The 57,671-nt window shown below is 37.4% G+C and carries 52 protein-coding genes and 1 tRNA gene (1 of these 53 running past the window's edge); 18 read left to right on the plus strand and 35 right to left on the minus strand.

The annotated features are described in order from the left end of the window. Positions 1-11 precede the first annotated feature (11 nt). The 3 genes from JEM65_RS07700 to ku form a co-directional block, all read right to left on the minus strand. The gene (locus tag JEM65_RS07700; RefSeq protein WP_199598367.1) at positions 12-575 is read right to left on the minus strand and encodes a hypothetical protein; all 564 of its coding nucleotides are present in this window, start codon (positions 573-575) and stop codon (positions 12-14) included. 486 nt (positions 576-1,061) lie between these two features. Beyond that, a complete protein-coding gene (gene ligD, locus JEM65_RS07705; RefSeq protein ID WP_199598368.1) occupies positions 1,062-3,488 on the minus strand; it encodes a DNA ligase D in 2,427 nt (808 codons plus the stop codon). Between the two features lies 1 nt (position 3,489). Further along, a complete protein-coding gene (gene ku, locus JEM65_RS07710; RefSeq protein WP_199598369.1) occupies positions 3,490-4,263 on the minus strand; it encodes a non-homologous end joining protein Ku in 774 nt (257 codons plus the stop codon). A 393-nt stretch (positions 4,264-4,656) separates the two neighbouring features. Between ku and JEM65_RS07715 the strand changes: the two genes are divergently transcribed. The 6 genes from JEM65_RS07715 (at position 4,657) to JEM65_RS07740 (ending at position 9,775) form a co-directional block, all read left to right on the plus strand. Further along, positions 4,657-4,741 (plus strand) — tRNA-Leu (locus JEM65_RS07715). 140 nt (positions 4,742-4,881) lie between these two features. After that, positions 4,882-5,781 (plus strand): MerR family transcriptional regulator, encoded by a 900-nt coding sequence (locus JEM65_RS07720; RefSeq protein WP_199598370.1) that lies wholly within the window; start codon positions 4,882-4,884, stop codon positions 5,779-5,781. Between the two features lie 48 nt (positions 5,782-5,829). Beyond that, positions 5,830-7,317, plus strand: a complete 1,488-nt coding sequence (locus JEM65_RS07725; protein WP_199598371.1) for a phytoene desaturase family protein — start codon at positions 5,830-5,832, stop codon at positions 7,315-7,317. Then, complete coding sequence (locus JEM65_RS07730; RefSeq protein ID WP_199598372.1) at positions 7,301-8,140, plus strand: phytoene/squalene synthase family protein; 840 nt, start codon at positions 7,301-7,303, stop codon at positions 8,138-8,140. Before JEM65_RS07725 ends, JEM65_RS07730 begins: the two co-directional genes overlap by 17 nt. 8 nt (positions 8,141-8,148) lie before the next feature. Beyond that, positions 8,149-8,598, plus strand: coding sequence for a sterol desaturase family protein (locus JEM65_RS07735; protein WP_199598373.1), 450 nt, complete (start codon positions 8,149-8,151; stop codon positions 8,596-8,598). 22 nt (positions 8,599-8,620) lie between these two features. Beyond that, positions 8,621-9,775 (plus strand): lycopene cyclase family protein, encoded by a 1,155-nt coding sequence (locus JEM65_RS07740; RefSeq protein ID WP_199598374.1) that lies wholly within the window; start codon positions 8,621-8,623, stop codon positions 9,773-9,775. Here the strand turns inward: JEM65_RS07740 and JEM65_RS07745 are convergent. The 7 genes from JEM65_RS07745 to JEM65_RS07775 all read right to left on the minus strand — a co-directional run bounded on the left by JEM65_RS07745 (position 9,761) and on the right by JEM65_RS07775 (position 20,233). After that, positions 9,761-10,327, minus strand: a complete 567-nt coding sequence (locus JEM65_RS07745; protein ID WP_199598375.1) for a TlpA family protein disulfide reductase — start codon at positions 10,325-10,327, stop codon at positions 9,761-9,763. The genes JEM65_RS07740 and JEM65_RS07745 overlap by 15 nt on opposite strands. Positions 10,328-10,421: 94 nt before the next feature. Then, complete coding sequence (locus JEM65_RS07750; RefSeq protein WP_199598376.1) at positions 10,422-11,795, minus strand: carboxypeptidase-like regulatory domain-containing protein; 1,374 nt, start codon at positions 11,793-11,795, stop codon at positions 10,422-10,424. Positions 11,796-12,472: 677 nt separating this feature from the next. Next, positions 12,473-14,737, minus strand: coding sequence for an aconitate hydratase (locus JEM65_RS07755; protein WP_199598377.1), 2,265 nt, complete (start codon positions 14,735-14,737; stop codon positions 12,473-12,475). 313 nt (positions 14,738-15,050) lie between these two features. After that, the gene (locus JEM65_RS07760; RefSeq protein ID WP_199598378.1) at positions 15,051-16,004 is read right to left on the minus strand and encodes an AAA family ATPase; all 954 of its coding nucleotides are present in this window, start codon (positions 16,002-16,004) and stop codon (positions 15,051-15,053) included. 1 nt (position 16,005) lies between these two features. Beyond that, positions 16,006-17,460 (minus strand): peptidylprolyl isomerase, encoded by a 1,455-nt coding sequence (locus JEM65_RS07765; RefSeq protein WP_199598423.1) that lies wholly within the window; start codon positions 17,458-17,460, stop codon positions 16,006-16,008. Beyond that, entirely contained in the window at positions 17,423-18,277 is an 855-nt protein-coding gene (locus JEM65_RS07770) for a peptidyl-prolyl cis-trans isomerase (protein ID WP_233530571.1), read from the minus strand. The genes JEM65_RS07765 and JEM65_RS07770 overlap by 38 nt, the downstream gene beginning before the upstream one ends. A gap of 9 nt (positions 18,278-18,286) precedes the next feature. Then, the gene (locus tag JEM65_RS07775) at positions 18,287-20,233 is read right to left on the minus strand and encodes a peptidylprolyl isomerase (protein ID WP_199598379.1); all 1,947 of its coding nucleotides are present in this window, start codon (positions 20,231-20,233) and stop codon (positions 18,287-18,289) included. A 346-nt stretch (positions 20,234-20,579) separates the two neighbouring features. Here JEM65_RS07775 and JEM65_RS07780 point away from each other — a divergent pair, with 346 nt between their 5' ends. Further along, positions 20,580-21,035 (plus strand): SRPBCC family protein, encoded by a 456-nt coding sequence (locus tag JEM65_RS07780; protein WP_199598380.1) that lies wholly within the window; start codon positions 20,580-20,582, stop codon positions 21,033-21,035. Beyond that, positions 21,028-21,267 (plus strand): hypothetical protein, encoded by a 240-nt coding sequence (locus JEM65_RS07785; protein ID WP_199598381.1) that lies wholly within the window; start codon positions 21,028-21,030, stop codon positions 21,265-21,267. The genes JEM65_RS07780 and JEM65_RS07785 overlap by 8 nt, the downstream gene beginning before the upstream one ends. 148 nt (positions 21,268-21,415) lie before the next feature. Here the strand turns inward: JEM65_RS07785 and JEM65_RS07790 are convergent, their stop codons facing one another. After that, on the minus strand, positions 21,416-22,348 hold the full coding sequence (locus JEM65_RS07790; protein WP_199598382.1) for a peptidylprolyl isomerase: 933 nt from the start codon (positions 22,346-22,348) through the stop codon (positions 21,416-21,418). A gap of 233 nt (positions 22,349-22,581) precedes the next feature. Here JEM65_RS07790 and azu point away from each other — a divergent pair, with 233 nt between their 5' ends. Beyond that, positions 22,582-23,094, plus strand: coding sequence for an azurin (azu, locus tag JEM65_RS07795; RefSeq protein ID WP_199598383.1), 513 nt, complete (start codon positions 22,582-22,584; stop codon positions 23,092-23,094). Positions 23,095-23,199: 105 nt separating this feature from the next. Here azu and JEM65_RS07800 read toward each other — a convergent pair whose 3' ends face one another. Next, the gene (locus JEM65_RS07800) at positions 23,200-24,201 is read right to left on the minus strand and encodes a lipoate--protein ligase (RefSeq protein WP_199598384.1); all 1,002 of its coding nucleotides are present in this window, start codon (positions 24,199-24,201) and stop codon (positions 23,200-23,202) included. A gap of 206 nt (positions 24,202-24,407) precedes the next feature. Here JEM65_RS07800 and JEM65_RS07805 point away from each other — a divergent pair, with 206 nt between their 5' ends. Next, positions 24,408-24,926: a hypothetical protein gene (locus JEM65_RS07805; protein ID WP_199598385.1), complete on the plus strand. Its 519-nt coding sequence runs from the start codon at positions 24,408-24,410 to the stop codon at positions 24,924-24,926. Positions 24,927-25,153: 227 nt separating this feature from the next. On the opposite strand, the gene JEM65_RS07810 is transcribed toward JEM65_RS07805, so the two are convergent. Next, positions 25,154-27,355, minus strand: a complete 2,202-nt coding sequence (locus JEM65_RS07810; protein WP_199598386.1) for a RecQ family ATP-dependent DNA helicase — start codon at positions 27,353-27,355, stop codon at positions 25,154-25,156. Positions 27,356-27,443: 88 nt separating this feature from the next. Here JEM65_RS07810 and JEM65_RS07815 point away from each other — a divergent pair, with 88 nt between their 5' ends. Genes JEM65_RS07815 through lptB form a run of 4 tightly spaced genes read left to right on the plus strand, consistent with a single transcriptional unit; the run spans position 27,444 to position 30,378 of the window. Next, positions 27,444-28,409 (plus strand): KpsF/GutQ family sugar-phosphate isomerase, encoded by a 966-nt coding sequence (locus JEM65_RS07815; RefSeq protein ID WP_199598387.1) that lies wholly within the window; start codon positions 27,444-27,446, stop codon positions 28,407-28,409. Then, on the plus strand, positions 28,409-29,245 hold the full coding sequence (gene tatC / locus JEM65_RS07820; protein WP_199598388.1) for a twin-arginine translocase subunit TatC: 837 nt from the start codon (positions 28,409-28,411) through the stop codon (positions 29,243-29,245). The genes JEM65_RS07815 and tatC overlap by 1 nt, the downstream gene beginning before the upstream one ends. Further along, complete coding sequence (locus tag JEM65_RS07825; RefSeq protein WP_199598389.1) at positions 29,238-29,588, plus strand: carboxymuconolactone decarboxylase family protein; 351 nt, start codon at positions 29,238-29,240, stop codon at positions 29,586-29,588. The genes tatC and JEM65_RS07825 overlap by 8 nt, the downstream gene beginning before the upstream one ends. Positions 29,589-29,637: 49 nt before the next feature. Continuing rightward, positions 29,638-30,378 carry an LPS export ABC transporter ATP-binding protein gene (gene lptB / locus JEM65_RS07830; RefSeq protein ID WP_199598390.1) on the plus strand — a complete coding sequence of 247 codons (741 nt, stop codon included), beginning with the start codon at positions 29,638-29,640 and terminating at the stop codon, positions 30,376-30,378. A 415-nt stretch (positions 30,379-30,793) separates the two neighbouring features. Here the strand turns inward: lptB and JEM65_RS07835 are convergent, their stop codons facing one another. Beyond that, positions 30,794-30,973, minus strand: coding sequence for a hypothetical protein (locus tag JEM65_RS07835; protein ID WP_199598391.1), 180 nt, complete (start codon positions 30,971-30,973; stop codon positions 30,794-30,796). Positions 30,974-31,193: 220 nt separating this feature from the next. Next, on the minus strand, positions 31,194-31,703 hold the full coding sequence (locus JEM65_RS07840; protein WP_199598392.1) for a hypothetical protein: 510 nt from the start codon (positions 31,701-31,703) through the stop codon (positions 31,194-31,196). 244 nt (positions 31,704-31,947) lie between these two features. On the opposite strand from JEM65_RS07840, the gene JEM65_RS22850 reads away from it, so the two are divergent. Both JEM65_RS22850 and JEM65_RS07845 read left to right on the plus strand, forming a co-directional pair. After that, positions 31,948-32,082 carry a hypothetical protein gene (locus JEM65_RS22850; RefSeq protein ID WP_262895237.1) on the plus strand — a complete coding sequence of 45 codons (135 nt, stop codon included), beginning with the start codon at positions 31,948-31,950 and terminating at the stop codon, positions 32,080-32,082. A gap of 94 nt (positions 32,083-32,176) precedes the next feature. Continuing rightward, entirely contained in the window at positions 32,177-32,401 is a 225-nt protein-coding gene (locus tag JEM65_RS07845) for a hypothetical protein (RefSeq protein ID WP_199598393.1), read from the plus strand. A gap of 15 nt (positions 32,402-32,416) precedes the next feature. Here the strand turns inward: JEM65_RS07845 and JEM65_RS07850 are convergent, their stop codons facing one another. Together JEM65_RS07850 and JEM65_RS07855 are read right to left on the minus strand one after the other, a co-directional pair. Continuing rightward, the gene (locus tag JEM65_RS07850) at positions 32,417-33,292 is read right to left on the minus strand and encodes a DUF808 domain-containing protein (RefSeq protein WP_199598394.1); all 876 of its coding nucleotides are present in this window, start codon (positions 33,290-33,292) and stop codon (positions 32,417-32,419) included. Between the two features lie 38 nt (positions 33,293-33,330). Then, entirely contained in the window at positions 33,331-34,086 is a 756-nt protein-coding gene (locus JEM65_RS07855) for a CDP-alcohol phosphatidyltransferase family protein (protein WP_199598395.1), read from the minus strand. Positions 34,087-34,437: 351 nt separating this feature from the next. Here JEM65_RS07855 and JEM65_RS07860 point away from each other — a divergent pair, with 351 nt between their 5' ends. Together JEM65_RS07860 and lnt are read left to right on the plus strand one after the other, a co-directional pair. Further along, entirely contained in the window at positions 34,438-35,424 is a 987-nt protein-coding gene (locus tag JEM65_RS07860; protein WP_199598425.1) for a PorV/PorQ family protein, read from the plus strand. Positions 35,425-35,605: 181 nt separating this feature from the next. Then, entirely contained in the window at positions 35,606-37,195 is a 1,590-nt protein-coding gene (gene lnt / locus JEM65_RS07865) for an apolipoprotein N-acyltransferase (protein ID WP_199598396.1), read from the plus strand. 449 nt (positions 37,196-37,644) lie between these two features. On the opposite strand, the gene JEM65_RS07870 is transcribed toward lnt, so the two are convergent. From JEM65_RS07870 to JEM65_RS07955, 18 genes are all read right to left on the minus strand, one after another. After that, entirely contained in the window at positions 37,645-39,036 is a 1,392-nt protein-coding gene (locus tag JEM65_RS07870; RefSeq protein WP_199598397.1) for an exopolysaccharide biosynthesis polyprenyl glycosylphosphotransferase, read from the minus strand. A 993-nt stretch (positions 39,037-40,029) separates the two neighbouring features. After that, complete coding sequence (locus JEM65_RS07875) at positions 40,030-41,046, minus strand: glycosyltransferase family 4 protein (protein WP_199598398.1); 1,017 nt, start codon at positions 41,044-41,046, stop codon at positions 40,030-40,032. Beyond that, on the minus strand, positions 40,997-42,388 hold the full coding sequence (locus JEM65_RS07880; RefSeq protein WP_199598399.1) for an O-antigen ligase family protein: 1,392 nt from the start codon (positions 42,386-42,388) through the stop codon (positions 40,997-40,999). Before JEM65_RS07880 ends, JEM65_RS07875 begins: the two co-directional genes overlap by 50 nt. A gap of 39 nt (positions 42,389-42,427) precedes the next feature. Beyond that, positions 42,428-43,501, minus strand: a complete 1,074-nt coding sequence (locus tag JEM65_RS07885; protein ID WP_199598400.1) for a glycosyltransferase — start codon at positions 43,499-43,501, stop codon at positions 42,428-42,430. Between the two features lie 279 nt (positions 43,502-43,780). Then, a complete protein-coding gene (locus tag JEM65_RS07890; protein ID WP_199598401.1) occupies positions 43,781-44,911 on the minus strand; it encodes a glycosyltransferase family 4 protein in 1,131 nt (376 codons plus the stop codon). Then, the gene (locus JEM65_RS07895; RefSeq protein WP_233530572.1) at positions 44,908-45,873 is read right to left on the minus strand and encodes a glycosyltransferase family 2 protein; all 966 of its coding nucleotides are present in this window, start codon (positions 45,871-45,873) and stop codon (positions 44,908-44,910) included. Before JEM65_RS07895 ends, JEM65_RS07890 begins: the two co-directional genes overlap by 4 nt. Positions 45,874-45,904: 31 nt before the next feature. Continuing rightward, the gene (locus JEM65_RS07900; protein WP_199598403.1) at positions 45,905-47,443 is read right to left on the minus strand and encodes a glycosyltransferase family 2 protein; all 1,539 of its coding nucleotides are present in this window, start codon (positions 47,441-47,443) and stop codon (positions 45,905-45,907) included. Between the two features lie 18 nt (positions 47,444-47,461). Then, the gene (locus JEM65_RS07905; RefSeq protein ID WP_199598404.1) at positions 47,462-48,133 is read right to left on the minus strand and encodes an FkbM family methyltransferase; all 672 of its coding nucleotides are present in this window, start codon (positions 48,131-48,133) and stop codon (positions 47,462-47,464) included. Further along, complete coding sequence (locus tag JEM65_RS07910) at positions 48,130-49,269, minus strand: glycosyltransferase family 4 protein (protein WP_199598405.1); 1,140 nt, start codon at positions 49,267-49,269, stop codon at positions 48,130-48,132. Before JEM65_RS07910 ends, JEM65_RS07905 begins: the two co-directional genes overlap by 4 nt. A gap of 3 nt (positions 49,270-49,272) precedes the next feature. Next, positions 49,273-50,259, minus strand: a complete 987-nt coding sequence (locus tag JEM65_RS07915) for a class I SAM-dependent methyltransferase (protein ID WP_199598406.1) — start codon at positions 50,257-50,259, stop codon at positions 49,273-49,275. Beyond that, a complete protein-coding gene (locus JEM65_RS07920; protein ID WP_199598407.1) occupies positions 50,260-51,339 on the minus strand; it encodes a glycosyltransferase family 4 protein in 1,080 nt (359 codons plus the stop codon). Then, positions 51,330-52,739, minus strand: coding sequence for a hypothetical protein (locus JEM65_RS07925; RefSeq protein WP_233530573.1), 1,410 nt, complete (start codon positions 52,737-52,739; stop codon positions 51,330-51,332). The genes JEM65_RS07920 and JEM65_RS07925 overlap by 10 nt, the downstream gene beginning before the upstream one ends. Before the next feature lie 22 nt (positions 52,740-52,761). After that, entirely contained in the window at positions 52,762-53,457 is a 696-nt protein-coding gene (locus JEM65_RS07930) for an acylneuraminate cytidylyltransferase family protein (RefSeq protein WP_199598408.1), read from the minus strand. Next, on the minus strand, positions 53,457-54,614 hold the full coding sequence (neuC, locus tag JEM65_RS07935; RefSeq protein WP_199598409.1) for a UDP-N-acetylglucosamine 2-epimerase: 1,158 nt from the start codon (positions 54,612-54,614) through the stop codon (positions 53,457-53,459). The genes JEM65_RS07930 and neuC overlap by 1 nt, the downstream gene beginning before the upstream one ends. Further along, positions 54,611-55,609, minus strand: coding sequence for an N-acetylneuraminate synthase family protein (locus JEM65_RS07940; protein ID WP_199598410.1), 999 nt, complete (start codon positions 55,607-55,609; stop codon positions 54,611-54,613). Before JEM65_RS07940 ends, neuC begins: the two co-directional genes overlap by 4 nt. A gap of 474 nt (positions 55,610-56,083) precedes the next feature. Continuing rightward, entirely contained in the window at positions 56,084-56,869 is a 786-nt protein-coding gene (locus JEM65_RS07945) for a hypothetical protein (RefSeq protein WP_199598411.1), read from the minus strand. Then, a complete protein-coding gene (locus JEM65_RS07950) occupies positions 56,862-57,638 on the minus strand; it encodes a class I SAM-dependent methyltransferase (protein WP_199598412.1) in 777 nt (258 codons plus the stop codon). Before JEM65_RS07950 ends, JEM65_RS07945 begins: the two co-directional genes overlap by 8 nt. Beyond that, positions 57,635-57,671: the 3' portion of a glycosyltransferase family 2 protein gene (locus tag JEM65_RS07955; RefSeq protein ID WP_199598413.1), read on the minus strand. The gene runs 878 nt beyond the window's last position; only the last 37 of its 915 coding nucleotides appear in the window; its start codon lies off the right edge, out of view — the gene reads right to left on this strand; its stop codon occupies positions 57,635-57,637. The genes JEM65_RS07950 and JEM65_RS07955 overlap by 4 nt, the downstream gene beginning before the upstream one ends.

Consider the following 57,671-nt stretch of genomic DNA (forward strand, 5'->3'; position numbering starts at 1 on the left):
AAAAGGAACTTCTACTTGATACCTCGTACCCTTGGGTCGAGGTTGTTCATTTCATGAGTGGCCGGAAAAAAAACAAAAAGGCTACAGACCGCATTAAGGTAATATTTGGTACGAGTTAAATCATTGGCTTTGGCCCATTGTCTATATTGCTTGTATTGTGAATCATTTAGAATATCTTTTAAAATCCTATTTTCTTCTTTTATCTTTTCATTGGCAGACAACAGCTTATAGGCATCATTTTTTTGGGATTCCTTCCATGTTTGTAAGGCTTTTTCGTAGCGCTGAATCTGCTCTTGAGTCATTTGAAATCGAGAATATAAATTTTCTCTACGCTTCGGGTTGTCCAAGTTCCAGTTCTCATTTAAACTATCAGCTATTTGGTTGTTTCCAATAGAAGCTTCATCGACGGCATCAAGATTTCCAGTTTTTTTGTAATTGGTTGTGTTGGTTATTTCCTCGTTTTCCGGAACGGTTCTGCCCTCAGTACTATGATCTGGGGAACTGTTCTTGCCAAAATCGCATGACATGATCATGGTCATTAAGACTGCAAAGATTATTTGAGCTTGTTTTTTCATGGGTATTTTATTTAGAGTGTATTTGTTTAAAAGTTTAGCTGTTTAGCTGTTTAGCTGTTTAGCTGTTTAGCTGTTTAGCTGTTTATTATAAAAATAGTCTTAAAAGGTTACATCCATTTTCTCATATGCTTAAAAGATTGCTCTGAAAGCTAAAAGACACGGTAACCCCTATTCCACAGTGAAGCTTTCCATATGACCAACGGGAATAGTTCCCAACAAAAAACCCCCATCAATATGTTGATAGGAGTTTTTAGAAGTTAGAAGAAATTATCGATTTATTTTTTCTTCGGAGATGTTGCTGTTTTTCCACCAGCTGGCGCTTTTTTAGGATCGTTTTTTTGATCTGATTTTTTAGGCGCGTCTTTCTTTTGATTTTTGTCTTGAGTGCTCATCTTAAATGATTTTTAAAGTTTAAATAAAATTAAAGAATAACCACACAGCCAAAGTATCCAAAAAAACAAAATTAGAACTCAAAAAAAATCATTGTCAAGAATCCACCAACTGGTCTATGGCCTTCTCCATATCAATTGGCTTTTCTAAAACACCTTTAAATAAATCCGTGGTACTCCGCACCCGCTCTGGAACCGTTTGTATGGTGAAGTCATTGACATGCAACCCTGATTTTATTTCAGACCAGCTCAAAGGTGTAGATACCGGAGCTAATGGTTTTGGCCTCACACTATACACTGAAACAATGGTCTGCCCCTTTCGATTTTGAAGATAATCTAAATAGATCTTTGCCCCCCTTTTTTTAAGTGAGCGTTCCAAAGTGGTTAAGCTGGGCAAGGCTTCATTGACATAAACACATAGGAGTTTTGTAAAATCCCGGGCCTCTTCATAAGTATACAACCCGCCCATCGGAATATAGATATGAAGCCCAGAGGCGCCAGACGTTTTACAGAACCCTTTTATTTTTGCACGATCTAAAACAGACTTTACAACCAAGGTGGTCTCGATGACCTCTTCAAATGTATTTTCTGGCGAAGGGTCTAAATCGATAATGGCGTAATCAGGATGGTTTAATTGATAAATGGTAGAATGCCATGGGTGCAACTCAATACATCCTAAATTATTCATATAAAGTAAGGTTGCCTGATTTTGACAGAGTAAGTAATTGATGTCCTTTTCAGAAGATTTTGAAGAGACCTCAACCGTTTCAATCCACTTTGGAAGATGGTCATGATCTTTCTGATAAAAAGATTCCCCCAATATGCCGTTAGGATGCCGATGTAAACTTTCTGGACGGTCTTTGAGATACGGCAGAATATAATCTGACATTTTAATGTAATAATCGAGCAGATCATATTTGGTAAGTTTTGGATTGGGCCAATACAATTTATCAGGATTGGTGATCTGTACCGCGATACCATCAATCTCCAATGAAAATACTGAATCTGAAGTATGCTGCTTTTTAGGAGCTTGAAAAGGTGATGTTGACGTTTCAAACTCTAAGGTCTTATCTTCCCTCATTCTTAAAAAAACAGGATGACGCATGACATTGGAAGGCGTCCATTCTGAAAACTTTACTTCGCATACCAATTTCGGGAGGAGCCAAACCGCTTCCCGTCCTTTAAGGTGTTGCCGAATCTCAAAGACCGGCGTGTCTGTTTCCAACACTTCAAATTTATGGTAAAGCTCCGTGAGTTGCTGTTCTGAAAATCCCGAACCACAAGTTCCCACATAGATTAATTCATCCTCTTCTACCATTCCTAAGATCAAAGATCCAAATTTTCGGGATGCTATCTTTGAAAGGGTGTAGCCGCAGATAATCGTTTCCGTATTTTCAATCCTTTTAAATTTTAACCAGTCGGAAGAACGCACATTTGGATCATATAGTGAATCCGCTTTTTTCGCAATCACTCCCTCCATCCCCATCCTAATGGCCTGGTCGTATACAGTTACCCCCATAGCTTCCACATGATCACAATATTGCAAATGCGGGGTAGCTGGCAGAAGTGTTTTTAACAATTCCTTTCTATCTGACAAGGGCAGTTCAAGCGTATCGTGCCCGTTAAGATGCAGCACATCAAAAATATAATAGATAAGGGTACCTTGAGTGGTGTCCGGATTGTAGTTCTGCAACGCACTAAATTGGGGCAAGCCCTTAGAATCTAACACCACAATTTCTCCGTCTAAGATGACGGAATGCTCTATTTGGCTCAATTCTTCATGGATGAGTTTGAATTTCTCATTCAATGAAATGCCATTTCTGGAATATAGTTCCACAGTACCTGATGCTATATTGGATAACGCACGATACCCGTCGTATTTCAATTCATAAATCCAATTCTTGTCGTTAAAAATCTTCGTTCCAGGTGATGCCAACATGGGTTTTACCAAGGACTTCAAATTGAGTTGTGGTGTTGTAAGATGGTCCTCCTTAGAAAAGGCTTCCAAATTGAAGTCTTCCGCATCATAATTGAGGTGGGTCGCAAATTGATCACTGTGTTTAATGAGCAACCATTGGTCTTTTTTGTCCATGGAAGACGACCGAACCAAGGTAAAGATGCCTTTCATCTTTTTTCCGTGAAAATTTATTTTCAACTTCCCGTCGGCATAATCTGAAGAGAGGCTTTGATCTTGATATAAGTTTTCATAATAACCAGAATCCCAAATAGTCATTTTACCTGCCCCATAATTACCTTTAGGGATAACGCCTTCAAAAGTTAAATACGCCACAGGGTGGTCTTCCGTATGCACCGCCAATCGTTTGTCTTTCGGATTCATGGACGGTCCTTTTGGTACAGCCCAACTTTTAAGCACGCCTTCCATCTCCAAGCGTACGTCATAATGTAAATGGCTAGCGCGATGGCGTTGGATGACAAAACGAAATTTATCAGCGTCATCAAGGATGTCCGTAGGTTCTGGCGTATCCTTAAAATTACGTTTCTTCCGGTAGGCTTCCAAACTCATATTAGGAGGCTTTCTTTTTGCGCTGTTCTAAACTGGCTTTTAATTTGGCCATCAAATCCTTGGCTGCGGTGGGTTCACTTTTTGTTTTTTCAACCTTTACCGTTTTACCCGCGGCTTTCGATTCAATAATTTTGAGAAGTTGCTTATTATACACGTCCTTGTATTTTTTGAAATCGAATTTTTCAGTGTAGTTCTCAATCAAATCTTCTGCCATGGCAATCTCTTTATCTGATGTTTTCGTTGCAGGGATTTTGACCTCCTTAGGATCGCGAATTTCTTCAGCAAACCGAATAACGTGCAGCACAATCACATTTTTATAGACCCCAATAAGCGCTAGATTTTCTTTTTGCCGCATGACAAAGGTAGCAACCCCTAATTTGCCTGTTTTTTTTAAGGCATCCCGTAAGAGGTTATAGGCTTTGCCACCTTCTTTTTGAGGCTCGAGATAATACGGATTCTTAAAAAGCATGTCGGCCACGTCAGTTTCCTCAACAAATTCCTCAATATCAATAGTTTTACTTTTTTTGACATTGGCATTCTCAAAGTCCTCTTTTTCGAGAATAACGTAGGCATCATCTTTTTTAAACCCTTTTACGATATCCTTCCATTCCACTTCATCTCCCGTATCTTCATTGACACGCTTATACCGAATGCGGGCGTGATCATGTTTATCGAGCATATCGAGGTCTAAGTTGCGACTTTCTGACGCTGAATACATTTTTATGGGGATTGATACAAGGCCAAAACTAACGGTTCCATTCCAAACTGATTTCATATTACAGATTTAAATTATGTTCTCTTGAGCCGCTGCTCATTTAAACAAGATAAAATGTACTACATCTGCCACACACACATGGCTTCAATACGTTTTAATTGTAGCGTTATTCCGTATTCTTATGTTTAGGAATGCAATTACCCTAGTCCTATCAGCTTCATTCACGACTAAAACGCTGTGACTAAAGGTCTAAAGTAGTTGTTCTGAGGATGTACAGCTTCAAAGTCCGAAATAACTTATCCTTTCCCCAAAAGTAAATTGAAAATAGATGAATTAAAATAATGGATTTTTTATATTTGCAGCGCTAAAGTCTGTTAGGATTTATTTTGGATACCAACCAAAATGAAAAATTGAGAAATTGCTAAATTTTAAATCCTTTGACACTTATTTAATGCGCACGTGGCGGAATTGGTAGACGCGCCAGCTTGAGGGGCTGGTGATCGCTTAGATCGTGGAAGTTCGAGTCTTCTCGTGCGCACTTTATCACATATCATTTCTAGCACGCTGCTCTCTTTTCTCATTTAGATTTACATTTTCTCCTTATTTGGTATTAAAATCATATTCTATAAGAACATGTGATAAAATAGCTTAATTTTGTTTCATATTTTTAATAAAAGAATGAACAATATCAAGACCATATTCAGCATAAAAGATTTAGAAAATCTCACTGGTATAAAGGCACATACCATCAGAATTTGGGAAAAAAGATATGAGCTGCTCACTCCCGAGCGTACAGACACGAATATTAGATTCTACAATTTAAGTCATCTCAAAAAGTTATTGAACATCAGTTTCCTCAACAATAACGGTCATAAAATTTCAAAGATTGCATCATTATCTACTCAAGAAATTCATCAACAGGTGAGAGCGCTTGCTAGTGAAGGACAGCTTAAAAATCATGCCATCAACACTTTTAAATTGGCCATGTTGGATTTTGATCAGGAGCTCTTTTATGAAACTTATAACGGACTTATCAAAACAAACTCGTTTTCTGAGGTTTTCTATGATTTTTTTTTACCGCTCCTTTCTGAAATTGGCATGCTTTGGCAAACAGATACTATAACGCCGGCGCACGAACATTTCATTTCGTCCCTGATCAGGCAAAAAGTGTTGGTTAACACTGAAATTTTGCAAGCTCAAAATAAAATAGAACATCGCAACGCCTTTGTGTTATTTCTCCCGGATAATGAAGTCCATGAAATTGGTTTGATGTTTATCAATTATGAACTGATTGCCAGAGGACACCGTTCAATTCTTTTAGGATCAAGCGTCCCCATTATCAGCTTGACAGATGTGCTGCCCTACTACCAAAAAATCACTTTCATTTCCTATTTTACCATTAAACCCGAAAAAGAAGAACTCTCAAGATATCTAGCCGAGTTTAAGGCAAAACTACTGACAGATAACACCAACCAATTGTGGGCGCTAGGACACATGACCCAACACATCGACCACCAGTCTCTCCCTCCATCTATCAAAATTTTTAGGACAATAAACAGTTTAATAGCTACGATTTAATGCTTTAAAATTGTTTTTTGTTTAACTTTTTAGTATTTTTGTTAAACAATGAATACACGTATTGCTATTATCGGTTCCGGTTTCTCTGCTTTATCTGCAGCCTGCTATCTTGCAAGAGATGGCTACAAAGTGACCATTTTTGAAAAGAATAACACCATTGGAGGTCGCGCCAGACAACTCAAAAAAGACGGTTTCACCTTTGATATTGGACCAACCTGGTATTGGATGCCAGATGTGTTTGAACGCTTTTTTGCGGATTTTGGTAAACATCCTTCTGACTATTATCAGTTGGAAAAACTCAGTCCCGCTTACAGCGTTTATTTTGCAAAAGACGATTTCATTACGATTGAAGACACTTTGGGAAAAATTTGCGAAACATTTGAAAAAGAAGAACCAGGAAGCTCCCAAAAGCTCAAAAAATTTATTGCCAATGCGCAACATAATTATGACGTTGCCATTAAAGATCTAGTGTATCGGCCAGGGGTCTCACCTTTTGAATTGATGACTCCTGTGACCATTAAAAAATTAGATCAGTTTTTCAGCACCATTAAGAAAGATGTCCGTAAAGAGTTTAAGAATGAACGCTTGGCAAAAATTCTTGAATTCCCCGTTTTATTTTTAGGAGCTAAACCAGATAACACACCTTCTTTCTATAGCTTTATGAACTATGCCGATTTTGGAATTGGTACGTTTCATCCCAAAAAAGGGATGTACGAAGTGGTGTTGGCTATGGAACAATTGGCGTTAAGCTTAGGTGTCCATATTAAAACGGGACAGTCTGTTGACAAGATCAATGTAGAAGATAACACCGTTACCAGCATTAGGGCCAATGGAGAAACTATTGCTTTTGACGGGGTGCTGAGTGGCGCTGATTACCATCATACAGAAACATTGTTAGACCAGTCCTACCGTCAATATTCTGAAAACTACTGGAAGAAGAAAGTATTTGCACCGTCTTCACTCCTGTTTTATGTGGCCTTTGATAAAAAGTTAATCAATGTCAATCACCACACTTTGTTCTTTGATGTCGACTTTGAATTGCACGCCAAAGAGATTTACGATACTCCAAAATGGCCTACAGACCCCTTATTCTATGCAAGTTTCCCTTCTTTAACCGACAACAGTGTGGCGCCAGAAGGACAGGAAGCGGGTATTTTCTTAATTCCGCTGGCACCAGGATTAGAAGACACACCAGAATTAAGAGCCCTTTATTTTGACAAGATTATTGCGCGCTTCGAAAATTTAACTTCCCAAACCGTCAAAAATAATATTATATTTAAGGAGTCCTTCTGTGTAAAAGACTTTATTCAAGATTATAACTCTTACAAAGGTAATGCTTACGGCATGGCAAATACGCTTCTGCAAACTGCCTTTTTAAGACCTAAATTGAAGAGCAAAAAAGTAAATAATCTTTATTTTACCGGACAACTGACAGTTCCGGGACCTGGAGTACCGCCATCATTGATTTCTGGAAAATTGGTTTCAGAACTTATTAAAAAACATCATACCCTGATAAATTATGAAAGCGCTATTTGACACCGTTTCACATAAATGTAGTAAGGCCGTAACAAACTCTTACAGCACGTCATTTTCTCTTGCTACCAAAATGTTGGCCAATAGCATCCGCCAGGATATCTATAATATCTATGGCTTTGTCCGGTTTGCAGATGAAATTGTCGATTCTTTTCACGACTATGATAAACAAATGCTTTTTGACCGGTTTGAAGAAGATGTAGAACTTGCACTTCAACAGAAAATCAGTTTGAACCCTATTCTCAACGCGTTTCAGGAAACCTATCACAAATTTAATATTGACAGGCATCTTGTGGATTCTTTTCTGAAAAGTATGCGTTTGGATTTGCACAAAAATGACTATTTAACAGAAGCGGATTATAAAATGTACATCTACGGTTCTGCCGATGTTGTAGGATTAATGTGCCTAAAAGTATTTGTAAAGGGTGATAAAAATAGGTACGAAGCTTTAAAAGATAGTGCGATGAGTCTGGGCTCTGCCTTTCAGAAAGTCAATTTTCTTAGAGATTTAAAAGCCGATTTTGAAGATTTGAGCAGGACCTATTTTCCCAATACCAATTTGAACCATTTAGATGAAATCTCTAAAAAAGCCATCATTGAGGATATTGAAAATGATTTTGCTTTGGGACTGAAAGGTATTAAAGAGTTGCCAATCGAGGCAAAATTTGGTGTTTTTATGGCTTACAGATATTATAACCAACTTCTCAAGAAATTAAAAAACACACCCGCACTGGATATTAAATCCGCCAGAATCAGGGTGCCAAACTATAAAAAGTTTGAACTTTTAACTCGAAGTTACGTCAAATATCAACTCAATTTAATGTAATTTTAGACATGCAAATTTTTCTTTGGATACTGATATTTTTTGGCACTTTTGCCATCATGGAGTTTAATGCGTGGTTTACGCATAAGTATATCATGCACGGCTTTTTATGGAGCCTTCATAAAGACCACCACCATAAAGACCATAAAAGTTGGTTTGAGCGCAATGATGCCTTCTTTATATTTTATGCTGTGATCAGTATGACCTGTTTTTACTTATGGAGCTATGAGGATATTTGGTATTGCCTGCCTTTAGGCTTGGGCATTTTAGCCTATGGGATTGCCTATTTTACGGTTCATGATATCTTTATTCACCAACGCTTTAAAATCTTTAGAAATGCCAATAATTGGTACGCCAAAGGTGTACGACGTGCACATAAAATGCACCATAAACATTTAGGCAAAGAAGATGGTGAATGCTTTGGGATGCTGGTAGTCCCTTTTAAATACTTCAAAAAATAAACAGTTTAGGCCGGTTATCGTTATGCAAGACAGGACGTCTTTTGATTACATTATCATCGGAAATGGTCTTGCCGGGTTGCAGTTGGCTCTAGAACTATCTAAAGACCCGTTTTTTAAATCGTACACCATAGGGTTAATCGATCCTTCTTTAAAGGACACCAACGACAAAACCTGGAGTTTTTGGGAACAAGGCGCAGGAAAATGGGACAGTATAGTGGAAAAAATATGGCATAGCGCCACTTTTGAATCGCCCAATGTATCCTTAAAAATTCCGCTTCAAAACTATCGCTACAAGACCATCAGATCTATTGAGTTTTATAACTATGCGAAAGCACAGCTTTTAGACTGCCCCAATATTAGCTTTATAGTAGATACGGTTGAAACCATAGAAACAGGCTCCACCACCCAAGTCATTGGACAAAAACAGAATTATTCTGCGACGCATATTTTTGACAGTAGGGTTCCTGACAAATTTTATGCTCCCAATTTTCAGCATACGCTGATCCATCAACATTTTAAAGGCTGGATTATTGAGACTGATTCTCCAAGTTTTAATCCGGAAGCCTTCACCATGATGGACTATAGATTTCAGTATAAAGACTCGACCAGTTTTATTTATGTACTGCCTTTTTCTGAAACAAAAGCGCTGGTGGAGTATACCTTTTTTACGCCGTTTACGGTGGAGACAGCAGTATATGAAGACGCTATTAAACGCTATCTCTTAGAAGAACATAACATGGCTCATTTTAGGATTATAGAAACTGAAGTCGGCACTATTCCGATGACCGATTTCCCGTTTTGGAAGTTTCACACTAAAAATATTACTAAAATTGGCACTGGGGGTGGCTGGGTCAAAGGCTCTTCAGGCTATTCATTTAAACATACCGAAAAAAACGTTGCCAAGCTACTCGCAAATATTAAAGCTGGAAAGCGCCCGTCGTACAATTTATTCAAGAAGAAATTCAAATTTTACGATAAGATTTTCCTGAAAGTTCTGCATGATGAAAACGAAAAAGGCGTATGGATTTTTGAACGTTTCTATTCCAAAAACACCATCCGCACCATGTTCCGATTTTTAGATGAAGAAACTTCATTCTCAGAAGATCTAGCCATCATGAAATCCTTGTTTTCAATGGCGTTTATTAAGGCCTTCTTTAAAGTGTTATTCAAGTTTTAAAAGCTGATCCAACAACCCTCTTACCTTATCACTATCCCAATCTGCAGCGCCTGTTTTATCAATTACAATGTTTCCTTGTTGATCGATTACGAAGGTTCTTGGAATGGCTGAAGTTTCAAGTTCTGCTGGATTTACGGTGATGGAAGCATGCACTAAAAAGTCGTACACATTTTTCTCCTTAAATTTTGAAATAACGTTTTGTTGTTCGCTGGATACAAACAGAAAAACAACATCATCCTTATAGTCTTGATATAGTTTTTCCATACTCGGCATTTCAGCAATACATGGCGGACACCAAGTAGCCCAAAAATTGATAAAAACCACTTTGCTTTTAGCTTCGTTAAAGTCGTAACGCGCCCCGTGTTCATCTATCAGTTGCCAATTGTAATCTGTTAAGGTCACGCGGTCTTCTTTATCTACAATTGACGGACTGAACATGGCCAAGCCCTTTTGTAAGAACACTTGGATGGGTTGCCGGGTTTGCGGTATAATCATGATCAAAATGATGGCGAGAAAAATAATATTGTTACGTTGACTTTTTGAGATTTTCATAATTTTATAATACAGTCCTTTAATGAGAACTTAGGGTTAAGATTGGTTGATGGCCTTCGGAATTAAAAAAATGGCTTTAATTGCTACTCAAAATTTATTGAAGATTTTTGAAATTTGTGACTGTAGTTTTACTAAATTCTGAAACCTCTATACTGTAAATCCCAGAAGTAGGATCTTTAGTATGTTCAGTTTCTTTATAACCGCCTATGATATAAAGGGTATCCTTATACACATGCATATTTGGATCATTTAGATATAACGCTATTGCATATTCTTTTAGAGATTTTTGAACCACATTGTATATTAGTAATTTCCCATAGTGATATATATAAATGTTAGTTCCAAGGCTTGCCAGTGCAGGCTCTTTAAATCCATAGAACAATTTACCTTCAACAACCCATTCTCCGCTATTGATGTCCCAGGATTCAATTGACGATATCTTCTGATTTAAACCGCCTATGGTATAAATTTTATCACCTAAAATCGTACCCGTGACTTCCATTGGAGATTTTAATTTCCCTAACTCATACCACAATCCTGTCTTTAAATTATATTGATGAATTTTATCTGTATAAACTTTAGCGCCACTTTTATCAAGCCGAATAGCGCCACCCATGGTGATGATATTATCTTTATAAACAAATGATGCAAAATTTATGGCCTGATGAGGATTGGTATGATCCACTTTAACAGATGCATTTGCAACATCATAAATTTCTATGTTGTTATGCAAGTATTCATTTCCATTGAGACTTGAATATTTTTTCCCTCCCAGAATATAAAGGTCATTGTTATAATAATTAATTTGGTGATAGGCTCTATTTTCAAATTTGACATCTGATTTTTCCCAGATATTCTCTTCTATATTATAAATCAACAACTTGTCACTATACCCCTTATAGGTCCCATTAGACTGCAATTTTTCTAAGATATCTCCCCAGGTCAGTTCCATTGTAGCCATACTTGCTTTTTCAAGTGCAACCGTAAACGCATCTTCTATAACCGACTTATCTCCGCCAGAGATATAAAGCTTATGATCAACAATAATTGATGCGAACGCATGCATTTTAAACCTCAATGAGGTCACCTTATCAAATTTTAGGTTAGATCGTTTTTTGACAACTTTTACGGTTACTTGATTTAATTCGCTTAAGGCATTTAGTAACAATATCGTCCTTGATTTACCTTTTAGATTCGCTAAGGTTGTTTTATAAGTTTTATAGCCAACCATAGAAAAAGACACACTATCAGTTTCTAAAAATTTCGACTCCAAGCTTAGATTGAACCTTCCAGAGTCATCTGAAGTGGTACCAATCTCAGTGTTTTTCGATAAAAACACACTGACGTTCTCTAAAGGTTCTTGAGATTTTTCATCTAAAATTATTCCCCTAATCTCTTGACCATAAATTGCGGACATGCTGGAGAACAACAACATTATAAGGATTGATGTGACTCTTGAATGTGCCATTTAATTGAAAGGAATATATATTAATGTAATGCAGATTATAGGATAGAGATTGATGTCTTCAACCCTATAATTAAAACTCGCCAATCCAAAAATAAAGATATGCTTTTACTTCTATTGCCAAAGGTTCTATAGAAAAATTTATTGTATATCTGCTTATTGCCATATTATTAAAAAAAAACTGCGAACAACTCCGTAATCAGCCGGAAACAAAAATAAACGTATGGAAAAATCATCCCGCAGATCTCGCTGATTTACGCAGAATATAAATAAACCACTATAGATTTGAAATCCATAGTTTTAAAGAAAAGAATTTCATTCTTTTCTGAGAATAGTTTGTCATTCCGAATGAGGCACGAAGAGGAATCTCATATTATAAGATTTCTCGTCACTCGTTCCTCGCTCTGTCGAAATGACAAAATACCCTTAAAAGTTTATAGAAACTAAAGTAACTGCAATGAATCCCGATAGCTATCTGGAGCAGGGTTTTAACCTTTAACTACATAATAAATTTAAATGATTAACCCCTTTTCTGACTCAATTCTTAGGAATTCCAGATAAAAAATAGCCAACTCAGAGGAATGGCTATTATCAACTCATTCATATGTATATCAACACATGCCATAAAAAAACTCCCGACAGCTATCAGGAGTTTTTATGAAATTAGTTGAGGTCTTTATTTAAGACGCATTCTCTTTTTTAATCAAGTTTAGAGCAGATCCTTCGTTATACCAATCAATTTGCGACTGGTTATAGGTATGGTTTGCTACAATGACATGTTTACTACCATCAGCGTGTACAAACTCTAAGGTCAGCGGTTTATCTGGAGAGAATTGATCTAAATCCAAGAAATTGATCGTATCATCTTCCTGAATCAAATCATAATCACTTTCATTGGCAAAGGTCAATCCTAACATCCCTTGTTTTTTAAGGTTGGTTTCGTGGATACGTGCAAAAGATTTTACCAATACCGCAGCAACCCCAAGATGTCTTGGCTCCATTGCAGCGTGCTCACGAGAAGATCCTTCGCCGTAGTTATGATCTCCAACAACTATAGAGTGAATACCTTTAGCTTTATAATCTCTAGCCACATCAGGAACACCACCATACTCACCCGTCAACTGATTTTTAACAAAGTTCGTTTTCATACCAAAAGCGTTGACCGCGCCAATAAGCATATTGTTAGAGATGTTATCTAAATGTCCTCTATAACGCAACCAAGGTCCTGCCATTGAAATATGGTCCGTTGTACATTTACCAAACGCTTTAATTAATAGTTTAGCTCCTGTGATAGACTTTCCTAAAGGTTTAAAAGGTGTTAATAACTGTAAACGTTCTGAGGTTGGGCTTACCGCAATATCAATATGACTTCCGTCTTCTACTGGCTCAACATAACCTGCATCTTCTACATCAAATCCTCTTGGTGGTAATTCAATCCCTTGTGGGATATCCAATTTCACTTCTTCCCCGTCTTCATTGATCAGGGTGTCATTCATTGGGTCAAAATCTAAACGTCCCGAAATTGCAATTGCAGCTACCATTTCTGGCGATCCTACAAAGGCATGTGTATTTGGGTTACCGTCAGCACGTTTCGAGAAATTACGGTTGAATGAGTGTACAATCGTGTTTTTCTCTTCTCCTTTAAGATCACTTCTATCCCACTGCCCGATACACGGTCCGCAGGCATTTGTAAAAATAGTCGCATTTAAATCCTCAAATACTTTTAAAATCCCATCACGTTCTGCTGTAAAACGGATTTGTTCAGAACCTGGATTGATACCAAAATCTGATTTTGCTTTTATCTTTTTATCTACGGCTTGTTTTGCAATGGAAGCAGCACGGGTTAAATCTTCATAAGATGAGTTGGTACAAGAACCAATCAATCCCCACTCTACTTTTAATGGCCATCCTTTTTCTCTTGCAAGTTTGCCAAGCTCTCCAACAGGAGTTGCTAAATCTGGCGTAAACGGACCGTTTAAATGCGGACGTAAAGTATCTAAGTCAATTTCAATAACTTCATCGAAGTATTGTTCTGGATTTTCGTAAACTTCAGGATCTCCAGTCAGGTACTCACGAATTTTATTTGCTTCATCAGCAATATCTGCACGATCAGTAGCTCTTAGGAAACGCTCCATAGAATCGTCATAACCAAAAGTAGAAGTCGTTGCTCCAATTTCAGCTCCCATATTACAGATGGTTCCTTTACCTGTACAAGATAGATTTTTTGCACCAGGTCCAAAATATTCTACAATAGCACCAGTACCACCTTTAACGGTTAAGATACCAGCCACTTTTAAGATAACATCTTTAGAAGCAGTCCACCCACTAAGGCTTCCTGTTAATTTAACACCGATAAGCTTAGGGAATTTAAGTTCCCAAGCCATTCCTGCCATTACATCCACAGCGTCTGCACCACCAACACCAATTGCTACCATTCCTAATCCACCTGCATTAACGGTGTGAGAATCGGTACCAATCATCATTCCGCCAGGAAATGCATAATTTTCTAATACTACTTGGTGAATAATACCTGCTCCTGGTTTCCAGAATCCGATACCATATTTGTTAGATACTGACGCTAAAAAATCAAAAACTTCACTACTCGTTTCATTGGCACGCTTCAAATCAGGTACAGCACCCTGTTTTGCTTGAATTAAGTGATCACAATGCACTGTAGTAGGCACCGCAACTTTAGCTTTACCCGCTTGCATAAACTGCAACAACGCCATTTGGGCTGTCGCGTCCTGACAGGCAATTCTGTCTGGAGCAAAATCTACATAATCCTTGCCTCTCTTAAATGCTGTTGTCGGTTCGCCATCCCAGAGATGGGTGTATAAAATCTTTTCAGATAATGTTAAAGGTTTACCAACTATTTGACGCGCTTTATCCACACGTTCAGGCATAGTTTTGTAAACTTTTTTAATCATGTCAATATCAAATGCCATAGAGTATATTTTAAGGTTGTTGTTTATTCATTGTTCCGAGGTCTCGGCGTGTGCAAATTTACAAAATTTCACAGACTTTTAAAAATATGTAGTCAAATCAAAAAAGCACTGAAAATTATTCAATGAAAGTCGCAATTATGATCTAAAATCAATGATTTCATAAATTTGTAGTCTATAAAATATTAAATTAACAATTTATACAGTGCTTCCCATTTGGCTAAAATGAGTAGAGTCTCTAAATCGTTGGTGTTTTGGATCGCGACAGTTTACTATCGGTTAGAAAAATAGTGCACTAATTTGAGAAAAATAGTGGTTAGAATAAACTCTCAATGATCTGCTCATCTGTAATTCCTTCGGCTTCTGCTTTGTAATTTTTGATAATTCTGTGACGAAGGATGCCTTTGGCTATAGCTTGTACATTTTCGATATCCGGAGAAAATTTGCCTTGTATAACGGCATGTGTTTTAGCAGCTAAAATTAGATTTTGAGAGGCTCTTGGGCCAGCGCCCCATTCTACATATTCTTTAACCAAGCTGGAAGCAGTGGCTTCTTTTGGCCGGGTTTTGCCAACCATGGTTACGGCATATTCAACCACATTATCTGCTACCGGAATGCGACGGATCAAATTTTGAAAATCAGTAATCTGTTGGGCTGAGAACAGCGGATTGACCGTTGTTTTAATATCTGTAGTGGTCGATTTAACCACTTGCACTTCTTCCGCAAAAGAGGGATAGTCTAACGTAATGGCAAACATAAACCTGTCTAACTGCGCTTCAGGCAAGGGATAGGTGCCTTCCTGTTCAATAGGATTCTGGGTGGCCAATACAAAATATGGTAAGCTCAATTTGTACTGCTGTCCCGCAACGGTCACAGAACGTTCCTGCATAGCTTCTAATAACGCGGCCTGCGTTTTTGGAGGTGTTCTATTAATCTCATCGGCCAAGATGATATTGCCAAAGATAGGGCCTTTAATAAATTTAAAGTGTCGGTTTTCATCCAAAATCTCACTACCAAGAATGTCACTTGGCATTAAATCTGGCGTAAATTGAATGCGTTTAAAATCGAGACCCAGTGCTTGGGCAATGGTATTGACCATTAATGTTTTTGCTAAGCCGGGAACACCTATCAGCAGTGCATGTCCGCCAGAAAAAATAGAGATCAGGATTTGGTTGACAACGTCATCCTGTCCTACAATTACTTTGGCAACTTCACTCTTTAAGGCTTTATATTGTTGTACAAATTGTTCTACGGCAGCAACATCTGACATATTATTTTTCCTTTTTAAACCAGTTACTGCTGAACTCGCAATCTCTGTAATCGCCATTGATATTGATATAGGTATCCATAATTTTCTCACTCACCCATTTTTCAATAGCTTTAAATTGTTTATCCTGTTCGGTTAGATTTTTAATCTTTAGATAATCTTTAGAAAAATCAGCCTCGTGCTCGTTAATTCGATCTGTAACGGTCATGATCTTAAATTTGATGGGATTCTCACGGTCCTCATCCTGTAGGACTGGAGTAATCTCATTATCTTTTAAACTCTGAATTTGAGTATACATTTCCGTATCTATTTTAGTCAATTCAAAACTGTAATCTTGAGTACGTGGGTTGATCAACTGCCCTCCGTCATTACGAGTTTCATCTTCATCACTAAACTCCCTGGCGGCTTGGGCAAACGTAATTTCTTCATCTACAATACGCTTACGGATCAAATCAATTTTCTCCTTAGCATCTTTAATTGCTTGTTGGGTGACTTCCGGACGTAATAAAATGTGTCGTACATCGTATTCCTGACCTCTGATTTTTTCCAAATAAATAATATGGTAGCCAAAATCGGTTTCAAAAGGCTCAGAAATTTCACCTTCCTGCATTGAAAACGCTACATCTCTGAATTCCTTTACCATTTGCGGGCGTTTTCTGTTCAGCGTATACAAACCTCCTGTTTTACGAGATTGAACATCATCAGTATACAAAACCACCTTAGAGGTAAAACTGGCACCACGCTCTACAACATCTGCCTTAAATTCCTTCAGCCTATCAATAACTTTTTGCTTTTCGGCTTGGGCAATCTTAGGAATGACCACAATTTGGGCCACCTTTAATTCGGTTCCGAAAAACGGACGCTCTTCTTTAGGAATGTCGTTAAAATATTGTCTAACTTCTTCCGGAGTGACTTCAATGTCTTCTACAATTTTCTGCTGCATTCTTGCTGCCAACTCTTGACTCTTCTTAATTTCAAACATCTCGTCTCGCAAGCTCTGTTCACTATCTTTGTTATAAAACTTTAGCATTTTATCTAAATTGCCATCCATTTGTTCCAAAATATAGCTGAACTGTTGGTCTATAGTATTACGGACTTCCAAATCATTAACCACAATACTATCCTGTATGGCGTGATGTGCGTATAATTTATCTTCCAATAATTTACCAAATAATTGGCAACGCTCAGGAAGATCAGATTTTGAGACACCTGAAGCTTCCAATTGGGCATATTGCTTATCAACATCGGAATCCAAAACAATATAATCGCCCACAACCGCTACGACGCCGTCAATCTTAACTCGCTTTTGAGTAGATGTGTCTATAACGGTTTTCTTTTCCACAAGGGTATCTTGAATAACGTCCTGGGCAGAACTAAACGTATACGATAACAGGACAGCTAATGTTAAGGCAAACTTAAGGTTAGTTGTAAATTTCAAATTGGTTGTTTTTAATGGCATCTCTTGTAATATCTTTTTCAAATTGCTTGATGAGTTCTAATTTTCGACGATTGATTATGATTTGATTTACTGTCGGTTTAACATATTCTAATGGTGCATAATCATTTTGCTGTAGGACCTCATTAATTTGGATCAAATATAGGCCTATTGAATCTTTGAGCTGTATAAAATTAGATTTTTTTAACAGTTCTTTTTTGTTATCAGCGTTGACGACAGGAATTTTTTGAACCACCTGCGCAGCCTTGACCCAGATGGAATCATTTAAGGAATAGGATTTAAATTGAATGTGCAAAGAATCGAGATAGCGCCTATCCTTTTCATTAAATCTTTTGAATCGTTTTTCAATCTCTTCCTTATTAAGTGCATTTTGAAGCATATTGATATATCTCAATTTTATCAATTCTTCATTAAGTTTAAAGGACTCTTTGTTATTTTCATAGACCTTTTGAGCTTCAGACATAGAAACTGCCGTGTCTATATTCCGCTTTACTAAGGCTTCTACATAGGCTTTGGTAAAAAGATCATTACGGTATTGATTGACCAATTTGTTGAATTCCTTTTGTGAATCTTCTGGAAGGTTCCTTTCAGCGCCCTCCACCAACAACAGTTGCGTAGCCCAACGTGTAATATAGCCATTGACCAAAAGCGTACTGTCTTCAACGGAGGTGCCTTCTACAACCAAATCTTCAACATCATCTTCATAGAGATAAAATTCTCCAACTCTTGCAATAGGGACCCTATCATCGGTCTGTGTGAAAAAATCACAGGAAACCAGAAAACAACCTACCAATACTACTAAAACAGTGTTTTTAATCAATTTTTGTTTTTATTTTGAGATGCTGATTTGTGCTTTTACTTTTTGCAATACCTCTGTATTGAGCTTAATCTTATAACGGCTGTTAAGTTCTTTCAACCACTGTTCTTCCAAAACATTTTGATAGTCACTAACCACTTTCCCCTTTGCCTCGTCAAAGGTTTTATGAGTTTTAGGATATGACGCCTTTACTTTAACAAGGTGGTAGGCATCATTGTAAAAATACACATGGGAAAGCCCCATTTGCAAAACTTCATTGGGAGGAAAGCCTTGATAGTCGATGGGCAAAACACCTTCTGTAAAGATAACTTTTTGCTCGGTATTGCTGTTGAGTTCTTTATTAATTTCTTCAGAAGTGTTTCCTTTACGCCATAACTCTTCTACTTTTTTTATATCATTTTCCTTAGCCGATGTTGCAATTACAGCATCTACACGAGCATCCCAGAAATAGGCATCTTTATGGGTGCTATAATAAGTTTGTAAGCCAACAGTATCTAAAGCTGCGGCATTCCATACTTCTTTTTCCATGAGATCAAAAAGCAACAAACCATCTCTATATTCTTTTAGGATATAACCAAATTCTTCATTTTCAAATTCCAAATGCTCTTTATGATAGTGTAAAAGGGCATCCTCCTCAAACCCCTTGTACTCTTTTTCTATAACGGTTTTAAATGGGATGGTTTTGCCCACATACACCTGTTGGATACGAAGCAGACGGTTTGCAAACTCCTCATAAAAAATCGTGTCCTCTTGAATAGTAACGAATGTTTGCGATTTGTCAAAATCAGCAGGCAACACCCATGATTGGGAGAAAAAATTGTCATTGAGAATCGACTCAAAATAAGGCTTAGCCTTAGGATTGAGTCTTACCTTATAGGTAGTTCGCAAATGGTTTGCCAACGTTGTACTGATGAGCTTTGAACGCGAGTCGCGCTTAATTTTGTTTTCAATATCATTTGTGGCCTCTTCATAAGATGGCATTCCTTTTTTGTCCAATAACTTCACAATATGCCATCCATAATCCGTTTTAAACGGTTTGGAGATTTCTCCCTTAGTGCTTAAACCAAAAGCAACGGCCTCAAATTCTGGAGCACTTAATTGGCCGCCGGTAAAGGGCGCCAATTCACCACCTTGCTGGGCTGAACTTTTATCATCAGAAAACTGTTTGGCCAACGATTCAAAAGATTCTCCTTGCTTTATTTTTTTATAAATCTGATTGATGCGGGTTTCAGCATCCACTATGGAGTCGTTTTCAGCTGTATTGACCATAATATGCGCTACAGTTACCTCTCCCAATGAAGGTCGTTTATCCTCTACCTTTACAATATGATACCCAAATTGGGTTCTGAAAGGCGTTGAAATACTACCCACCTTGGTATTGTAGGCTACATTCTCAAATTCATAAACCATTTTAAAGGCTGAAAAATAGCCTAATGCTTCAGCAAACACCTGCTGTCCATCGTGCACCTCAGCTTTTACCTTGTCAAAGCCTTCATCGCTCACCCGATCTCTCAAGGTCATTAAGTCTTGATACACTTTTAAAGTATCTGTGTCATTCTCTTCCAAACGGATTAAAATGTGCGACGCTTTTACATCGTAACCCATTCGGTCATAAGCCTCCTTCATTAAAGCCTCTGTAACTTTAGAATCAGGCAGATAGCTTTTAGTCAGCTGTTCTTTATAACCCGAAAATTCTTTGAGATAGCTCAGGTCCTTATCAAGACCTAAGCGTTTGGCTTCCTTAATTTTTAATTGGTAATTCGTAAAAAGCTTCAGATACTCGTCAATATCCTTCTGGGTGTCATCCTTTACCAGGTCTAAATTTTTATTATAAACTCTTATAAATTCTTCGGCTTTAATGGGATCGCCATCAACAGTAAACAAAACATCTGTTGCAGACACTTGCGCATTTGTGAACGCAGTAAGCCAAAGTAGCACTAAACTAACATATATTTTCATGTACTATTTTGATATCCGTGGTTTAAGATACAACATTCCTATATTTTCCTGAAAGCACAACCGCACCTTTTGTAGTAGGACGGGATTGGTTATGCTGCAAAAATAATATAATTGGCGTATTAAACAAGTTGCTTTTTTCAAACGGGAGTTATCTCTATTTAGTATGTGAACAAACGTTATAAGCCGTAAAAAAAGACCCTCATTATGACACGAGTTACGACTTGAAAAACCTGACATCAACCCCCAAAGCACCGCTGAACCGTCCTTTTGAACTGTTGAACTCTTAAAATAGCTTGCTTTAAAACCCGCTTGTATCTTTATCCATATTATCTATTTTAATAAAGACATGACATATTCTCTAGACATTATTATTGAAGCGCCCATAAGTGAGTGTACAGAGAAGTTTATCACTTTGCACAACAGGAAGCATTGGCAACGCGGATTGCTCTCAATAGAACATATCTCGGGCACTCCAAGGTCGGTTGGTTCAAAAATGAAAATGCAGTATCTATTAGGGAAACACCAAATGGCGCTTATGGAGACCATCACGCATAAAAATCTGCCTCACCAATGGCATGCTACCTACACCACAGACGGCATGGATACCATTCAGGAGAATTACTTTAAAACTACCCCTGAGAATTATACACAATGGACGAGCATCAATACATTTCTTCCGTTAAATTTTAAAATGCGACTGATGATTTATGTCATGCCCAGAGCATTGAAAAAACAGTCGTTGCAATACATGAAAGATTTTAAGACCTTTGTTGAAAAAGGAATCTCTGTTGCTGATGCGTAAACTAAAATTAATTTGGGATTTTAAAGGTCCTGACGGTCTAAAAATAGCGGAACACCACGCTATCCATTTAAAGGAATTTGTGGAGATTGAAAAGTACGAGAATCTCTTAACAGGTTTTGAAGCACTAAATGATTTTCATGCCATTGCATTTTTAGTGGTGCCAGAAGATCAAATGAAACTTTTACGGGATGCTTTAAAACCACATCGCGGACAAGTGTATAGTGAGGAGTGAGGAGTGAGGACAAGTTAGTCGTAATTAAGTAAAGTGTATTTTAGATAAAGAGATTCTGTTCTCTGCTCTCTATTCTTAATTCTTTACCCAATTTTAAACAAAAACGCAACCCTAAAAGTTGCGTTTTTATAATATTATGATAAACTGATTATTTTACATCCATCAATTCCACATCAAACACTAAAATAGCATTTGGAGGAATCACACCACCTGCACCTTGTGCGCCATAACCTAAATCACTAGGAATAACCAAACGCGCTTTATCTCCAACGTTCAATAAACAGATCCCTTCATCCCATCCAGAAATCACTTGGCCAACCCCTACTTGAAAATCTAAAGGTTGTTTGCGCTTATATGACGAGTCAAATACAGTCCCATCAGCCAATTGGCCTTTGTAATGTACAGAAACCATACTTCCTTTCGCTGCTGCTTTACCATTTCCTTTTTGGAGAATTTGGTAACGCAATCCGCTATTTGTTTTTTCAAAACCTGCTGCCAATTTATCAATCTCAGCTTCATTAGCTTTACGTTCTTCAGCAATACGTTGTTCTCGTGAACCTTCAAAAGTTCTAAATGCCTCAACAGCATTAAAATCTTGAGCCTCTTTGCCTTGTCTTACTATTTCTAAGGTTTCTAAAACATCACCTTGTTTAATGGCATCAACAACATCCTGACCTTCCACAACATTACCAAAAACAGTATGTTTGTCATCTAACCAAGGCGTGGCAATATGCGTGATAAAAAACTGACTTCCGTTAGACCCTGGACCGGAATTGGCCATGGACAACACACCTGGTGCGTCATGTCTCAAATCTTGATGAAACTCATCTTCAAATTTATAGCCGGGATCTCCAGTTCCTGTGCCTTGTGGACACCCTCCTTGAATCATAAAATCAGGTATGACACGGTGAAATTTTAAACCGTTATAAAAAGGTTTGCCTTGTGATTTTACAGAGTTTTCTAAATCCCCTTCTGCCAAAGCCACAAAATTCCCAACTGTTCCTGGAGTTCTTTTGTATTCTAAATTTACCAAAATATCACCTTTACTGGTGATGAATTTTGCATATAAGCCGTCTTGCATTGTATTTTGTTTTTGTTTGAAGTGGCAAAGATACAAATTGATTAGGAAAAATGATTTGCCAATCGGATTTTCCCTTAACCAAAGGAGGATTTTAGAGCGTTTTAGGGGAGATTACCCTGAATTGTGTCTAAGTTATGACGATAGTTGAAAAAAATGATGAGAATGATTTTGCCATGCTGAAAATAGCTCTTAATTTTGTAGATAATATAATTTTAATCTAAACTCTGTATAAAATGAAAAAATTAATCTTAGTATTCTTAGCCGCGGTGACCTTTAGTTGTGGTGAGAACAAAAAAGAAAACAAAACAGAAATGAATGCGGATACTCCAGTGGAGAACAAAACGACTCCAGTAGAAGCTGCTGACGCCAATGTGGCGGTTGTAACTATTGAGGGTAATGACCAAATGAAATTCAATAAAAATGAGATACGTGTTAAAGCTGGTCAAACCGTGAAACTTACATTAAAACATGTAGGTAAAATGGACAAAGCTGTAATGGGTCATAACTGGGCGTTGCTTACAAAAGATGCTGATATGGCTACTGTAGGTCAAGCTGCTGCCGTGGCTGCAGATAATGATTATATTCCTGCAGACATGACTGACAAGTTTATCGTTCATACAAAAATGCTAGGTGGAGGCGAAAGCACTACTATAGAATTTGAAGCACCAGCTCCAGGAACTTATATCTTTATGTGTACTTTCCCAGGACATTACGCATTGATGCAAGGCAAGTTTATTGTTGAATAATTGCAACACCATCATACTATTATAAAGCCGTAATTTCTATTACGGCTTTTTTATTGACTTGTTTTAAACGAGAGTTTACGGAAGACCATTTACTATAAAATCTAGTTACTCATCTTCACCATAGATCAAATCAATCAGCTCCTCTTTTTGAAGGTCTCCAAAGAATTCTTTTAAGTCAGTATCTTTTAATACCGTTTTAATTGTATTGTAATCATAGCGTACACCAGTGAGCAATTGCTCTAGCTGCTCCACAGGTTCTTTCCCAAAAAAGTCGCCATAAATCTTGAAGTCTTTAATATGTCCTTTTTCTACAAAAATTCGCAGGTCAATTTCCCCCGCAGTAAAACGCTTGCTACGCTGTATGTTGAATTTTGGAGAACGACCATAGTTCCAATCCCAAGTATCATATTTTTCTGCTTTTAATTGGTGCACTGCACTCCATTCTTCTAAGGTTAAATGGTACGTCTCAAAAGGTTCGCTTTCGTCATACAAACCTTCCAAAACTAATTTTCGAAAGTCTTCAATGGTTAAGGGTGCCTTTAAAAATTCAGAAATATTAGCCACCCGACTTCTAACCGATTTATGACCTTTTGATTCTATTTTGCTCATTTTAACGTTGAGCGCTTTGGCAACCTCACTCAAATCTGTATCCAATAATAAAGTTCCGTGACTTACCATCCGCTTGCCCGTAGAAAACTGGGCCGTACCGGAAATTTTCCTGTCGTCAACCTCTATGTCGTTCCTCCCTTTCAATTCGGCGTTAAGACCCAGATTATTTAAAACTTTGATGACGGGGGCAGTAAATTTCTTGAAATTGCTCAGACTCTTTCCGTCGTGATTGGTGATAAAACTAAAGTTTAGATTTCCAAAGTCGTGATAAACCGCACCACCACCAGACACCCGTCTCACAATATGAATATTATTATCTTCAACATAGTTGTGATTGATTTCTTCCAAGGTATTTTGATTGCGACCAATGATGATGGAAGGTTCATTGATGTAAAACAACAAATAATCATGGTCAGCACTAAAATGCCGTAAAATATACTCTTCCAAGGCGAGATTTAATCTGGGATTGGTGTGGCCTTCGTTCTCTATAAATATCATAGTGTCATCAAGTTTGACACAAAGATAAATAATTGTGCAGAGGAATTGGCCAATTTGGAATGGTGAATTAGGGACGAAATTGAAGAACCACGATCCTTCTCCTGTTTGAAATCGCATTTTTTGATAGCTTAGGAATTCTGAAGGTATCCGTTCTTTGGATTTTCAATTTTATAAGTTTAGTTTTACAAAAATTGAATCGCATTACCATGAAATTTTCTATTAAAAAGCTCCGCGCTGCTTTCAGTGACACCAAAACCAATGAGGCATTGGAAGCAGACACGTATACTGAAGACATTATTAATGACGTAGAAGGTGCGCCTTTTGCTCTCTCAGAAACCAATGTATTGTATGCTGGTTTGAGCGAATTGGCAGGTTACCATTATTTCAAAACCATAATTATTGGCACATTTCAGCTTAAGACCTTTAAGGGTGCAACCTTAATTGTAAATGGAACGGATTTTAAATTAGAGCTCAAATCGGATATGGAAGAACTGGAATCTGAATCCACTAACGGTTCCAACCGTCACCTTACCCGAATTGATTTTGAGATAGATAAGGACGCTATTTCCAAGATTTCAAGAACTACTGTTGAAAATATGGAACTCATTGCAAAAAAGAATCATATCCTGTTTTCCATAATAGAAGGAGGTTATGATGAGGGTTTGACAACTGAAGGATTGATAGATGAAGGTTTAGACAAGGACACACCTGTGGAAGATGCATAAATTGTCTTCACTTCTATAGAATCAGGGATCACCAATAACGGGAGACCAAGAACCGATGTCGGGTTAAATATCAACTGTTGAACCAGCTGGATTGTGACCATTAATTTAGTCATATGCTGACAGACTACCTAAGTTCACACACTTATTCAGCCGCACTATTTTATACGTTAAACCTGCTTTGTCCATCCGTACCTTTTGTGACGGTAGGAAAACCTCTAATGCATACATTAATTTGCGACTTCACTAATAAATTTAATGCGGTACAAACGCAATTCTTCATCATCATACTCGCCATCAAACTCGTCTATGGCCACATCAATTTTATCGGTATTGGATTCCATAAAATAATCATGGATTTCCTCTTGCTGATCGTCATCCAGAATATCATCAATCCAATAATTGATATTCAATTTAGTGCCAGAATACACAATGGCTTCCATTTCTTTAATAAAATCTTTCATGCTCATGCCTTTGGCAGATGCAATATCATCTAAAGGTAATTTACGGTCAATATTCTGAATGATATACAATTTTAAAGCAGAATTGGTTCCGGTGCTTTTAACCACCAAGTCATCTGGTCTTATAATATCATTATCTTCAACATACTGAGCAATCAATCCCACAAAGTCTGGACCATATTTTTTTGCCTTTCCATCCCCCACCCCATGTACATTACTCAGTTCTTCTAATGTCATCGGATATTTGAGCGCCATATCTTCTAAAGACGGATCCTGAAATATTACAAAGGGCGGTACACCCAGTTTTTTGGCGTTGCGCTTTCTGAGGTCCTTTAACATGGTCATCAAACGTACATCAGCAACACCCCCTTCGCCTTTTGCAGCGGTAATGATTTTTTCATCTGTAGTTTCATCAAACACATGATCTTCAGACATCATAAAAGAATGCGGCGCTTTCAAGTAGTCTTTCCCCACTTCAGTTAAGCGTAACACCCCATAGGTTTCAATGTCTTTTTTCAATAATCCGGCAACCAACACCTGACGGATCAAGGCCATCCAATAGCGCTTGTCCTTATCCTGTCCGACACCAAAAAATGGCATGGCATCTGTTTTATGGGAGGCAATCAGGGCGTTTGACTTTCCGGTAATCACATACACCAAATCTTTAGATTTATATTTATCATTAGTTTGGGCTACTGTTTGTAAAAGTACCACTACATTATCTTGGGCTTCGTGTTGCTTTTTAGGATAACGGACATTGTCATCCATATCGCCGCCATCGCCTGTTCCGTTGTCAAACTCTTCTCCAAAATAATGGAGGATAAACTTACGTCTGGACATTGAACTTTCAGCAAACGCAACAACCTCTTGCAAAAGCGCATGCCCTATTTCCTGTTCAGCCACAGGTTTACCTGACATGAATTTCTCTAATTTTTCAATGTCTTTATAGGCATAAAACGCCAAACAATGGCCTTCGCCACCATCACGCCCTGCACGTCCTGTTTCTTGATAGTAACTTTCTATACTTTTTGGAATATCATGATGGATAACAAAACGCACATCAGGTTTATCAATTCCCATCCCGAAGGCAATGGTGGCCACTACCACATCCACATCTTCCATCAAAAACATGTCTTGATGTTTCCCTCTGGTTTTGGCATCCAAACCGGCGTGATAAGGCACGGCTTTAATGCCATTTACCTGAAGCACCTGCGCCAGTTCTTCTACCCGCTTACGACTCAAACAGTAGATGATGCCTGACTTGCCCTCATTTTGCTTAACAAACCTGATAATGTCTGAATCTACATTTTTCGTTTTTGGCCGTACTTCATAATAGAGATTGGGCCTATTAAACGACGCCTTAAAGGTATTGGCATCTGTAATGTCTAAACTTTTAAGAATATCTTCCTGAACTTTAGGAGTGGCGGTAGCCGTCAATCCAATGATGGGAATATTGTCGCCTATGCGTTTTATAATATGTCTTAGATTTCTGTATTCCGGTCTAAAATCATGACCCCATTCACTAATACAATGGGCCTCGTCTACCGCCATAAAGGACACGGTTACAGATCGTAAAAACTGAACATTTTCTTCTTTGGTCAAGGACTCAGGGGCCACATAAAGCAGCTTTGTAATACCGTTGGTAATATCCTCCTTAACCTGTTTTATTTCTGTTTTATTTAAAGAAGAATTCAACACGTGGGCCACACCATCATGTTGGGACACGGCTCTAATGGCATCTACCTGATTTTTCATTAGCGCAATTAGCGGAGATACAATAATTGCGGTACCCTCTTTAATTAAAGCAGGTAGCTGATAACATAATGATTTGCCACCACCGGTTGGCATGATCACAAAAGTATTGTCTCCAGAGACTAAGCTTTTAATAACGCTTTCTTGGAGACCTTTAAATTTAGAAAATCCAAAGTATTGTTTTAGTGATGCATGTAAGTCAATTTCTTCTTTGTTCATTAATCCCTATTAGTATTTTATATACATTTGCATTAGGATTAAAGATACAATTTTCTTTATATGCATCAAACCGAAAAATCATTAAATTTTGAATATTAAAAATTCTATTCTAAGTACGGCTAAAAAAACCATCGACTTAGAGAGCTCAGCAATTTCCAATCTTGCCAATTTATTGAATGATGATTTTGCCCACGCCGTAGAAGTCATTTACAAATCTAAAGGAAGGGTTATTATTACAGGTATTGGAAAAAGCGCCATTATTGCCAACAAAATTGTGGCAACTCTTAATTCTACAGGCACGCCAGCGGTATTTATGCATGCTGCAGATGCTATTCACGGCGACTTAGGACTTATTTTACAGGATGATGTGGTCATTTGCATCTCAAAAAGCGGAAACACGCCAGAAATTAAAGTTTTGGTGCCTTTAATAAAGAACGCCAAGAATAAAATGATTGCCATAACCGGAAATATCACCTCGTTTTTAGGCCAACAAGCGGATTATGTTTTAAACGCCTATGTTGAGCAAGAGGCCTGCCCAAATAATCTCGCACCTACCACCAGCACAACCGCTCAATTGGTTATGGGAGATGCGCTAGCCATTTGCCTTTTAGAACTCAGAGGCTTCTCAAGTAGTGATTTTGCTAAGTATCATCCTGGGGGCGCCCTTGGCAAGCGTTTATATATGCGCGTGAGTGATTTGTCTTCTATGAATCAAAAACCTCAAGTGAGGCTAGACACGAACATTAAGCAGGTGATTGTTGAAATATCCGAAAAAATGTTAGGAGTGACCGCGGTAGTTGAAGATGACAAAATTGTTGGAATCATTACCGATGGCGATTTAAGAAGAATGCTGACCAATAATGATGAATTTATTCATTTGACAGCAAAAGATATTATGAGTTCAAATCCTAAACGAATGGACAAAAATGCGATGGCTGTGGATGCCATGGAAGTTATGGAAAGCAACGGAATATCACAACTTTTGGTAGAAAATGAAGGCAAGTATGACGGTGTAGTGCATATTCATGATCTCGTTAAAGAAGGCATCATATAATGGCAAAAACAAGCATAAATGAGATGTCCTTTTTAGACCATCTCGAAGAATTACGTTGGCACTTAATTAGAATTACCTTAAGCATTGTTATTGCAGGAGGGGTTGCATTCATTTTTTCAAGATGGATTTTTGATGTGATTATTTTCGGTCCAAAAAGCATGGATTTCCCAACCTATAAATACTTGTGCCAATTATCAACGTTTTTCAATATGGATTCTACATTCTGTGCAGAATCCTTTCCGTTCACCATTCAGAGTAGAACCATGAGTGGACAATTTTCTGCCGACATTTGGACCTCTATTTATGCAGGATTTATCATTGCATTTCCGTACATCATTTATCAGTTATGGCGGTTTATAAGTCCGGGGCTGTTAGACGATGAACGTCAAAGTTCACGCGGTTTCATTATCATCTCCTCCTTACTATTCTTTTTGGGCGTGCTTTTTGGCTACTATGTTATCACCCCATTGTCCATTAACTTTTTAGGAACCTATTCTGTAAGTAGTGAAATTACCAATCAATTTGACATCAGTTCCTATATCAGTTTGGTACGATCTTCATCTATTGCAGCAGGCTTGGTATTTGAATTGCCAATAATTATTTATTTCTTAACAAAAGTTGGGTTGGTTACCCCTCAAATCCTTAGAAAATACAGAAAATACGCATTGGTGGGTGTATTAATTGTTTCTGCCGTCATTACACCTCCCGATGTGGCGAGTCAGGTTATCGTGGCCATTCCCATTTTAATATTATATCAAATAAGTATTTTTATTTCGGCCATAGTGGTCAGAAATCAGTCCCGTAAAAACGGGAGTAAAGCCAAGAAACATGTCTGATATTGTAAAAGAATTTAATGCGTATCGCACCAAAATGAACGATAAAATTTTGGCAGATGGTAACAACAAAATCATAAAGCGTATTTTTAACTTAGACACTAATGCCTACGCAGAAGGAGCATTAGATGTCAAAACTAAAGAGCTTTTAGGTTTGGTGGCTTCAGCTGTATTGCGCTGTGATGATTGCATCAAATACCATTTGGAAACCAGCTATAAACACGGACTTACCAAAGCAGAAATCAATGAAGCCCTAGGCATTGCCACCTTAGTGGGTGGCACCATCGTAGTACCGCATTTACGCAAGGCCTACGAATTCTGGGAAGCATTAGAGCAACAAGCTTAACATCTTTTAATAAATAAAAATTGTAAGTTTGTTCCCATAAACAAAATCAATGAAGTTAAGCGCATCCAATTTAATGAAGTCCTACAGTGGGCGCCAAGTGGTTAAAAATGTCTCTTTGGAAGTTAATCAAGGGGAAATTGTGGGCTTACTCGGCCCCAATGGAGCAGGAAAAACCACCTCATTTTATATGATTGTGGGCTTGATTAAACCGAATGGCGGAAAAATCCATCTAGACAATCAGGAAATCACCAAATATCCGATGTACAAACGCGCACAAAACGGTATTGGTTATTTGGCCCAAGAAGCCTCTGTATTTAGAAAATTGAGCATTGAAGACAACATCTTGAGCGTTCTCCAAATGACAAAATTGTCAAAAAAAGAACAACTCGATAAGATGGAATCGTTGATTGATGAATTTGGATTGGGGCACATCAGAAAGAGTAGAGGCGATTTATTGTCAGGTGGTGAGCGCCGTCGTACTGAAATAGCACGTGCCTTGGCCACAAACCCTAACTTCATTTTATTGGACGAACCTTTTGCCGGAGTAGATCCTGTGGCGGTAGAAGACATTCAGCGTATTGTAGCCCAACTGACCAAAAAGAACATTGGTATTTTAATTACTGACCATAATGTTCAGGAAACCCTAGCCATTACTGATAGAACCTATTTAATGTTTGAAGGCAATATTTTAAAAGCCGGAAAACCTGAAGAACTGGCTGAAGATGAAATGGTCCGGAAGGTCTATTTGGGCCAGAATTTCGAATTACGGAAGAAAAAACTCTTGTTCTAGGGGGAAGTTTACACCCTATTTCTTGTGTTATGTCGTTGTGGGTGTTGATCCGCCGTTGTTGGTGTTGTACGCCGTTGTTGGTGTTTTTCACCAACAACTCTTTTTCTCGCAAAAATCCTATTCAACGTTATGCCGCTGTTGGTGTTTTCCACCAACAGCTCTTTCTCCCTCAAAAACACTACGCCGTTGTTCGTGTTTTCCACCAACAACCCTTTCTCCATCCAAATCCTATTACATTATAAATTTAGAGCAAAACCCGTCTTATAGCGACCTATCGTAGACATAAATCAATGTTGGTGAAAAACACCAACATTGGCAGTCTGGAAAACAATGTTGGTGGAAAACACCAACATTGGCATCCACGCCGTTGTTGGTGCTTTCCACCAACAACTCTTTCTCTATCCAAAATCCTATTTCATTCTAAATTTAGAGCGTAACCTGTCGTATAACGACCTGTCGTAGACATAAAACAATGTTGGTGGAAAACACCAACATTGGCAGCGTGGAAAACACCATCATGTGCAGCCTGAAAAACACCAACATGGGCATCCAGGCCGTTGTTCAAGTTTTCCACCAACAACTCTTCCGTGTTCATTCGCCGTTGTTGGTGTTAATACGCCGTTGTTGGTGTTTTTCACCAACAACTCTTTTTCTATGCAAAAATCCTATTAAATTCTACACTTAGAGCAAAACTTGACTTATAACAACCTATCGTAGACATAAAACAATGTTGGTGAAAAACACCAACATTGGCATCCAGGCCGTTGTTCAAGTTTTCCACCAACAACTCTTCCCACAATATACTCTTCCTATTTCTATCTAAAATCAGTCAGAAATCCGAAGTCATCTCCTAGACCTTCATAGAACCGTGCAGAAGAAAACTTATAATCAACGGAACTTCCACACATTCCAGCTTTAACAGGATTCTGATGGATATACTTTAACTTTTGTTCAATAATTGCATTAGAATACAGATCTATACATAGTGCATTCCGCTGCCAAAATTGATAGGTGCGATCTTTAGAAGCTACTAAAAACTGTTTTAAAACATCCCTATGATTATTCTCCAAATCTCTTTTAATACGCTGAGCGGTAAATTTCATAAAGCTCAATTGGGTATGTTTCAAAGAATATAGCAACGTAGGTTTCCAAATAATATGAATATGGTTATCCATTATAACATAGCCATATACAATAACTCTTTCGGCTTTAACCAAATATTGTAACGACTCAATAATGATAAGTTTATACGATTCTTGAAATAACAGTGTCTTCCAATCTAAAATTGTTGCGGTATAAAATTGTGGACAATTTTCTATGGTCATGGGTTTTAGATCCATGTATGAACACTTTTTTTTTAATTGGTATATGCGCTGTCCTGTTGTTGCTACGCCGTTGTTGTGTTTCTTTTACCCTGTTGTTGTGTTTCTTTTACGCCGTTGTTGGTGCTGATACGCCGTTGTTGGTGTTTTCCACCAACAACTCTTTCTCTATCCAAAATCTTATTTCATTCTAAATTTAGAGCGTAACCTGTCTTATAAATACCTGTCGGAGACTAAAACAATGTTGGTGAAAAACACCAACATTGGCAGTCTGGAAAACACCAACATTGGCAGCGTGAAAAATACGGACATTCACATTCACGCCGTTGTTGGTGTTTTCCACCAACAACACTCTCTCCATCCAAATCCTATTCCATTGTAAATTTAGAGCAAAACCTGACTTATAACGACCTATCGTAGACATAAAACAATGTTGGTGAAAAACACCAACATTGGCAGCTTGAAAAACACCAACATTGGCAGTCTGGAAAACACCAACATTGGCATCTAGGCTTTACAGCAAAAGTTATTTTCACGCCGTTGTTCGTGTTTTCCACCAACAACTCTTTCTCCATCAAAAATCTTATTTTATTCTAAATTTAGAGCGTAACCTGTCTTATAAATACCTGTCGGAGACTAAAACAATGTTGGTGAAAAACACCAACATTGGCAGTCTGGAAAACACCAACATTGGCATCTAGGCTTTAGAGCAAAAGTTATTTCCTAAACACACCCATCAGTTTTTTCACTCCAGTAAAGACCAACAAAGCTACCGCGCCAAAAACGAGCCCGATTACAAACTCTTTAATTATAGATGGCCAAGTCTCTAAGACGTGATGCAAAAAATCTAAATTGTGGGCAAAAATACCCCCGGCAACCAATAGTAGCGCAATGGTACCTATTACGCCCAAGCTTCTAATCACCCACGGTAAGGCATTAACTAACAAATGGCCAAAAAAGTCTGAAATGCTTTTTTCGTCATCGTTAAATTTGATCAAGCGGTACCCAAAATCGTCCATTCTCACAATCAGGGCTACAATACCGTAAACACCCACGGTTGCAATTAGAGCCACAATGCTCACCACCAGAATCTGAATAAGCAGCGGTTGCCCAATAACGCTCCCAAGTGCAATAATTACAATTTCTACAGACAGAATAAAATCTGTTAGAATGGCAGATTTGATTTTTGTCTTTTCAATTTCTAAAATATCAGCTTCTGAGAGGTCTTCGGTTTGCACTGTTTCAACACCCTCGTGGTGCGGTACCAAATATTCATAAAGCTTTTCTGCACCTTCATACGCCAAATAAATCCCGCCCAATATTAAAATCACGGTGACCGCAACGGGTAAGAAAGCACTCAGCAAAAAAGCGACAGGTAAAATAATGAGCTTATTTATAAAGGAGCCTTTAGTAATGGCCCACAACACGGGAATTTCACGGGATGCCACAAATCCGGAAGCCTTTTCCGCATTAACGGCCAAATCATCACCCAAAATTCCGGCAGTTTTTTTAGTGGAAATTTTGGCCATCGCAGCCACATCGTCCATAAGAACCCCAATATCATCTAAAAGTGCAAAAAATCCTGAAGCCATAAAGTGTTGTTTTATAGTATGAACTAATTTTAATAAAATTACTTCGTTAAAGTTTTAGAAAACAAAGATAGTAAGACATAAAAAACGATAATGATCGGTATGGCAACAAATTTGAACAATATGATAAAGACAACACATAAAATAATAAAAATATAACGTACGGCATTGTTTTTAAAACTCCAATCCTTAAATTTTAAGGCAAAAAGTTTGATGTTTGCATTGAGCAAATAACAGCTCAAAAACGTCATTATAATTAAAAACCAAGGGTTTAGTATAACCGTATTGATGGCATTGCTGTTTTGAAATTCCATAATCAAAGGCAAGGAAATAATCAGCAAAGCATTGGCTGGTGTTGGCAAGCCTGTAAAAGAGGACTGTTGCTCTTCGTCCAGATTAAATTTTGCCAATCGATAGGCCGACGCCAAGGTAATAAATAGACCTATCAATGCTAGTGGAGAAAATCGGATAGATATCCAATGCATCGCACTGCCCCACTCGTCGCCAAACATAAAAGTACTGCTATTGGTGGCTAAGGTCAATAATTTAAACATGATAATACCTGGCACCAATCCACTGGTCACCATATCTGCCAAAGAATCCAATTGAAGACCCAGCGGACTTTGGACATTCAGTTTTCTCGCCACCAGTCCATCAAAAAAATCGAAGAAGATGCCTAAAAATACAAAAAGTGCTGCCGCAACAAAGTTATTCTGAACGGCAAATAAAACCGCAATGCTACCACAAAAGAGATTGAGTAGCGTGATGATATTGGGAAGATGTCTTTTTATAGCCATGGTATAAGTTTGTGTAAAAATAACAAACTATTTTTATAAGAAAATGCTTAATGTGCATTATTGAATGGTTATTTTACCAAAAAATGAACAACCTCCACCCAAGGGTACGAGGTATCAAGTANNAGAGCGTCGGGGAGTAAAACCCAAGGATCCCGCTAAAAATCGGGATTGTTATAACTATCTGTTTTAAAAAGTTGCCGCGTAGTGTTTCTAAAAACAGAGTTTCACTACCAAAAATATTATGCATCTTTGTAAAAATTTTCGCTATTGAAAACACCTGCCTTCGTTGCATTTTTTCTATTGACTCTTCTTGTTTCCGGACAGACCGCTCGTAAATATTCCAATGAATTCATGAACATTGGTGTGGATGCTGCTGCCTTAGGCATGAGCAATGCTGTGGTATCACAATCTGCTGATGTCAATTCGGGATATTGGAATCCCGCCGGATTGACTCATCTTGAGGATAACCAGATAGCATTGATGCACTCCAGCTATTTTGCAAATATTGCCAATTATAATTATTTAGCCTTTGCCATGCCGCTAGACGATAAAAGCGCGCTGGGCATATCTTTGATCAGGTTTGGTGTGGACGACATTTTAGATACCACACAATTAATTGACGATCAGGGCAATATCAATTACGACCGGATCAGCCTATTTTCGACCGCCGATTATGGTTTGACCTTTTCCTATGCCCGCAAAATTCCTTTGGACGGGTTTAGTTATGGCGTGAATGCAAAAGTGATCCGAAGGATTATTGGTGATTTTGCATCTTCTTGGGGTTTTGGACTCGATTTGGGGCTTCAATTCGAATCACAAAACGATTGGAAATTCGGGGTCATGGTAAGAGACATTACGACCACCTTTAACGCTTGGTCCTTTAACAAAGAGAAGCTTGCCACTATAAAAGATGCCGTAGAAGGACAAAACCAGGACGTGCCGGAAGCTACGGAGGTGACCATCCCAAAACTGCAAGTGGGCATGTCTAAAAAATTCGTGTTTCACTATGATTATTCACTAGTTACCGCTTTAGACCTGAATGTGCGTTTTGAGCAAAATAATGATGCCATCTCCACCTCCTTTGCCAGCGTTACCCCGTCTTTAGGATTTGAATTTGGTTATACAGAACTGGTGTTTTTAAGAGTAGGCGTGGGCAATTTTCAGAATGAACTCCAATTGGATACTTCTGAAAATTTAACCTTTCAACCTAATTTTGGTGTAGGCTTTAAATACCGAGGCATTCAAATTGATTATGCGTTTACAGATATTGGCGATCAAAGTGCCGCTCTTTACTCCAACGTGTTTTCATTAAAATTGGATTTTAGCGTATTTAGATAATTTTTTTTCAGGTTTCTTGTTTCAGGTTTCAGGTTTCTTGTTTCTCAATAGTTGTTTCTCGTCTCTTCATTCTTAATTCTTAATACTTGTATCTTAATTCTTGTTCTATATTCTCTGTTCTCTTTTCTTTTTCCCATTCCTCCCTATTTCATTCTAACCAATTAGTTTGTAAATTTACGCAATGAAAAACTTTCTTTTAGTTATACTTTCAGGATTACTTTTAGCATTTGGCTGGCCCACTTACGGCTTTCCCCTCTTATTATTTATAGGATTTGTTCCACTTTTATTGATGGAACATCAGGTGCGAGGATCTCAGATTCGCTGGAAAAAACTGACGGTGTTTGGATACAGTTATGTAGGATTGATCATCTGGAATTACATCACTACCAATTGGCTACAATACGCGGACGTTTTTGGCGCCAGTTTCGCCATCTTAGTCAACTCTATGTTGATGGCGCTCATGATGGTCTTGTACCACAGCATCGCCAAACGGGCCACCACAAACATCAGTTTGCTATTTTTAATGTGTTTATGGATGGCTTTTGAAAAGCTGCATTTGGGATGGGATTTTTCTTGGCCCTGGTTGAATTTAGGTAACGGATTTTCAGAATATTTTACCTGGATCCAATGGTATGAATACACAGGGACCTTTGGGGGTACCTTATGGGTGTGGGTCGTGAATATTCTGATCTATAAAGGTGTTCTTAAATATCACGCTGAAAAATCGGTAAAGCCGCTAAAAAAAGATGGCATCATCATTTTAAGCACGATCGTGTTACCCATACTCATCTCTTTAACCATCTACCACACCTACAAGATTGGAGAGCAAGATATAAACGTCATTGCCTTACAACCCAATATCGATCCGTATTCTGAAAAGTACAATGTGCCCAATGAAGCCATTGCAGACTTGCTTTTAAAATTAACCGAAGAAAAGATCACACCACAAACAGATCTGGTGGTGGCTCCTGAAACGGTCTTTGCTGACCATGTAAAAATCAATCAATTGGAAGAGGCTTATTTTAAAAGAAAACTCGACCTGTACATTGCCGAGCATCCCAGCATCAATATCTTAAGTGGCATTTCTTTTATTAATTTCATTACAGATGAATCGCAAATCAAAGCACAATCCAATTATCACAGCAGCGGATTTTGGTATGACGATTATAATTCTGCAATGCTGCTCAATACAAGTGACAGTGTACAACTCTATCATAAATCGAAATTGGTGGTTGGCGTAGAGACCTTGCCTTATAAAGACATTATAAAACCAATAATCGGCGATTTTATGATCGATTTAGGGGGTACCTTGGCCATGAAAACCACGCAGGAAGAGCGTGAAGTATTCACCACCACCAATCCAAAATTAGCTGCGGCGCCAATAATTTGTTATGAATCTGTATATGGCGAATTTGTAACCGGTTATGTCCGAAACGGAGCCACAGTTTTAACGATCATCACTAATGATGCCTGGTGGGGTGAGACGCAAGGTCATAAGCAACATTTAAGTTATGCGCGACTACGGGCCATAGAGACCCGTCGGGATATTGTCAGAAGTGCCAATACAGGAATCTCAGCGCTTATCAATGCTAAAGGAGAGATCACCAAATCACTGCCCTACGGTACCCAAGGCGCCTTATCCGGTGCTGTAACTGCTAATGAAAAGCTGACGTTTTACACCCGAGCAGGCGATTATATTGCACGGATTGCGATTTTTGTTGCGATGTTTGTGTTTCTCATTACCATGTTTAGAAAACCAAGAATGAGTTAGTTCGGTGGGGTTTGAGGTTAGTTTTAATTTGGAGTTCGGAGTTCGGAGTTCGGAGTTCTGAGTTTGGAGTTTGGAGTTTTAAGTACACGGTGTTTAAATAGGTTATAATCTACTGCTTTCCACAAACTATCATAATTACTTATCCCTGCTTATAATCAGTACAAGATATTATGTTCAATTTCGACTTCAGTTTCAACTTCAATTTCAATTTCATTTTTGTGTTCGGTGTTCGGAGTTTAGATAAGTAAATCTTATTACATTCACAAACCATCATAATTACTTATCCCTGTTTATAATCAATATAAGATATTATGTTCGACTTCAATTTCAACTTCAATTTCAATTTCATTTACCTTTTCATTTTCAACTTCAAAAATCAAAAATCGCAAATCAACAATCTTCAATCTTCAATCTTCAATCTTCAATCTTCAATCGTAACTCCCAACTCCTCACTGTCCTCTATAATACAACACCGTACTCAAGGTCTTTACCATAATATTAAGGTCTAGAAAGAAGCCGCGATGTTTGATATAATAAAGATCATATTGGAGTTTTACGATGCTTTCTTCAACGGAGGCCCCGTATCTTGTTTTTACCTGTGCCCACCCCGTCAAGCCTGGTTTCACAATATGTCGGGTTTGATAGAACGGAACCGTACTGGCGAGTTCCTCAATAAAGAATGGGCGTTCTGGGCGGGGCCCGATGACACTCATCTCGCCTTTAATAATATTTATAAATTGGGGAATCTCATCAATCCGACTCCTGCGCAGAAACCTCCCAAAAGGAGTAACCCTCACATCATCCACTTGTGCCCACCTGGCACCAGCAGTCTCCGCATTGATAATCATACTTCTCAGTTTAATGATTTTAAATACGCGCCCATTTTTACCAACACGGTCTTGTCTATAAACAAGTGGGCCACTATTCCCAAAAAAATTACCAATCAGGATAAATGGCAAAATGACTAAACCGCAAAGCAGACCAAAGAGTGAAAATAAAACATCAAAAACACGGTTAAAAAATAGGTATAATGTATTCTGATTACTTCTACTAAAGGGAAAGTAGGTGTAAAAATCTTTGCCCACAAACTGCACCGGCACGCGATGTGTGATTTCTTCATACACTTGAGTATATTCTCTAATGGTAAAACCGCGTTCTAAAAGCAGCATCAAATCTGCGTAAATTTCTGCGCTAATCATATCAGAACTATAGCTGGCCACCACGATTTCTGAAATATGTTCATCTTTAACAACCTGCAATAAGGCATCAGATGGGTATTCTTTAATTCCTAGAGATTGATCAGAACCTAATTCAAGCGTATTACAACGTATAAAACCGACAATCTTATAATTAGGATCGGATGAGATCAGTGCATTAACAAAGGCTTCCAAAAATGCTACTTCGCCCACCAACACCACTTTTTTGTAAAATCTGGGAGAGGCCATCAAATTAACATACGCCACCCGCCAAACAAAGATAGCGACCACAATAGTCAGGTAAAAATAGACAATCTGAAGTCGTTTTTCTGGTAAAAACGGTGTAAGTATCGGGGTTAAAAAGTAAAACAAAACGGTTGTAGATACTGTAAAAACGAGAGTTTTAAAGGTTACGTCCAGCTGACTCGATTTCTGCAAATCGTACATTTCAAAGACGGTTCCAAACACGCTCAAATAAAACAGCAGTATAAGAATAGCAACCCTATTGTCCCAGGAAATTTCGAGATATGCAGTATCAAAAAAGAGGCCGAGCCAATACAGACCAAAAACCACCATAAATACATCTACTCCTCTCAGTAAGAGTTTGCGCTCTGACACTTGAAAATGGATGGCTTTTTGCGGCATGGATGGGAAGGTCTTCAGGCGAAGATAATAAGTCTTCTCAATTATGCAACACTATATCGGATTTTATGAGATTTATGAGTCGGAATTCTTCTCTATTCTCTATTCTCTGTTCTCTATTCTCTGTTCTCTATTCTCTATTCTCTGTTCTCTATTCTCTGTTCTCTATTCTCTGTTCTCTATTCTCTGTTCTCTATTCTCTGTTCAACATTCGTTATTCTATCCTCCTTATAATCAAACCAAAACCACCTCGTCTTCCGCTTCTTTCCTGAAGCAGAATCCACTCCTCCTTCACCAGGAGGAGAATTTAAGATGATAGTTAAATATTAAAATAAAGCAAACAAAATAATCGTCCGTGACACCGTGCTTTACTATTAACTTTCATTATTCGTGATTTGATATTCCATATTCGTGATTCTATTTTTTCTCTACTCTCTATTCTCTGTTCTCTGTTCTCTGTTCTCTGTTCTCTGTTCTCTGTTCTCTGTTCTCTGTTCTCTGTTCAACATTCGTTATTCTATCCTACTTATAATCAAACCAAAACCACCTCGTCTTCTGCTTCTTTTCTGAAGCAGAATCCACTCCTCCTTCACGAGGAGGAGAATTTAAAATGGTAGTTAAATATTAAAATAAAGCAAACAAAATAATCGTCCATGACACCGTGCTTCACTATTAACTTTCATTATTCGTGATTTGATATTCCATATTCGTGATTCTATTTTTTCTCTACTCTCTGTTCTCTGTTCTCTGTTCGCTGTTCAACATTCGTTATTCTATCCTACTTATAATCAAACCAAAACCACCTCGTCTTCTGCTTCTCTCCGGAAGCAGAATCCACTCCTCCTTCACGAGGAGGAGAATTTAAGATGATAGTTAAAGTTCTCTGTTCTATATTCATTATTCAACATTCGTTATTCATTATTCGTTATTCATTATTCATTATTGGATATTCGATATTTTTTCTCTCTCTACTCTCTACTCTCTACTCTCTACTCTCTACTCTCCATCCAACACCTCACTCCATTTCTCCTCCACCATTCCCCAATCAAACCGTTCTACTTTAAGTCTAGCTTTTACGTCCATAGCCTCAAGTCGTGTCGATTCATCAAAGAGAGAACAAACAGCGTCAGCCATCGCAACTGGATCGTTTGGAGGCACCAACCTCCCATCAACCCCATCTTCTATCAAATACGGCATCCCGCCAACATTTGTAGACACGACAGCAAGACCTAGGGCCATAGCTTCAATTACGCTCAATGGCGTATTGTCAAAATTAGTGGTATTGAGAAACACATTATACGCTTTGGAGAGCGCAATCCACGCGTCTTTTGAGAGTTTTCCGGTAAACCTGACCGTCAAATCCAAGGAGTCGGCCAAATTTTTTACTTTAATTAAACTCCCATCCGTATCCGGGCCTACCATGCACAACGTGGCATGATACCCACGATTTTTAAGTTCATATAGCACCTTAACCGCCAACTCAGGATTATAAATCCCGGAAAGGGAACGTACCCACAACAGTCTGGGCACATCAAAGATTTTTTTATGGAATGGATATTTTGCAAGGGTTATGGTGTTTGGAATATACACCACGTTTTGGAAGCCATACTGATAAAAATTTTCCTTTAAATACAACGAAGGAGAAACATTGAGATAAGCATTTCCAAAAAGTAGTTGGGACAATTTAGGACTGTTCTTTAAACGATGGGGCAAATTGCCACCATGAAGAATAGGAATATAGGGCAAATCCAGGAGCCGGCACAACTGACCCACCATTACCGCATAATAAAAATTCTGGGTACTATAGGTGTCAATCAACACCAAATCGGTCGTTTTATAAGTGCTCAAAGTCGTCCATAGCATATCCATAAGCCGTAGGGCCTTATTGCCAATACGGGAGGTATAACGGATTTTATAACCGCTTTGCGCAAGCAAAGGTCCTAAAACAGCGCTGTAACTGGCGTTACGCTGGGAGCTTTGGAGATGGTTTCCGACGTAGAGGAGGTTTTTCATTTTTGACGTGTAAAAGCGATAATGCATATAAAAAAGCGGGTGCTGCTATGCGCATCGCTGAGTGATTAATTGTGGCGAACCAGAAGGCCAAAAAAGAATAGAAAAATATATTGTTGCGATGCCTACTCCTAAAATCTAGAGGTTTAAATATCAATATCACTAAAATTAAAACGCCCAACAGGCCGTGTTCAGAAAGCAAACGACTCACTTCATTATGAGAGGCTACAATATTACCATCTTCTTCAAGACGCTCCTGCTTCATGCCGCTGGCTCCAACGCCTAGGAAAGGGTGTTCTTGAAAACCCTCAAATTCATTAACGAATAAATCTACTCTACCAGTTGAAATATCGCCCTTTTCTCGTCCTAAGGCATCTTCATTAGCGTACCGATTTCCGACCAAACCACTTGATTGTGTTAAACTAACCGTCCAGATCAGCATGCTCACAATCACTAACAAAAAGATGGAGACCATAATTTTCTGTTTCTGACGGAACTTAGCACCGCCATAAAAAATGACCAAAAAAACGGCAATCATTATCACCGCACCAAAAACGCCGCCCCTACTTAAAGTGACCAATGCTCTAAAAGATATGGCTGCCAATAGCACTAAGTTGAAAATTTTAAGAAATAAACTCGGCGATTTCATAAAAAATCGTACGGTTAAAGCGAACATCCCCAAACCTAACAAAGTGGACACTTGATTGGGGCCAAAGCCTCCTGAAGTGGCAAAATTTGATCCTGTTGAGGTCAGAACCTCCTTGACACTGGGATTAAATAAGAATAAATGCGTAGTCATTGTAATCAAAGGGTAGCTCATAAAAGCCACAATTTGGAGCAACACGTCTCGACTTATTTTTTTATCATAGCAGTACAAGGCTGAAATGCCAAGGCAGACGGGACCACTCAATACAAACGCCACACTCGTTCTAAAATTAAGATCATAACCTAAGGTGGTTGAAGCCACAAGAACGGCAGGCACCAGTAATATCAAATATATAAAATACGGATAGCCTTTACCTGAAATGCCGTCATAAAACATGCCCATTCCCATTAATAGGATCACAAAATATTTGGAAAATTCATAAAACAAACCGCCACCGGTCATTCGGAACAAGGATTCCGCCGCCACGAGGTAAGAGGCGCCAAACAAAACCCAGATGACCTTCTCATGTTTTGGGGTCACAATAATTTTAAAGATAAAAAATGCACAAACTACGCTGAAGTACAATTTTGAAAATTGCGGGATCATATTGATAAAAATCCCCATAAGGATATGAAGCACCACTAAGGCCACATAAGCATCATTGGTAAATCGATAACGATAAGTGGATTTGACTCTCATAGAGCGATATGATCAAGAGCTTGCAAAATACAGTTTTTTTTAGAGTTGAGAATAATAGGCGATCAATTTATCTTTAACGGCGGTTGCAGAGAACCCTGATAAAACATGATGGTTGATAAGATGACCAACGCTTTTTCGCTGTGAATGATCCCCGATTAAAGCACGTATTTGTGCTGCCAATAACTCGGGGTTTTGGGGCGGAACAAGATACTCCTGACAAGTTGTTGGGAGCACGCTGCTACAATCGCCTACATCGGTCGCTACCATAGGCAATTGCCCCAGGCCGTATTCTAACAGCGCCAAGGGCAGGCCCTCTGAAGCCGAGGATAAGACCCCAAGATCAGATTGCGCGATAATGGCAGTAGAATCAGGACAACTACCGTAGAAAAACACCTGCGATTCTAAGTGCAATTCTTCGACTAAATTAAAAACCGATTGGGAGTAGGCATCCTTAAAATCCTGCCCAACACAGTGCAGCGTCCATTCGGGGTAGTGGGCTTGAACTAATTTAAATGCATTCATCAAGGTAAGATGGTCTTTTTGGGCTCTTAAGTTGGCCAAACACAGGATGCGCTTGCCTTGAAGGCCTTTTAGGAGGGTCACTGGTGCCCTTGTTGGTTCCGTAATGGCAAAATTGGCTACATACGCCACCTTATCACAATTTAAATGCGCTTTCGCCCAGGCCTCTAAAACATGATTTACACTCAAAATCAAGGAGAAATACCCTGAGCAAAATCTAAGCACCTTATACTGGCGTGCCTCTAAATGACTACTGTTTCCATAATGATCGTGCCATACAATGTTTAAATTCGGAAGCATCCATGTCATAAGCGTTGCCATAAAAAAAGAGGTAGAATGGGCGTGCACAATCGTAATTTGCTCTGTTTTAAGATAGCGGTATAAGGTCATAATGGCACGACGATCAAGTTTGGCGCGTTTATTTAAAAATAGATAGTTAACTTTAGGATGCAAAGCCGCTTTTAACAAGCCTTCTTGGCGCGTTGCACACAGGTAGGAACCCTCAATACTTTCAGAAAGGGTATTGGCCAAATTAACCGCCATACGCTCCGCCCCACCAGCCTCCAAACTATCTATCAGTTGCAGTACCCGCATCCATCTATGCTTTGTAGTGATTATACATTATTTCTTCCTTTTTATATACTGTCGTTTAAAACCTAACAACATTGCTATCAATAGATTAACGTAGCCAATTCGCAAGATACAGTCTCATCATAACGAGGTTTCCATCAACATTACAAGATATCGTAGCTAAGCTAACCCATAACCCTTAACCCACAACACACAACACACAACCCACAACTCACAACCCATAACCCACAACCCACAACCCACAACCCATAACCCACAACACACAACCCACAACCCACAACCCTAATACCTATAAGTACCCAACAATACCCGCTCAATATCAGCTTCCAACCGATCAAAAGTATAGCGTTGTGACCATACCAAGGCTGCATTAGCCATGGCCTCTAAATCGGCAGTATTTAAAGCGCTAACAATCTGAGACACTGCCACCTCCAATTCTGGTGCTATCAAAATGCCGCGAGAGCCTTCTCCTAACATCCAATTGAGGCATGAGACATTGGTGGCAATTGGAATACATCCAAAAAACATGCCTTCAGCCACAGCCTTTGGCCAGCCTTCACTTTTAGAGGGCAAGATATTAAAATGCGCGTTTATCAAAGCCGCTTTAACCACACTTTTATCTTGATTACCATATAAAAACACGATCGATTCTAAGTGATTAGATTTAACGTACGCCTGCAATTCAGGCATTAATGGACCATCACCGTACATGTGTAAAATTACGGGGAACCCTTTTTGATGTAAGCTTTCAATAATTTGGAGGGTCAATAAAGGGCGTTTCCCTACCACTAGTGCGCCTGCAAACACAAAACTTAAGGTCTTTGTATACGTTTTAGGTTGAAATGCTACTTTTTCACTTTTTTTATAGGTGGCAGAGATGAACGGCTGAATATTCTTGGTTTCATTTGGCCATTCCCCGTACACCAGCACCTGCATATTCCGGGTTAAAAACGTATTGCGCAAAATAGCTTGTTGCAATCGGTAGGTCCAGGGTTGATCACTATTGGGATCCCAATTGCCCGCGTATTTGGTCGATTTTTTTTTATGAGGAAAAAAGATTTGTGCAAAACAAGCTACCAAACTCACATTGGCAGGACATCTTAAATGGATATGATCAGCCTGACGCATCACTTGCACGCATTTAAAAAAAACATAGGGTACTTTAAAAAGGGTTTTAAAAACATCTAAAATACCTAAAAGATTAAAATTGGGGACTGGTACAAATTTCAGATGCGTATGGTGATAAGCGGCATCTAATTCCTCAACCTTATGTGTTGATTTTTGAATACCAACCACCACCACTTCATCAACATAATTCCCCCAAAGATTCATTTCATTGACATACGGTGCGTACCCGTAATAACGGCCATCTTTAAAACTGTGTTGTACTAGAGTAAATATGGCGAGTTTCATAATTGATGTTTTGGCTTATTAAAGATTAGACTAATCAAGCCTATTAAGCGTCCGAGACCTTCAGTAAAAACGGCAGTCTTTTTTTTATTGGTTAAGACGCCTATAAAAGTGAGCTTCATCAACAAAAACGCGGTTAAATACCACTTAATCCTGGCTTTAGCATTAGGTTTTGGATACTTCACTTTCCAAATATACCATCCATTTCTAATCACCATTTTTCCATAGTGGTATTTATTTGGACGCCCTTGAGGTTCATGATGATGTGACAATCTCGCCGCAGTATTCACGTATAAAGGGCCCAATTTAGCCAATCTCAAACAGAAATCAGTATCTTCATATAAACCATATCCTTCAAAATAGCTTGAAAATTGGATGGTTTTAAAAACGGAGGTTCTATAAGAGGAAACGCCACCCATAAATTGCTCCACCTGATAAACCTTTCCTGATGGCGGTAAAAAACTTACAGAACGCCCATGAGAAAACGTAGGCAAATAACAAGGCGGCGTGTCTGGAGCCAACCCTAAATAGGATCTCACCCTAAATCTTATCGGTTCTTTACGTATCCATCCATCGTAATAAAAATGGTTGGAGTCTGGAGACGCCTCAGCTTTTTGCCATTCAACTTCATTAGTGATATAACCGCCTACACCCAATGCTTGTGGATATTGCACATAGGTATCTAATAAATTTTTAAAATACTCAGGATCGAGAATGGTATCATCATCTAAAAAACAGATGACATCTGATGCTTGGTCAACTTTTGAAATGCCGAAGTTGCGTTGTTTAGTCAAACCTCTGTGTTGCTCGTCAACTTTAAAGTAGCTTAAATTATGAAACTTATAACTTTCAAAAAGACATTCAGTCACATTATCCAATGAGGCATCAATGATTAAAATCTCATCAGGATGGAGGACTTGCACTTTTACCGAATTCAAAAGATTTAGTAAAGCTTTTGGGCGCATATAAGTACAAATTATCAATGAAAACCTCATATCAATATGTTCTTTTACCTAATGCCATTAATTTTTCTGCATAGAATACTGACTTTTGAAACTGTAATAATCGATATGGCATTTTTAAAAATTTAAAAGGAATTTCCCAAATGTTGCCTTTAAATAAAAATTGAGCGAAATACTTGTACTTATATTCTGTAAGCTGCTGTGATGTATAGTGCTTATGTATTTGATACATAATTGTTGGGCTCGGAACTGGTCGAATATGTTTTACGGGAACATCTAATTCCCAAGGTTGTGCTTTTCTTCTTTTTCCCATTATTTTAGCTTGCGAACCCCAGAAACGATAACCTCCTAAAGCTGGTTTTAAATGTAAATTTGCAGAGTAGGGATTTTGTAAAATTGTCACGCCTATTTTTAATAGTGACAATCCGAAATCAGAATCTTCTCCATAGCCTCCATCATAATTAACATCATTGCCAATTATCTGATTCACACAAGTACGTTTTACACATGTATTTGCATTGTTAAAAGTAAGAGCTGCACCAACTTTCTTTTGTAAATTGTTATAGGCTTTTAATTTATCATATAAATCAACTAATGTTTGCTCTTGATGATCCGCACGAACATCTAATCCATTACACGCATCAGCATCATAAGTTTGTAATAAACGGATATGATTTTTTATAAAATTAGGAGGAAGCCTAAGATCATCATCTCCAAAAATAATATAATCACCTTTACAGAGGTCAATAGCTTGGTTACGTGCTCTACAACTACCTTTGGTGGTTTGCCACACAAATTGAACTTCAAATGGAAAATTATTGGGGTTATAAAGAGATTCATCTCTTACTGCAAAGGGAGTTGCGTCGACTACAATAACTTGTGAGGGTTGGTGCTCCTGATGCAATAAATCTTGAAGAAGTTGTACCGTAAAATTTTGGCGCATCATGGTTGGAATGATGTAACTTACTGTTGGATTTCCTGATATATCTTTTAATTCACGTGACTCAACATAAGGCAGAGAAGTTCGCTTTTTATAATTCTTTTTAGCATAGAGCAACCCTCCCCATTCACTTAATTTCCAAAATCCTTTTCTATAGAGCATAAAGATAGAATGCTCTATCTTGAAATTTTTCCTGTAAAAAATGTAACGATCTTTGGTGGATATGTTAATCGATTCTATGTCAATTGTTGTAAATAAGCCTTTTACATAATAAGGAATAGCCCCAGAATTCCGTAGTGCATTAAATCCAAAATCCAATGCTTGTAATTGTTTATTTTGATAATCGGAATCAAAGCCTCCAAGTTGTTCCCATACAGTTTTACGAATAGCAAAATGATTCGGATTAATACGCCAACTTACGCACTCATCTAAGTCATCAAAATCATTTATAAACCAAAAAAACACAACGGTTTGATAAACAATGTCCTGAAATGCATTTTTATAACCTTGATCAAAAGAACTGTGCCAAATATCTCCATCACCTAATGAAAGTTTATCAAGCAACTCTAAATCGGGTTGGCCAACATAAATGACAAACTCACCATTACTATTTTGATACTCCTTAAATGTCATATTATTAGTCCTTTCTTTTTATAATGAAGGGCCCGCTAAATTGATAATTTCATAGCAGCCAAACCTTTTAGTGATATATGGATAATTTAGTTGCCTAAAAAATTCTTCCAATTTTAAATAAGTGGGTTTGCCATCAACAAAATGATGGGAGGCAATTGCAAAGTTGGGTCTATACTTCTCAATAATAGCTCTACAGCCTTCAACAGAAGAGGCGACAGGACCTGCTTCCTGAAAACCTACCAAAGCCGCTTCACGCCACAGTAGTTCTTTATGCACACTGTAATTATCAAGATGGGTATTAAGGATAGAATTAGAGTTTAATTCGTCAACATTGTATCTATCGGGTTCAAAACAATAGACGAATCCATTGTCTCCAACCTTCTTTGAGAATAACATACCTAAAATACCAACATTAGCGTCGCCATCAATGACAATATCTCCTTGCTTAACCTTGTAAAAATGCTGGTAGTGGTCCAAATCTGGAGTGATGGCATATAAGGGCTCATTAGTGAAAAAAGTTAAATCCTCATAGATGGTTTCATAGATAACGTTTAATCCTTCCTTCTGAAAGAATTTGTATTTTATTCGTCTATCAGCTAAAATATTATACCAAATTAACTTTAGATGTTCTTTAATCATACTCTTTGGCAAGCTTCTAATCGTCTTTTTTATTGATTTTTTTACGTTCATTGTCTAATACATATATTGTAAAAATCGATATTGCGCTGCGTGATCACTTCTGCTGAAAATTTTTCAATCACATGCTGCCGTCCTGCTTTACCAAATCTATTGCATTTAGGTATATCATTCAACAACTCAATAATTTTTTCAGCATATAATAAGTGGTCTTTCGGATTTATAGCATATCCAGTAACACCATCGACCATCATCTCATTAGCCCATCCCACGTTTGAGCTGACCAAGGCTTTTTCCATGGCCAAGGTTTCTAACCAGGTCATTGGAAAGGCCTCCGCAAAACTTGGTAATAAAACGATATGAGAACGTGCAATATATTCGTTTACGTTCGCATAAGGCACCTCATTCAAATAGCTAACTCTTTTTTTTGCTTCGGGAGACAATATCTTCTGAAAAAGTGATAGGGTTGAGGTTTTTTCAAAAATATCAAGTGCATCCTTTCCTATCAACAACAAACGACATTGTGGTTGGCTTTCAGCTACTTTATTAAATATTTCCGCCAACTCTAAAACACCTTTTTTTCTTATCAGGGTTCCAAAATACAACAATTGTCCTGGATTAACCTCAACATCAAAAGGTTTAAAAATATCGGTATCAATCCCATTGTGTATCGTACGAATCACTGTTTTTAAACCAAAAATTTCTTTGGTAAGCCCTGCTGTGAAGGTGCTTACGGATACAACAGCATCCGCATTTTTGAGTGCAGTCCGCTCCAAAAGACGATGCTTCCATTTTTGAGGCCGACCATCCAAATGGCAAAAATAACCATCACTGCCATGAAGACGGATAATAAGCGGTATGCTAAATGTCATATAAGCTGAAATCCCTGTCCAATCAGGTGCTTCTATGAGTTGAATGCCTTGTTTATCAACATGATTTTGGATAATCTTTTGGTAGCGTTTACGCTCCAAGTACCAGTTAAATGCACGATGTTTCTTTTTCGCTATACAAATAAGCTGTATATCTTCTTCTTTTGACACTATATCATTTTGTTGCCCTACAACAAATACAGTCACTTTTAGACCCTGTGCAATCAAACCTTTAGCTAGGTTTTTAATGCTAGTCCCCAAGCCACCACTTCTTGTCAAGCCCTTGAAAGGATATTCTGATGTTAAAAAGGCTATATGCATTTTTTAATTCTTAACCCAAACACACGCCAAATTGCGACCATTCAGCTGGGATTCGCTAATATAATTATCTTCTAAAAGTTGAAAATCCTCTGGTAATTCACTTTTTAACACTCCAAAAAAACCATACGTTCTTCGACTCACTAAATTAAAATTCTTGAGATGATTTGAGAGAAATTCAAAGGAAATTCCGTTCGTTTCTTTATTTAAATCACTTTCAATATGGATATCCGTTACACTCCAAATTTCATCTGCGCTCATCCTCTTCTTTATAATTTTTTTTCTTAATAACTCATCGTTAACCAAGTCAATGTAATCTTTTCTTCCCAGCCAAAGCTTTAATTTTCTTTTTAAATGTTTGGTGATGATTTTAAATTTAGACTGCTTTGTTTTTACTCGATTAAAATGATTTTGAAGATCATTTAATCTATTCAAATAAATAGAGTTTTGCATATAATCATTATTTGGATCCTGTAAATGAATTAATATTCCATTTGGATTTAAGAATTTATTCACTGTACTTAAAAAAGCTTCTAAATCTGGGATATGGTGAAGGACGGAACATATTAAAATAACATCATATTTTACATCTGCAATCACTGACAAATCCCCTTCCAATAATTCGTGATTTTTGCCCCATGTTAATGCCTTTTTTTCTGCCTGTACTAACATTTGTTTTGAGGTATCCAACAAAGTGATCTCATCAATGAGCTCACCTAGTTTTGACCTCAATAAAAGTTGTGTGCTTAATCCTGTGCCGCACCCAACATCCAACAGTTTTAAATTATGGAATTTAATATTTTCATTGGTCTCCAAATCTTCAACCAATAAATCTATTTGTTGTTGCAAATTATCTCGCATATCAGTATGAAGGGTATCATAGTGTATAGATTCATAATTATGAAAAACAACATTCACAACTGATTGAAATTCTTTTGGAGATAGGTTACAACCTACTTTAGACATCAATGGTTTCAACTTTTCGTATGACATTTAATTTAACAATTTAAAATGTTCTCCAACCATTCTTTCAATAGAAAAATTTTCTTGTATATTTTGATGAACAGGTTTTACAATTGATTTTTTATCATTTAAAAGATCAGTTAGGATTACTTTCAATTCATTAATATCTCCCGCCTGAAAAATATAACCATTAATACCATCTTTGATAACCTCCATATTTCCACCCACCTGTGTTGTAATTACTGGAACATTTGCTGAAAGACTCTCTAAAATGGATAAACTAAAACACTCCATATAGGTTGGTTGTATCATATAATTATAGTTACAGAAAATATTATGAAGTTCAGATGTACTACCTTTAAAGGCTACTATTTCATCAAGATTTAAAGAACTTGAAAGCATCTTTAATTCTTTCTCCATTGGTCCCTCTCCATAAATATCGACAATAATACTAGATTTAATTTCATTTGGAATTAAAGATAATGCCCGCAATAAATCCTGTATTCCTTTTGATGATCGTAAATGACATGCCACAATAAATCTATTCGTATTCAAATGATTTCGTTTTTTGAACACAGTAGTGTCAATTCCATTATATACGACTATTACCTTTGAGGTAATAAAATTACCATAATCCATTAAGATATGTCGTTTGGTATATTTAGAAACTCCAACAAAAACATCAATAAAACGACTATAAAGCAATCCTTTAAACCTCAATTTTAAACGTTTTTTCATTGAAAATCCTTCTAAAGGTCGCGGATTATGATCTATGGCTATACATTTAGCCTCCGTAATCAACTTCACCTTTTTATAAAAGGCTGAACACAATTCCGTAAAGTGTGTGATCACATGACTGTATTTGAAAGAGGCCTCACTTATGTACTCTAAAAATAATGCCTCTACAGTGGTATTTCCCGCCAAATTAATATTCAAGTTGTCATAAAAACGAATTTTAGTGTTTCCTTTAAAAAACCATTGCACGGTATAACCTTCTTTTTTTACCTTCTCATCAAAAGCTATAAAAAATCGATCCATACCTCCTATACGATTTTCTTTTATTTCGTAGTTACATATTATAGCAATAGATTTTAAAGTTATTAGAGACATGCTTTAATTGTTTTGGCAATACGTTCTGAAGTTCCCATTAATTGGCAGCTTACTTGAAGTTGCAATAATTCTTGCTGAGCTTCTATCCGAATTGTTGGCTCTGACAAAGCCTTATTAATCTCATCTATCAAGTCTTTTTCGTTTTTCACGATGGCTACTGCCCCACTCTCCACGACACGCTTATAATGAGCAAATTTCAAAAAACGTTGATCATTATACAACCCATTCTGTATATTTCCAAAAACAGGATTAATAACTGCCTTATTAAAACACATAGCATCCAAACTCATGGTAGAGCACATATTAATAAATACATCACAATGCTCCAATATACCTCTTAAATCTATCATGTCTCCAACGGTGGGTACACGTTGTGACCATATTTCTTGATGGCCTTCTCTACTTAATGGCCAGTCAGGATAATTCCATACTATAAAAGGAAATTCGTCTCTTAAATATTGAACTCTTTCTGCTGTTTCGGCAGGGGATGTACGGACTAAAAAGTTTGCTTTCTGATTTATTTTTTGAGATTGAATAGCCATTGCAATAGTCTCAATATACAGAGGATCGTTTTTACTAGTTGAAACATCACCACAACTAAAGCAGATTGTTTTCAGTTGCTTGTTTAAATGAAATTTATGAGAAAAGTCCTGTTTAGAGATTTTATAGCGGTCCAAAACATAAGGTTCAAATTGGGGCGTACCAACCACATGGATTCGATTTGGCAAAATTGTATTATAAAACTCCAAGAGCTCCATCTTCATTAATTGACTCCATACAAAATAATGTTTAAAATTCCCCGCCATCCTTCCTTTTGAAGCTAAATTATCCCAGCTGAAAATGAATGTTCCGGTCGGAATATTTAATTTTTCTGCGGCATATATTAGAGGTGCAATGTATTGCGGTCTTTGATGCGTAAAGAACATAAAGTCTATTTGGTCTCTTGCGAAGATTTCTAAATAAGATTTTGTCGCTTTATGATTTTTAAAGCTCAGCTGTTGCCAATAATTAAATATTTGAATCCATTTTTCCGAATGTAAAATCTCAGTAATTGCATATATCAATCTAACTGCAAAACCCCTTGGAGTATTGGTCGTGGATTTGTTCGCATCATAATTATAGGATATCCCGAAATTATCTTCCTTATGTAATCGTAAATGTGCTACTTCTTTTAGTTTCATGAAAAACCAGGTTCTAAACCTATCTGGAAATACATCCAATTCTATAACTTTGGTTTTTGATGAAAAACCTTCGAAGACTTCTTTCGGAATACAAGAATAGATGATGACTTCTCCAAAATTACCCTCTATTTCCTGTAAGCAATTACTGAGTATAAAATTCCTAAACCCAACACCGTCAGTGATTACAAGTCCTATTTTTTTTTCGATTTTGGTTTTCAATTCCAAAGATTTTAATTTAATTTTAAACTTTTTTCATTAAAATAGCCTCTGCTTTATTCCAATCTTCGTACGAATCAATATTCACACTATACTCCATTGGAGATTCAATATAGGCCAGCTTATTACCAAAGAGCGAATTTTCATTTAAGAGCACTGTAGTTTTAGTTATATAGATAACTCCATCCCGATGATATGCAGTTGGTAAATCTTGACGTCGTGAAATAACTTTTTCTTCTTTTGTAACAAGCTTTAAATGATTATTTGAATCAGGTTCAAAGGCCCAATGTGGATTATAAACATCTGGAATTTTACTCACCGAAACTAACGAGTCACAATTTGCGCTTTTAAATTTTGTAATTGCGTCTCTAATAAAACTTGTTGTTTTAAACGGACTTGTGACTTGCAGCAAACAAACGGCATCAAAATAAATATTTTGGGTTGAAAAATATTGTAATGCGTGCTGAATCACGACTATTGTTGGCGTCTGATCCTGTCCTAGCTCTTTTGGCCTCTTAAATGGTACTTCAAGCCCCATTTTTTTTGCAACGCTTATAATATCATCATCATCAGAGCTCAAAATTAAACGTGTAATACCTTTTACTTGTTTAGCAACATCAAAGGTATACTGGATCAAAGGTTTTCCTCCCAGTAATTTAATATTCTTCCCAGGAACTGACTTCGATCCTCCTCTTGCCGGTATAAGTCCTAAAATTTTCATTAATAACTTATTGTTTTATGAAAACGCAATTCCGTTGTAGCTAAAAGATCTGCTATTCTTTTACCGCTATCCCCATCACCATATATTGTACTACGTTTATTTTTAGGTTTTTTAAGTTGCTCTAAAATTGCTTGTTTAATTTGGGTCCCATCATAAGTCACGTCAATAGTGTTCTGTCCGCGTTCCCTCCGATGTTGTCGAGTACCGATATTTACTACAGGAACCCCCAAAAAAGAACATTCCCGAATTCCCACACTGCTATTCCCGATTAAACACTGGCTATGATGCAAGAGTTTTAAAAAATCAATAGCATCCATATTCTTAAAAAACCGAATATGTTTGGGGTTGAATTTCTCTCTAAAAGACCGAATCCCATTGGAGGTACCATCTGAACCCGCATCTACATTGGGCCAAAACCAAAAGGTCGGAATTTCTAATTTGTTAATAACGTTGAGGGTGGTTGTAATATCAGACTTCGCTTGATTGTATTCATTGGTGACTGGATGTTGCAACACCACAAAATAGTTTTCAGGCATCTCGGTCAAGCCGCCTACACCACCATATTTTGAAATGGGATTAAAGTCAAGTTCCGACTGATTTATTAATTCATGGGCAATATCAATCGACGGACACCCCGTATTGAAAACAAAATCAGCATCCTCTCCTAATTTTATCACACGTGCTTTGGCGTCTTCTGAAGCTACAAAATGAATGTCCGCCAACTTAGTATTGGCATGCCGCACTTTTTCATCGATATTACCAGTGACCTCACCACCTTGCAAATGAACCAGAGGAATATTTTGATAAGCCGCTGCAATTGAGGTGGCGATGGTTTCAAACCGATCAGCAATAGTGACAACTGCATCGGGTTTTAGATTGTAAAATACATTGGCAAGCTCCATAACCCCCAGTCCTGTGGTTTTGGCCATGGCGGTTTTATTCTCGCCTTCAAGTACCATAAAAACGCGTTCATCTATTTTAAAACCATCGCGCTCAATATAATCAGCGGCATTACCATAACGATCCAATAAGGCTGAACCTGCCACTACCAGTTGCAATTGTAGTTCAGGATGCTCATTGATTGCTCTTAATGCCGTTTTCACTCTGCTATAAGATGGGCGTGCAGTAATTACTACACATATTTTACGTTTTGTCATACGATATCTTCACTGTTTAAAAATTCCCATTGGGCTTTGTCATGTTGTAATGTTTTTCCAATAACCTCCATAAATTTAGCGGCTGGAATTCCTTTTTCGGCAGGTTTCTTTGCTTCCAAATCATCAAAACCCAAAACATGTCCTTGGGATAAATCCTTATTAATAGCTAATGATTTTTCAAATATAAGTTTCAGATCTTTAAAAACTAAATTATTGTCTTTATCTACGGGATTTACCATTGCCAAGTTGATATTTCTGACGGCCTCAACCAAGCACTTTGTTTCGGTTACAGTCAATGATGCCGACACATCTGGCCCAAACATTTCTTTGTTAAACACCACATGGAACTCTAAAATTTCGGCGCCAAAAACTGTAGCGGCAATGCACGTTTCCATTTTTGCAGAATGGTCAGAATAGCCTACCGTAACCTGATATCTTTGTTTTAACTCTTGTATCACATTTAATCCATATTGTTCAGGAAAAGTTGGATAGGCTGTAGTACATTGTAGAATTGACAATGGAACGCTACGTTTTTTTAAGTATGAAACCGCACTATCCAACTCTTTATAAGAACTCATCCCTGAAGATAAAATCACAGGCTTTTTCGTTTGTGAAATTTTCTCAAGTAATAATAAATTAGTAAGCTCCCCAGAACCAATTTTATAACGCTCTACACCAATTGATTCTAATAAATCTACAGCTGCATTACTAAATGGCGAACTCATAAATTCAAGTCCAACAATGTCACAATGTGCTTTTAATTCTTTCCATTGTTCAAGAGTAAACTCCATGCGTTTCCAATAATCAAATCGGGATTTATCCTGCTTTGAAAATTTAATTCTAAAGGGTTCAAAACTGCTGCTCTCTGCATCAGCAATATGAGTTTGAAATTTAATAGCATCAACTCCAGTTTTTGCCAAAGCATCTATATAGGCGTGCGCCATACCTAAACTTCCATCGTGAGCTTGTGCTATTTCTGCGATAATTAATGTCATATAAAATAATTAAGCTTTTAAAGGTATAAAGTTAAATCTTTTAAAATTCAGTATTTCAACATTTTGGCACAGAGGATAACATAAAACATCAGGAAGAACTAAAAAAAACATTACCTCAAATATATAACAAGGACGAATCTGAATTCACCTTTTTAAATTGAATATAAATTAAAAAAAGTATTGCCATTGGATCTCCTTTACTATCTTGTTTTAGGCTCTTGTAATAACACCCATGGTCTCAAAAGATTTGTAGGTAGTAATCTACGAATAAGCAAAGCACTAAATGTTAATCAACGTTTTCAATACTTTTAGCATCTACGCCTGCAAAATAACATTTATAAATTTATATGTCAATGCAGCTATGATAATACTATAGTGGCAATAGAAAAACACTTTCTGGTAATGCTCTATTCTGACTGGATAAACATTTAGATTTACCTCTATTTATCATGGCAACTTTATTTTTAGATTTAGTCATTTTAACCTCATTTGTATTTTACGCAAATATTTTGCAAATATTTGACGCGACTTAAACGTCTTATCTTTTAGAAGCACATATTCAAACGTAGTATTTTTTTGCACATCAGAAGGAGAAACTAATGCATTTATTCTATCTGTGTGGTTTTTATTAACACCATATGACCTTGCGTACCAACTATGCACTAAAATTTTGGCATCATTAAAAAAGACCGCATTAGAAATCTCATCATCTAACATTTCAGAATCTAGAAATAAAATATTTTTGTCATGCCGTCTTAACCACAAGAAAAAACAATAATAAGGCTCAAATAAACTATCGATAGAATATTCAAATTTTAAATTTTTTAATTCATCCTCAAATTCATGAGGAATGATATATTGATTTCCTAACACGTCCTTTTCATTCCAAATAGATCGAAGGCTCTCAAAGTTTAAAATGCTAAAGAACGTATTAAATACAAAAGGATTATAAGTTCTATGGGATATGTCACCGCCATCTCTAACTCCAGCAGCGGTAATATTATTTTTTTGCATATAATCAATCAAATCAAAAACGATAGATTCATCATAAAATATCACATCTTCATCAGCTAAAATCAACCATTTTATTGGCTCGGTTTTTAATTTTTTAAATATATATAATATACTATGAATACCATGCATGCCGTTTTTACCATCTATGACATATTTTCGAATACCTCTTGGAAATTTATTGCCAGTGATATTATATAGTTCGAAATTAGCTACAGTAGTAATAATTGCTACGTCCTTTTTAACCATTTCTTCGTTTATTATTTACCACAAAGTTTGACTTCTTATCATTGATCCCTTTATAAATAAAAATCATGTTATGATAAAAATGCATAGAAACTATATGTTTATCATAATATGTTTTTTCATAATTATCAATTACAAATTCAACATTATTCAAGGAGTCAATCAATGATTTAAAGTAATGATAAATTGTGCCTTGCTTATTTAAATTTTCTGAACTACCTCCATAGTCTTCCCAATATGAGGTTTGAGTATCTTCAATAACATATATACCCCCAATTCTTAATTTTGGAAACAAATACTGAAACGTAGCTATTACGTGTTCATTAATATGACTCCCATCATCAATTATCAAATCAAAACCACTCGCTTCCTGAGCGATTTTTTCCAACAATTGCTTGTCATCTTGGCTTCCTTTATAAATTTTTATCCTTCGTTCCTGTAAAAAGGATTTATCGTAAATATCGAGTGCATATATTTTAGCAAGAGGAAAAAACGTTTTCCACATTCTTAAAGAATTTGCACCCAAATAAGGGTCAGTATAACCACCAACACCAATTTCCAATAGATTGATTCTTTTAAATCTATAACTATTAAAATGGTGTTGATAATGTTGAGCATAATGGTGTCCACCAGCTTTATCAGTTTTATGAATTTTTGCTATTTCATTTAAATTATTTAAATAAAAGCACGCTTTATAGTGTCGAAATCGATATTTCAACTTTAATCTTTTCTGATAAGATAAAGTTTTTTTTGCAATGGCTTTTATACTCATATGTAATTATCATCTGGGTGCCAATATACAATG

This window comes from Gelidibacter salicanalis, from assembly GCF_016469035.1.
Classification (GTDB): domain Bacteria; phylum Bacteroidota; class Bacteroidia; order Flavobacteriales; family Flavobacteriaceae; genus Gelidibacter; species Gelidibacter salicanalis_A.

Bases quoted from the DNA above. Each gene is read 5' to 3' on its own strand.
- JEM65_RS07785 (WP_199598381.1), top strand. From the start codon at position 21,028: ATGCGTAAACTAAAATTAATTTGGGATTTTAAAGGTCCTGACGGTCTA.
- JEM65_RS07745 (WP_199598375.1), bottom strand. From the start codon at position 10,327: ATGAAAATCTCAAAAAGTCAACGTAACAATATTATTTTTCTCGCCATC.
- JEM65_RS07920 (WP_199598407.1), bottom strand. From the start codon at position 51,339: ATGTCTCTAATAACTTTAAAATCTATTGCTATAATATGTAACTACGAA.
- JEM65_RS07790 (WP_199598382.1), bottom strand. From the start codon at position 22,348: ATGCAAGACGGCTTATATGCAAAATTCATCACCAGTAAAGGTGATATT.
- JEM65_RS07755 (WP_199598377.1), bottom strand. From the start codon at position 14,737: ATGGCATTTGATATTGACATGATTAAAAAAGTTTACAAAACTATGCCT.
- JEM65_RS07765 (WP_199598423.1), bottom strand. From the start codon at position 17,460: ATGCCATTAAAAACAACCAATTTGAAATTTACAACTAACCTTAAGTTT.
- JEM65_RS07810 (WP_199598386.1), bottom strand. From the start codon at position 27,355: ATGAACAAAGAAGAAATTGACTTACATGCATCACTAAAACAATACTTT.
- JEM65_RS07900 (WP_199598403.1), bottom strand. From the start codon at position 47,443: ATGACATTTAAGGAGTATCAAAATAGTAATGGTGAGTTTGTCATTTAT.
- JEM65_RS07950 (WP_199598412.1), bottom strand. From the start codon at position 57,638: ATGAGTATAAAAGCCATTGCAAAAAAAACTTTATCTTATCAGAAAAGA.
- azu (WP_199598383.1), top strand. From the start codon at position 22,582: ATGAAAAAATTAATCTTAGTATTCTTAGCCGCGGTGACCTTTAGTTGT.
- JEM65_RS07895 (WP_233530572.1), bottom strand. From the start codon at position 45,873: ATGCGCCCAAAAGCTTTACTAAATCTTTTGAATTCGGTAAAAGTGCAA.
- neuC (WP_199598409.1), bottom strand. From the start codon at position 54,614: ATGACAAAACGTAAAATATGTGTAGTAATTACTGCACGCCCATCTTAT.
- JEM65_RS07725 (WP_199598371.1), top strand. From the start codon at position 5,830: ATGAATACACGTATTGCTATTATCGGTTCCGGTTTCTCTGCTTTATCT.
- JEM65_RS07870 (WP_199598397.1), bottom strand. From the start codon at position 39,036: ATGCCGCAAAAAGCCATCCATTTTCAAGTGTCAGAGCGCAAACTCTTA.
- JEM65_RS07800 (WP_199598384.1), bottom strand. From the start codon at position 24,201: ATGATATTTATAGAGAACGAAGGCCACACCAATCCCAGATTAAATCTC.
- JEM65_RS07750 (WP_199598376.1), bottom strand. From the start codon at position 11,795: ATGGCACATTCAAGAGTCACATCAATCCTTATAATGTTGTTGTTCTCC.
- JEM65_RS07720 (WP_199598370.1), top strand. From the start codon at position 4,882: ATGAACAATATCAAGACCATATTCAGCATAAAAGATTTAGAAAATCTC.
- JEM65_RS07700 (WP_199598367.1), bottom strand. From the start codon at position 575: ATGAAAAAACAAGCTCAAATAATCTTTGCAGTCTTAATGACCATGATC.
- JEM65_RS07805 (WP_199598385.1), top strand. From the start codon at position 24,408: ATGAAATTTTCTATTAAAAAGCTCCGCGCTGCTTTCAGTGACACCAAA.
- JEM65_RS07875 (WP_199598398.1), bottom strand. From the start codon at position 41,046: ATGAAAAACCTCCTCTACGTCGGAAACCATCTCCAAAGCTCCCAGCGT.
- JEM65_RS07775 (WP_199598379.1), bottom strand. From the start codon at position 20,233: ATGAAAATATATGTTAGTTTAGTGCTACTTTGGCTTACTGCGTTCACA.
- JEM65_RS07735 (WP_199598373.1), top strand. From the start codon at position 8,149: ATGCAAATTTTTCTTTGGATACTGATATTTTTTGGCACTTTTGCCATC.
- JEM65_RS07940 (WP_199598410.1), bottom strand. From the start codon at position 55,609: ATGACATTAATTATCGCAGAAATAGCACAAGCTCACGATGGAAGTTTA.
- lptB (WP_199598390.1), top strand. From the start codon at position 29,638: ATGAAGTTAAGCGCATCCAATTTAATGAAGTCCTACAGTGGGCGCCAA.
- JEM65_RS07730 (WP_199598372.1), top strand. From the start codon at position 7,301: ATGAAAGCGCTATTTGACACCGTTTCACATAAATGTAGTAAGGCCGTA.
- JEM65_RS07850 (WP_199598394.1), bottom strand. From the start codon at position 33,292: ATGGCTTCAGGATTTTTTGCACTTTTAGATGATATTGGGGTTCTTATG.
- JEM65_RS07760 (WP_199598378.1), bottom strand. From the start codon at position 16,004: ATGTCAGATGTTGCTGCCGTAGAACAATTTGTACAACAATATAAAGCC.
- JEM65_RS07880 (WP_199598399.1), bottom strand. From the start codon at position 42,388: ATGAGAGTCAAATCCACTTATCGTTATCGATTTACCAATGATGCTTAT.
- tatC (WP_199598388.1), top strand. From the start codon at position 28,409: ATGGCAAAAACAAGCATAAATGAGATGTCCTTTTTAGACCATCTCGAA.
- lnt (WP_199598396.1), top strand. From the start codon at position 35,606: ATGAAAAACTTTCTTTTAGTTATACTTTCAGGATTACTTTTAGCATTT.
- ku (WP_199598369.1), bottom strand. From the start codon at position 4,263: ATGAAATCAGTTTGGAATGGAACCGTTAGTTTTGGCCTTGTATCAATC.
- JEM65_RS07835 (WP_199598391.1), bottom strand. From the start codon at position 30,973: ATGAACACGGAAGAGTTGTTGGTGGAAAACTTGAACAACGGCCTGGAT.
- JEM65_RS07840 (WP_199598392.1), bottom strand. From the start codon at position 31,703: ATGACCATAGAAAATTGTCCACAATTTTATACCGCAACAATTTTAGAT.
- JEM65_RS07910 (WP_199598405.1), bottom strand. From the start codon at position 49,269: ATGCATATAGCCTTTTTAACATCAGAATATCCTTTCAAGGGCTTGACA.
- JEM65_RS07885 (WP_199598400.1), bottom strand. From the start codon at position 43,501: ATGCGGGTACTGCAACTGATAGATAGTTTGGAGGCTGGTGGGGCGGAG.
- JEM65_RS07860 (WP_199598425.1), top strand. From the start codon at position 34,438: ATGAACATTGGTGTGGATGCTGCTGCCTTAGGCATGAGCAATGCTGTG.
- JEM65_RS07905 (WP_199598404.1), bottom strand. From the start codon at position 48,133: ATGAACGTAAAAAAATCAATAAAAAAGACGATTAGAAGCTTGCCAAAG.
- JEM65_RS07930 (WP_199598408.1), bottom strand. From the start codon at position 53,457: ATGAAAATTTTAGGACTTATACCGGCAAGAGGAGGATCGAAGTCAGTT.
- JEM65_RS07740 (WP_199598374.1), top strand. From the start codon at position 8,621: ATGCAAGACAGGACGTCTTTTGATTACATTATCATCGGAAATGGTCTT.
- ligD (WP_199598368.1), bottom strand. From the start codon at position 3,488: ATGAGTTTGGAAGCCTACCGGAAGAAACGTAATTTTAAGGATACGCCA.
- JEM65_RS07780 (WP_199598380.1), top strand. From the start codon at position 20,580: ATGACATATTCTCTAGACATTATTATTGAAGCGCCCATAAGTGAGTGT.
- JEM65_RS07915 (WP_199598406.1), bottom strand. From the start codon at position 50,259: ATGTCATACGAAAAGTTGAAACCATTGATGTCTAAAGTAGGTTGTAAC.
- JEM65_RS07890 (WP_199598401.1), bottom strand. From the start codon at position 44,911: ATGAAACTCGCCATATTTACTCTAGTACAACACAGTTTTAAAGATGGC.
- JEM65_RS07855 (WP_199598395.1), bottom strand. From the start codon at position 34,086: ATGGCTATAAAAAGACATCTTCCCAATATCATCACGCTACTCAATCTC.
- JEM65_RS07945 (WP_199598411.1), bottom strand. From the start codon at position 56,869: ATGGTTAAAAAGGACGTAGCAATTATTACTACTGTAGCTAATTTCGAA.
- JEM65_RS07825 (WP_199598389.1), top strand. From the start codon at position 29,238: ATGTCTGATATTGTAAAAGAATTTAATGCGTATCGCACCAAAATGAAC.